The 57,671-nt window shown below is 68.4% G+C and carries 49 protein-coding genes, 1 tRNA gene and 1 pseudogene (2 of these 51 cut by a window edge); 23 read left to right on the forward strand and 28 right to left on the reverse strand.

What is annotated here, in order from left to right; all coding sequences use genetic code 11:
• The 6 genes from rpsU to NXI30_10485 form a co-directional block, all read left to right on the forward strand.
• Positions 1–12 carry the 3' end of a 30S ribosomal protein S21 gene (gene rpsU / locus NXI30_10460; protein MCR9094627.1) on the forward strand. 186 nt of this gene lie to the left of the window's left edge, so 12 of the gene's 198 nt are visible here — the last part of the coding sequence; its start codon lies off the left edge, out of view; its stop codon occupies positions 10–12.
• A gap of 30 nt (positions 13–42) precedes the next feature.
• Positions 43–1,890, forward strand: a complete 1,848-nt coding sequence (dnaG, locus tag NXI30_10465; GenBank protein MCR9094628.1) for a DNA primase — start codon at positions 43–45, stop codon at positions 1,888–1,890.
• Positions 1,891–1,984: 94 nt separating this feature from the next.
• Positions 1,985–4,087, forward strand: a complete 2,103-nt coding sequence (gene rpoD / locus NXI30_10470) for an RNA polymerase sigma factor RpoD (protein ID MCR9094629.1) — start codon at positions 1,985–1,987, stop codon at positions 4,085–4,087.
• A 144-nt stretch (positions 4,088–4,231) separates the two neighbouring features.
• Complete coding sequence (locus NXI30_10475) at positions 4,232–5,134, forward strand: zf-TFIIB domain-containing protein (protein ID MCR9094630.1); 903 nt, start codon at positions 4,232–4,234, stop codon at positions 5,132–5,134.
• Positions 5,135–5,192: 58 nt separating this feature from the next.
• Complete coding sequence (locus tag NXI30_10480; GenBank protein ID MCR9094631.1) at positions 5,193–6,302, forward strand: SPFH domain-containing protein; 1,110 nt, start codon at positions 5,193–5,195, stop codon at positions 6,300–6,302.
• Positions 6,303–6,305: 3 nt separating this feature from the next.
• Positions 6,306–6,779 (forward strand): hypothetical protein, encoded by a 474-nt coding sequence (locus NXI30_10485; protein MCR9094632.1) that lies wholly within the window; start codon positions 6,306–6,308, stop codon positions 6,777–6,779.
• Between the two features lie 115 nt (positions 6,780–6,894).
• On the opposite strand, the gene NXI30_10490 is transcribed toward NXI30_10485, so the two are convergent.
• Positions 6,895–7,332 (reverse strand): hypothetical protein, encoded by a 438-nt coding sequence (locus tag NXI30_10490; protein ID MCR9094633.1) that lies wholly within the window; start codon positions 7,330–7,332, stop codon positions 6,895–6,897.
• 8 nt (positions 7,333–7,340) lie between these two features.
• A complete protein-coding gene (locus NXI30_10495) occupies positions 7,341–8,693 on the reverse strand; it encodes an FAD-dependent oxidoreductase (protein MCR9094634.1) in 1,353 nt (450 codons plus the stop codon).
• Positions 8,694–8,772: 79 nt separating this feature from the next.
• On the opposite strand from NXI30_10495, the gene NXI30_10500 reads away from it, so the two are divergent.
• Positions 8,773–8,848: transfer RNA gene (locus NXI30_10500), tRNA-Ile, on the forward strand.
• A gap of 436 nt (positions 8,849–9,284) precedes the next feature.
• Here NXI30_10500 and NXI30_10505 read toward each other — a convergent pair.
• Positions 9,285–9,836, reverse strand: a complete 552-nt coding sequence (locus tag NXI30_10505; GenBank protein MCR9094635.1) for a DUF2846 domain-containing protein — start codon at positions 9,834–9,836, stop codon at positions 9,285–9,287.
• 254 nt (positions 9,837–10,090) lie between these two features.
• Here NXI30_10505 and NXI30_10510 point away from each other — a divergent pair, with 254 nt between their 5' ends.
• Genes NXI30_10510 through NXI30_10525 form a run of 4 tightly spaced genes read left to right on the forward strand, consistent with a single transcriptional unit; the run spans position 10,091 to position 15,256 of the window.
• The gene (locus tag NXI30_10510; GenBank protein MCR9094636.1) at positions 10,091–11,164 is read left to right on the forward strand and encodes a metallopeptidase family protein; all 1,074 of its coding nucleotides are present in this window, start codon (positions 10,091–10,093) and stop codon (positions 11,162–11,164) included.
• Positions 11,165–11,178: 14 nt separating this feature from the next.
• A complete protein-coding gene (locus NXI30_10515) occupies positions 11,179–12,690 on the forward strand; it encodes an FAD-binding protein (protein ID MCR9094637.1) in 1,512 nt (503 codons plus the stop codon).
• Positions 12,690–13,943 carry an FAD-binding oxidoreductase gene (locus tag NXI30_10520; GenBank protein ID MCR9094638.1) on the forward strand — a complete coding sequence of 418 codons (1,254 nt, stop codon included), beginning with the start codon at positions 12,690–12,692 and terminating at the stop codon, positions 13,941–13,943. The genes NXI30_10515 and NXI30_10520 overlap by 1 nt, the downstream gene beginning before the upstream one ends.
• Complete coding sequence (locus NXI30_10525) at positions 13,940–15,256, forward strand: (Fe-S)-binding protein (GenBank protein MCR9094639.1); 1,317 nt, start codon at positions 13,940–13,942, stop codon at positions 15,254–15,256. The genes NXI30_10520 and NXI30_10525 overlap by 4 nt, the downstream gene beginning before the upstream one ends.
• An 85-nt stretch (positions 15,257–15,341) precedes the next feature.
• Here the strand turns inward: NXI30_10525 and NXI30_10530 are convergent, their stop codons facing one another.
• From NXI30_10530 to NXI30_10540, 3 genes and pseudogenes are all read right to left on the reverse strand, one after another.
• Positions 15,342–17,714 (reverse strand): hypothetical protein, encoded by a 2,373-nt coding sequence (locus NXI30_10530; GenBank protein ID MCR9094640.1) that lies wholly within the window; start codon positions 17,712–17,714, stop codon positions 15,342–15,344.
• Positions 17,715–17,721: 7 nt separating this feature from the next.
• Positions 17,722–18,666, reverse strand: coding sequence for a hypothetical protein (locus NXI30_10535; protein ID MCR9094641.1), 945 nt, complete (start codon positions 18,664–18,666; stop codon positions 17,722–17,724).
• 164 nt (positions 18,667–18,830) lie between these two features.
• Positions 18,831–20,345: pseudogene (locus tag NXI30_10540) on the reverse strand (2-isopropylmalate synthase).
• Between the two features lie 345 nt (positions 20,346–20,690).
• Here NXI30_10540 and NXI30_10545 point away from each other — a divergent pair.
• Both NXI30_10545 and ppc read left to right on the forward strand, forming a co-directional pair.
• Positions 20,691–21,608, forward strand: coding sequence for an RluA family pseudouridine synthase (locus NXI30_10545; protein ID MCR9094642.1), 918 nt, complete (start codon positions 20,691–20,693; stop codon positions 21,606–21,608).
• A 44-nt stretch (positions 21,609–21,652) separates the two neighbouring features.
• Complete coding sequence (gene ppc, locus NXI30_10550; GenBank protein MCR9094643.1) at positions 21,653–24,454, forward strand: phosphoenolpyruvate carboxylase; 2,802 nt, start codon at positions 21,653–21,655, stop codon at positions 24,452–24,454.
• Positions 24,455–24,466: 12 nt separating this feature from the next.
• Here ppc and NXI30_10555 read toward each other — a convergent pair whose 3' ends face one another.
• Positions 24,467–25,141, reverse strand: coding sequence for an enoyl-CoA hydratase/isomerase family protein (locus tag NXI30_10555; GenBank protein MCR9094644.1), 675 nt, complete (start codon positions 25,139–25,141; stop codon positions 24,467–24,469).
• Between the two features lie 44 nt (positions 25,142–25,185).
• Positions 25,186–25,554, reverse strand: coding sequence for a tetratricopeptide repeat protein (locus NXI30_10560; GenBank protein MCR9094645.1), 369 nt, complete (start codon positions 25,552–25,554; stop codon positions 25,186–25,188).
• 39 nt (positions 25,555–25,593) lie between these two features.
• Between NXI30_10560 and NXI30_10565 the strand changes: the two genes are divergently transcribed.
• The 3 genes from NXI30_10565 to NXI30_10575 all read left to right on the forward strand — a co-directional run bounded on the left by NXI30_10565 (position 25,594) and on the right by NXI30_10575 (position 27,518).
• Complete coding sequence (locus NXI30_10565; protein MCR9094646.1) at positions 25,594–26,667, forward strand: GNAT family N-acetyltransferase; 1,074 nt, start codon at positions 25,594–25,596, stop codon at positions 26,665–26,667.
• A 9-nt stretch (positions 26,668–26,676) separates the two neighbouring features.
• The gene (locus tag NXI30_10570; protein MCR9094647.1) at positions 26,677–27,027 is read left to right on the forward strand and encodes an SET domain-containing protein-lysine N-methyltransferase; all 351 of its coding nucleotides are present in this window, start codon (positions 26,677–26,679) and stop codon (positions 27,025–27,027) included.
• 89 nt (positions 27,028–27,116) lie between these two features.
• Complete coding sequence (locus NXI30_10575) at positions 27,117–27,518, forward strand: DUF1499 domain-containing protein (GenBank protein MCR9094648.1); 402 nt, start codon at positions 27,117–27,119, stop codon at positions 27,516–27,518.
• A gap of 88 nt (positions 27,519–27,606) precedes the next feature.
• Here the strand turns inward: NXI30_10575 and NXI30_10580 are convergent, their stop codons facing one another.
• Genes NXI30_10580 through sfsA form a run of 3 tightly spaced genes read right to left on the reverse strand, consistent with a single transcriptional unit; the run spans position 27,607 to position 30,042 of the window.
• Positions 27,607–28,113: a Smr/MutS family protein gene (locus tag NXI30_10580; GenBank protein ID MCR9094649.1), complete on the reverse strand. Its 507-nt coding sequence runs from the start codon at positions 28,111–28,113 to the stop codon at positions 27,607–27,609.
• Positions 28,110–29,261, reverse strand: a complete 1,152-nt coding sequence (gene mutY / locus NXI30_10585; GenBank protein MCR9094650.1) for an A/G-specific adenine glycosylase — start codon at positions 29,259–29,261, stop codon at positions 28,110–28,112. The genes NXI30_10580 and mutY overlap by 4 nt, the downstream gene beginning before the upstream one ends.
• A 49-nt stretch (positions 29,262–29,310) precedes the next feature.
• The gene (gene sfsA / locus NXI30_10590) at positions 29,311–30,042 is read right to left on the reverse strand and encodes a DNA/RNA nuclease SfsA (protein MCR9094651.1); all 732 of its coding nucleotides are present in this window, start codon (positions 30,040–30,042) and stop codon (positions 29,311–29,313) included.
• A 134-nt stretch (positions 30,043–30,176) separates the two neighbouring features.
• On the opposite strand from sfsA, the gene NXI30_10595 reads away from it, so the two are divergent.
• Positions 30,177–30,830: a histidine phosphatase family protein gene (locus NXI30_10595; GenBank protein MCR9094652.1), complete on the forward strand. Its 654-nt coding sequence runs from the start codon at positions 30,177–30,179 to the stop codon at positions 30,828–30,830.
• A 27-nt stretch (positions 30,831–30,857) separates the two neighbouring features.
• Here NXI30_10595 and gdhA read toward each other — a convergent pair whose 3' ends face one another.
• From gdhA to NXI30_10615, 4 genes are all read right to left on the reverse strand, one after another.
• Entirely contained in the window at positions 30,858–32,225 is a 1,368-nt protein-coding gene (gene gdhA / locus NXI30_10600) for an NADP-specific glutamate dehydrogenase (GenBank protein ID MCR9094653.1), read from the reverse strand.
• A 25-nt stretch (positions 32,226–32,250) separates the two neighbouring features.
• Positions 32,251–34,218 (reverse strand): acetate--CoA ligase, encoded by a 1,968-nt coding sequence (gene acs / locus NXI30_10605; GenBank protein ID MCR9094654.1) that lies wholly within the window; start codon positions 34,216–34,218, stop codon positions 32,251–32,253.
• Positions 34,219–34,262: 44 nt separating this feature from the next.
• Positions 34,263–35,570, reverse strand: coding sequence for an aminopeptidase P N-terminal domain-containing protein (locus tag NXI30_10610; protein MCR9094655.1), 1,308 nt, complete (start codon positions 35,568–35,570; stop codon positions 34,263–34,265).
• A gap of 767 nt (positions 35,571–36,337) precedes the next feature.
• On the reverse strand, positions 36,338–37,834 hold the full coding sequence (locus tag NXI30_10615; GenBank protein ID MCR9094656.1) for an HRDC domain-containing protein: 1,497 nt from the start codon (positions 37,832–37,834) through the stop codon (positions 36,338–36,340).
• Between the two features lie 417 nt (positions 37,835–38,251).
• Between NXI30_10615 and NXI30_10620 the strand changes: the two genes are divergently transcribed.
• From NXI30_10620 to NXI30_10645, 6 genes are all read left to right on the forward strand, one after another.
• Entirely contained in the window at positions 38,252–39,445 is a 1,194-nt protein-coding gene (locus NXI30_10620; protein MCR9094657.1) for an FIST C-terminal domain-containing protein, read from the forward strand.
• A gap of 174 nt (positions 39,446–39,619) precedes the next feature.
• Entirely contained in the window at positions 39,620–40,354 is a 735-nt protein-coding gene (locus NXI30_10625; protein ID MCR9094658.1) for an IclR family transcriptional regulator, read from the forward strand.
• Positions 40,351–41,226 carry an aminotransferase class IV gene (locus tag NXI30_10630; GenBank protein MCR9094659.1) on the forward strand — a complete coding sequence of 292 codons (876 nt, stop codon included), beginning with the start codon at positions 40,351–40,353 and terminating at the stop codon, positions 41,224–41,226. Before NXI30_10625 ends, NXI30_10630 begins: the two co-directional genes overlap by 4 nt.
• 158 nt (positions 41,227–41,384) lie before the next feature.
• A complete protein-coding gene (locus NXI30_10635; GenBank protein MCR9094660.1) occupies positions 41,385–43,097 on the forward strand; it encodes a proline--tRNA ligase in 1,713 nt (570 codons plus the stop codon).
• A gap of 31 nt (positions 43,098–43,128) precedes the next feature.
• Positions 43,129–44,076: a hypothetical protein gene (locus tag NXI30_10640; GenBank protein ID MCR9094661.1), complete on the forward strand. Its 948-nt coding sequence runs from the start codon at positions 43,129–43,131 to the stop codon at positions 44,074–44,076.
• 49 nt (positions 44,077–44,125) lie between these two features.
• On the forward strand, positions 44,126–44,689 hold the full coding sequence (locus NXI30_10645; GenBank protein MCR9094662.1) for a CDP-alcohol phosphatidyltransferase family protein: 564 nt from the start codon (positions 44,126–44,128) through the stop codon (positions 44,687–44,689).
• A gap of 25 nt (positions 44,690–44,714) precedes the next feature.
• Here NXI30_10645 and NXI30_10650 read toward each other — a convergent pair whose 3' ends face one another.
• From NXI30_10650 to NXI30_10710, 13 genes are all read right to left on the reverse strand, one after another.
• Positions 44,715–45,746, reverse strand: a complete 1,032-nt coding sequence (locus NXI30_10650) for a hypothetical protein (GenBank protein ID MCR9094663.1) — start codon at positions 45,744–45,746, stop codon at positions 44,715–44,717.
• Positions 45,743–46,705, reverse strand: a complete 963-nt coding sequence (locus tag NXI30_10655; protein ID MCR9094664.1) for an NAD(P)H-binding protein — start codon at positions 46,703–46,705, stop codon at positions 45,743–45,745. Before NXI30_10655 ends, NXI30_10650 begins: the two co-directional genes overlap by 4 nt.
• Before the next feature lie 73 nt (positions 46,706–46,778).
• Positions 46,779–47,993 carry an MFS transporter gene (locus tag NXI30_10660; protein ID MCR9094665.1) on the reverse strand — a complete coding sequence of 405 codons (1,215 nt, stop codon included), beginning with the start codon at positions 47,991–47,993 and terminating at the stop codon, positions 46,779–46,781.
• 8 nt (positions 47,994–48,001) lie between these two features.
• Positions 48,002–48,304, reverse strand: a complete 303-nt coding sequence (locus tag NXI30_10665; GenBank protein MCR9094666.1) for an SUF system Fe-S cluster assembly protein — start codon at positions 48,302–48,304, stop codon at positions 48,002–48,004.
• Positions 48,305–48,462: 158 nt separating this feature from the next.
• Complete coding sequence (locus NXI30_10670; GenBank protein MCR9094667.1) at positions 48,463–48,915, reverse strand: SUF system NifU family Fe-S cluster assembly protein; 453 nt, start codon at positions 48,913–48,915, stop codon at positions 48,463–48,465.
• A 48-nt stretch (positions 48,916–48,963) separates the two neighbouring features.
• On the reverse strand, positions 48,964–50,184 hold the full coding sequence (locus tag NXI30_10675) for a cysteine desulfurase (GenBank protein MCR9094668.1): 1,221 nt from the start codon (positions 50,182–50,184) through the stop codon (positions 48,964–48,966).
• On the reverse strand, positions 50,181–51,542 hold the full coding sequence (gene sufD / locus NXI30_10680; protein ID MCR9094669.1) for a Fe-S cluster assembly protein SufD: 1,362 nt from the start codon (positions 51,540–51,542) through the stop codon (positions 50,181–50,183). Before sufD ends, NXI30_10675 begins: the two co-directional genes overlap by 4 nt.
• The gene (gene sufC / locus NXI30_10685; protein MCR9094670.1) at positions 51,542–52,318 is read right to left on the reverse strand and encodes a Fe-S cluster assembly ATPase SufC; all 777 of its coding nucleotides are present in this window, start codon (positions 52,316–52,318) and stop codon (positions 51,542–51,544) included. Before sufC ends, sufD begins: the two co-directional genes overlap by 1 nt.
• A 93-nt stretch (positions 52,319–52,411) precedes the next feature.
• Positions 52,412–53,872 carry a Fe-S cluster assembly protein SufB gene (gene sufB / locus NXI30_10690; protein MCR9094671.1) on the reverse strand — a complete coding sequence of 487 codons (1,461 nt, stop codon included), beginning with the start codon at positions 53,870–53,872 and terminating at the stop codon, positions 52,412–52,414.
• 55 nt (positions 53,873–53,927) lie between these two features.
• Positions 53,928–54,413 carry an SUF system Fe-S cluster assembly regulator gene (locus NXI30_10695; protein ID MCR9094672.1) on the reverse strand — a complete coding sequence of 162 codons (486 nt, stop codon included), beginning with the start codon at positions 54,411–54,413 and terminating at the stop codon, positions 53,928–53,930.
• A gap of 302 nt (positions 54,414–54,715) precedes the next feature.
• A complete protein-coding gene (locus tag NXI30_10700) occupies positions 54,716–55,339 on the reverse strand; it encodes a helix-turn-helix domain-containing protein (protein ID MCR9094673.1) in 624 nt (207 codons plus the stop codon).
• 152 nt (positions 55,340–55,491) lie between these two features.
• On the reverse strand, positions 55,492–56,877 hold the full coding sequence (locus NXI30_10705) for a hypothetical protein (protein MCR9094674.1): 1,386 nt from the start codon (positions 56,875–56,877) through the stop codon (positions 55,492–55,494).
• Positions 56,874–57,671, reverse strand: partial view of a long-chain fatty acid--CoA ligase gene (locus NXI30_10710; protein ID MCR9094675.1) — the 3' portion only. 369 nt of this gene lie beyond the right edge of the window; the window shows 798 of its 1,167 coding nt (coding positions 370–1,167); the start codon falls outside the window, past its right edge; its stop codon occupies positions 56,874–56,876. Before NXI30_10710 ends, NXI30_10705 begins: the two co-directional genes overlap by 4 nt.

Consider the following 57,671-nt stretch of genomic DNA (forward strand, 5'->3'; position numbering starts at 1 on the left):
AGCATGAACTGACATGCTCGCTTCGGGGGCGAGAGGACGGATTTGATCCCGGAATCGACCATCCAGGAAATCCGAGACAGGGCGGACATCGTCTCCCTCATCTCTCGCTACGTCGAGCTGAAGCAGGCGGGTCCGAACTGGAAGGGACTCTGCCCCTTCCACAACGAGAAGACCCCGAGCTTCAACGTCAACGCAGACCGCCAGATCTTCCACTGCTTCGGCTGTGGCAAGGGCGGCAACGTCATCAGCTTCCTGATGGAGCACGAGGGGCTGACCTTCCCCGAGGCCGCTCGGAATCTCGCCAGCGAACTCGGGGTCGAGATCGAGGAAGAGCGCGGCGCCGGCCGCGACGTCGGCCTCTCGGCGCAAATCTTCAAGGCGAACGAGCTCGCCCAGGCCCTCTACCGTGAGGCGCTGCGTACGCCCGAAGGCAAGATCGCGCGCGCCTATCTGGTCTCCCGCGGCTTCGACGGCAAGACCGCCGACGAGTTCGGGATCGGGTTCGCACCCGCACGCTGGGACGCGGTCGCCGTGCGCCTGCGCGAGGCGCGCGTCGACGGCGATGCTGCCGTCCAGGGCGGCCTGCTCTCCGAGCGCAAGTCGGGCCAGGGCTACTACGACCGGATCCGAGGCCGTCTCACCTTCCCGATCGAGGACGTGCGCGGGCGTGTGATCGGCTTCGGAGGTCGTGCGCTCGAGGCCGACCAGGAGCCCAAGTACTGGAACACGCCGGAGTCGCCGGTGTTCCGGAAGCGCCAGGCGCTCTACGGCTACCCGGCTGCGCTCGAACCGATCCGCCGGGCCAAGCGCGTGATTCTCTGTGAGGGGTACTTCGACCGGATCGCCTTCGCTCGCGCCGGGTTGGGCGAAGCGCTCGCGACGTGCGGGACCGCGCTCACCTCGGAACACGGCTCGCAGCTCCTCCGGCGGACCAAGGAGGTGGTGCTGGTCTTCGACGGCGACGCGGCCGGACAAGCGGCCACCGAGAAGGCCCTGGCCGTCCTGCTTCCCCATGGGTTGCGAGTTCGGGCCGCACTCATCCCAGGTGGCGCCGATCCCGACGACTACCTGAACGAGTTCGGCGCGGACGCGTTGAAGAAGCTCGTGGACGAGGCCCCGGACGCGCTCGAACTCTCGATCCGCAACGCGCTGCGTCAAGGAGTTGCGACTCCCGACCAGAAGGCCGACGTGGTTGCCCACGTGGCACCTCTGATCGCGCGGGTCTCGGACGCCGTATCGCGTGACGAGTACGTCAGGCGCCTCGCGATGGCCGTGGACGCTTCGATCCCAGCGGTCGGCGCGATCGTTCGTGACGCAGCGCGTGGTTCGAAGGATGCCCCGCAGGTCGACGCCGAAGCGTTAGGTCTTGCGCGTGCGCGCCGCGATCAGCCCGAAGAGCGACAGCTCAGGGCACTCGCGCGACTCTGTCTGGAACGTCCCGACCTGATCAGCGATGAAACGGCACTCACTCTCCAGGAGATCCTGCCCGTCGGGGCATGGAAGTCGATCATCCTGCAGATCCTGGAGGCAGCGGAAGAGGGCCTGTTAGTAACGGGTGATCAGAAGGGCGTGGACCCGGTCGCCATCGAATCCCGCATGGACGCTGAGGCACAGCGTCGCCTGCGGGAAATTTCGGTCGATGACACACCCTTCGACGAAGATGCAAGCGCTGAGCAGGTGTTCGACGACGTCGTCGGATGGTTCGAGCGCCGCCGACTCGACGCGCGTCAGCGAGACTTGAATCAAAGAATGCGCGACCCGAATGCGGATCAGGATGCACTCCTAGCTGAGAAGCAGAAGCAGCTTCAGGAGCGGCGGGCCCGAATGGGCGTCGGGAGCACGACCCGGACCGACGCTTCACAGCCTACTCACGAAAGTGGCAGTGCATAGGCAATGTAGTGAAGGACGATTCTGAACACGCTGGGGAGGCGGCGGAACTTCGGAATCGGAAGTAAGATTTGTGAGCCTACGGAGGACCCCCCCAATGGCCTCGAATGCGCCCAATACGGAGTCTGTCGCCGACCGCGCGCAGTCTTCCGATCTCGATGGGGATGCCACGATCGCATCGCTCACCGACGCGAACGCGATCGAGTCTGGCGCTGCGCCGCGACGCAAGCGCAAGTCACGTGCCGTGAGCGCGAAGGCCGGGTCCGCCAAATCGAAGTCGACCTCGGCATCTGCCAGGACTTCCTCTCCGGCGGAAAAGAAGTCGACGACTGCGCCGAAGAAGAAGTCGCCGACGCGCGCGCGCAAGAAGACGGCCGACGCCAAGACCACGACCAGTCGGAAGCCCTCGCGCAAGAAAACGGCCGACGCAGCGACCGCGAAGGTCGAAGAAGAACGCGGCCCGCTCGATCGTGAAGCGCTCCTCGAGTTCGATGCCGTGCGCCGATTGATCGAAGTCGGCGAAGAGAAGGGCGAGGTCAACCGCGACGATCTCGCGACCGCATTCGAAGACGGCGCGCTCGGGCGCGACGATCTCGATGGTGTCCTGTCCGTGCTGCGCGAAAACGACATTCCGCTCGCGCGTACCGTCGCTCCGACGGAAGAAGAGCGACCGAAGCGCAAGCCGAAGAAGAAGGCGACGAGCGCCAGTGACGACGCTGGGAGCGCCGATCCGGTTCGCGTCTATCTCCGCGAGATGGGGCAGGTCTCCCTGCTCACGCGGGAAGGCGAAGTCGAGATCGCCCAGCGGATCGAGCAGGCGGTGGACGCCCACCTCACCGCGCTGATCTCGAACCCCTACTGCCTGCGGCGGATGATCGAGCTCGGCGCGCAGGTCCAGTCCGGCGACCTCGATCTCAAGAAGGTCGTCGACGGGCTCGACGACGAGGACGCGCCGCCGGTCGACGTCACGCGCAAGAAGTTCCTCCAGGCGATCGGCGGCCTCGAGAAGATCGAACACGGCGTCGTCGAGCGTCGGCGCGAGCTGGACCGAACCGCGATGACCAAGGACGACCGGCTCGCATGCGAGGCGGAGGTTGCGGCGCTCTTCGAAGACGCGGCGAAGGCTCTTCGCACCCATCGGGTCAGTCGCGAGCGCTACAACGAGCTCGATCGCTGCCTGCGGGAGATGCACGAGAGCCACCGGCTGCTCGACGAGCGTGCGGGACAGATCGCCAAGGCCTTCGAAATGTCCGCGGACGAGTTCGCGGTCATGGCCGAGCAGTCGAAGAAGCGAAGCGCCGGCGGCAAGCAGGCCTTCGAACGACTGGGTGGTGATCGCGACGTGATCGACGAAGGCGTCCATCAGCTCGCGAATGTCGAAGTCTTTCGGCTGCGGCTCGAGGAGGACTCGGGTCTTCGCCGGGACGAGCTCGACGCGATCCTCGTCCAGGTCGATGCGACGGCGGCGAGCGCTCAGGAGGCGAAGAGCGAGCTGATCGAGGCCAACCTCCGGCTCGTCGTCTCGATCGCCAAGAAATACAACAACCGCGGCCTGCAGTTCCTGGACCTGATCCAGGAGGGCAACATCGGCCTGATGAAGGCCGTCGACAAGTTCGAGTGGCGCCGCGGATACAAGTTCTCGACCTACGCGACGTGGTGGATCCGCCAGGCGATCACCCGGGCGATCGCCGATCAGGCGCGCACGATCCGAATCCCGGTCCACATGATCGAGACGATTCACAAGCTGGTCCGCGCGACTCGCCAGCTCGTGCAGGTGCTCGGGCGTGAGCCCCAGCCCGAGGAGCTCTCGGAAACCCTCGAACTCCCGCTCGAGAAGGTCCGGATGGTCCTCCGGATCGCGAACGATCCGATCAGTCTCGAGACGCCGGTCGGCGAGGAGGACGACGGTCGCCTGTCGGACTTCATCGAAGACCCGAACGCCGTCAATCCCCAGGACGCCGTCATCCAGTCGAGCCTCGCGGAACACACTCGCGAGCTTCTCTCGACCCTGGCGCCCCGCGAAGCCCGCGTGCTCCGCATGCGCTTCGGGATCGGCGAGAAGACGAACAGGACGCTCGAAGAAGTCGGCCAGGACTTCGACGTGACGCGAGAGCGCATTCGCCAGATCGAGGCGAAGGCGCTCCGCAAGCTGCGCCACCCGAGCCGCAGCCGTGCCTTGAAGGGGTACCTGGAGAGCTGATCGCGAGACCTTCGCGATCGGCTTCGATCCACCCGCCTGCGGCGCGCGCGCTTCCTTCCATCGAACTGCGCACGCGCTTCCCGTCGCCCGCGCATCCGTACGTCGTTCTTCAAGCGTCTCTTTCGTAGGTCCGATACGACGCGCGTGAAGCTCGTCGCCTGCCCCGATTGCCACGCCCAGTACGACGTCTCGTCGATGGTGCCCGACAGCGACTTCGATTGTCGTTGTGGAACGGCCCTCGTCGCGACGCCGCCCGTCGGCGTCGACGCACCGGTCCAGCGGTGCAGTTCCTGTGGTGCGGTCGCGATCGAGGGCGCCGACTTCTGCGCGTACTGCGGGTCGGGCATCGTCCCCGTCGATCACGTTGGAAGTCTGATCTGTCCCGAGTGCATGGCGCGCAACGTCGACGACGCGCGCTTCTGCCTCGCCTGCGGCGTGGCCTTCGCGCCTTCGACACACGAGAGTCAGGTCTCGGAGCTCCAGTGTCCGTGCTGCGAGACCTTGATGTTCGTCCGCGAAGTCGCCGGTCTGCTCGTCCAGGAATGCGCCAAGTGTCGCGGCTTGTGGGCCGAGACCGACGTATTCGAGTCTCTCGTACAGCGTGCGACGACCGCCGCGATCGAACGAAACGCGCAGGGTGGAGGAGACGGACCGCGACTCGAGGGTGGCAATCCGTTCGAAGGCGTCGATCCGTTCAATGCGAGAATCGACTACCGCCGGTGCCCTTCCTGCGACTCGATGATGGCTCGCCGGAACTACCAGAAGAGATCGGGCGTGATCGTCGACCAGTGCCGAACCCACGGTACCTGGCTGGACGCCGACGAGCTCGAGCGGATCGCGGGCTTCATCCTCTCGGGCCGAGCCGCCGATGCTGCGCGGATCGAAGTGCAGCTCAAGGAAGAGGAGCGACGCCGCGCCGCCCGGAGCGCGATGCACGTCGCGAGCCAGGTGCGGGTCGAGGCCGGCGAGTCGCTCTTCTCGACGAACCGAAGCGACAAGAGCACCGCGGAGTCGGTGCTCGGCTTCCTGATCTCGCTGCTCGACTGAACTCTCTTCGCACCCGGTTCGCCGGGACGTGGCCAAACGACCGAGAGGTGAAACCGACATGGGACTGATCGACAAACTCCGCGCAGAGCTCATCGACATCGTCGAGTGGATCGACGATTCGCAACACACGCTCGTCTGGCGTTTTCCGCGGTACCGCAACCAGATCAAGTACGGCGCGCAGCTGATCGTGCGGCCCGGCCAATCCGCGGTCTTCGTCCATCAGGGTCAGATCGCCGACGTCTTCGGTCCCGGGCACTATCGCCTCGAAACGAAGAATCTCCCGGTCCTCTCGACGTTGATGGGATGGATGCACGGCTTCGACTCGCCCTTCAAGGCCGAGGTCTACTTCGTCAGCACGCGCCAGCTGACCGACCTCAAGTGGGGCACGTCGAACCCGGTCCCGCTTCGCGACGCCGACTTCGGACCGGTTCGCGTCCGTGCGTTCGGAACCTACACCCTGCGCGCGATCGATCCCGGACGGCTCCTGTCCGAGCTCGTCGGTACCGATGGCGTCTATGAGGCCGAGGAGATCGCGGCCCTGCTGCGCTCGATCATATCGATGGCCTTCGCCGACGTCGTCGCGAGCTCGGGGATCAGTGTTCTCGATCTCGCCCAGAACTACAGCGAGCTGTCGGAGACGCTCCGCCAGGCGGTGGTCGAGCGGATCGACGACGAGTACGGCCTCGAGCTCCCCCAGCTCTACATCGTGAACGTCTCCGTCCCCGCCGAGGTCGAACGGGCCCTCGACGCGCGGGCGAGCATGGCGGCGATCGGCAACCTCGGCGCCTATCAGGCCTACCAGATGGGCAACGCGATGCCCGAAGCCGCGGCGAATCCGGCGGGCGGGCTTGCCGGTGCCGGCGTCGGGCTCGGCATGGGGCTCGCGATGACGAACTCGATGCAGGGGATGATGGGCGGCGGCAGCCCGCAGGGCGCGCCTCCGCAGGCGCCTCCGCCCGTGCCGACCGTGACCTGGCACGTGGCCGAGAACGGCGACGCACTCGGTCCCTTCACGCCCGCGCAGATGGCGCAGGCGATCGCCGGCGGCCGAGTGACGACGACCTCGCTCGTCTGGTGTGCCGGGATGGACGGCTGGCTGCCGGCAGGCGAAGTCGAGGCCTTGATGGGCCAGTTCGCGCCGCAGCCGCCGCCGATTCCGGAGGGCTGATCGATGATCCGTTCGAAGCGCCTCGGTCTCGAGCTCTATCCGGGCACCGTCTTCATCTATCGCAGCCGCCGTCGCGGTCTGTTCGGTTTCGGCAAGAACAGCTACGCGATCGGCGAAGTGCTGGCCGTCGACGAGCCCCACGGCATCGTCCACGTTCGCACGCTCAAGAGCAACGCGCAGACGGGCCCCAAGGTCGACATCAACCACATCCCGGTGCTCTTCCGCCAGCTCGTCCGCGACCTCGTCGAGGTCGTCGGCAAGGCTTCTCCGGACATCGAGACCTGGGCTTCGATCAACGAATTCCGCCGCCGTCACGCCGCCGGCGAGGTCGGCGCATTCGCCGGCCGCCTCTGGAAGGCCGAAGCCCTCGCCCGCAAGGCGCTCCCCCCCGAGCAGGAACGCACCCCGATCCAGCACACCTTCGTCAAACGCCGCGACGGCAACGGCCCCCTCTCGGTCGTCGAGGTGTCCGTCTAGGGGGAGGCGGGCGAGCCTTCGAGGCGCAGCGGGCAAGCTCCAGACTCGCCGAGCGCCCGCAGCCGCCCGCGCTCCGACCGATCTCCAAACTCGCCGAGCGCCCGCAGGCGACGGTTCAGTCGAAGACCCGCGAGCTCACGACCTCGCCGTTGCGGAACTGCACGACGCGTTCGAGGTTGCGCTTAGAGCCGCTACCGACGCCCAGGCCGACGCCGCCGAAGCCACCACCGCTTCCGCCGCCTCCACCGAGGCCGACGGAGAGTCCGGGGCTGGAGCTGACCCAGGTCCAGGTGATCGTCTCGCCGCCCTCGTCGATTCCCGTGGACGTCTCGTCCGGCTCACCGAGGGCCAACCGGACCTGATCCTCGGTCATGCCGAGGGCGACCTCGCCGGCGCGCACCTTCGCCTGAACGTCCGCGGGCCAGGTGTCGAAGAGCGCCTGCTCGTCGGCGATCCGGGACTCCGGCGTCGAGGCGCAGCCGAGGACGAGGACGACGACGGAGATCGCCGCGAGAACGCCGCGAAACGACGCGCGGGCCAGGACCGGCTTCATGGTTTCTCTCAGCAAGGTTCGCCGACCTTCTTCATCCAGGAGCCGTAGTCGCTGAAGCCGACCTTCTCGTGGAGCTTGGCGACGCGCTCGAGCAAGGCCTGGGATACGTCTTCCGACGGGGGCGTCGCGTCACCGAGTGCGTCGAGGACGTTGCCCGCGGTCTCGGAGGCCCCGGTCGCGACCAGGGCGCCGATCGCCGCATCGCGATCACGCTCGCCGACGCCGAGGTAGGCTTCGATCGCCGCCTCGCTCACCGCGGAGGCGTGCTTGCGGGAGGCGACGATGTTGCCCTTGCCCGTCACGACGTTGCCGACGGAGAACACCGTCGGATAGCCCTCGAGTCGGCCGAGGTCCCAGTCCTGGAAGTCGAAGAGCTCGCCGTTCATCTCGATTCCCGGGATCGCTTCGGGGATCGAACCGATCGAGCTGATGACGGCGGGGCCGCGAACTTCGTAGGTCTCGTCCTGCTTCACGACGCGACCGTTCTCGATCTTCGTGCGTCGGAACACGACCCCGACGAGCGACCCGTCTTCGACGATCAGACCATCCGGTGCGGAGAGGGGTTCGATGTCGAAGAGGTACTTGCTCGTGCTCTTGCCGACCATGCGGACGCGGCCGGCTTCGACCTTCTTGAGCCGGGCCTCGTCGGCGCCTTCGGGCGCGCTCATGACGGGCATGTCTTCGATCCGACGCCGGTAGTAGATCGTGGGCGGCGTGATCCCGAGCTCGTCCCAGGTCAGGCCGTGCTTCTCGAGGATCTTCGGGATGCCCTTGATCTCCAGCTCTTCGACGTCGGTCTCGATCCCGCGCTCGGCGAGGACCTCGACGGTTCGCTGGAGCGTGTGGATCTTCGCGACGTCGATCGAAGCGAGGCCACCGCCCAGGATGATCGCTCCGTCATGCAGCTCGTACTCGGCCTCGGGCATGTCGCCACGCTCGGCGTGGTTGAACGCGATCACGAAGGGGTTCTGGTAGACGAGGCCCTTCCCGACGTACTCGTCCGCGCCGTCGACGGGAACGGGTCGATCCCGCCACGCACCGTTCGCGAGGACGACCGCGGAGAAGCCCCAGTCCTCGACCAGCTCCTTGAAGTCGACGTCGCGGCCGATCTTCGTGTTCGGCACGAAGGTCACGCCCTGCTTCTGGAGCTTCTCGTCGATGACGCCGTATTCCTTGTTCCGCAGCGCCACGTGCCAGCGCGGGAGACCGTCCTCGATCTTCCCGTACGGCCGCGCGTTCTGCTCGAACACGAAGACCTGCACGCCCTTGTCCGCGAGACGACTCGCGACCTCGGCGCCAGCGGTCGCGCCGCCGATGACTGCCACGAAATGTCCGGTTCCATCGATTTGATCGGGTGCCATGGCGCCGATGTTCGCAGCCTTCCGGTGGACCGACAATCCCGCCCGGCCCGGCACCCGAACGCGGTAGACTCCCACCCGAGGGCCTGTAGCTCAGTGGTCAGAGCAATCGGCTCATAACCGAATGGTCCCTGGTTCAAGTCCAGGCGGGCCCACCATTCTCCTCCGCGTCATCGCCCGGTGTCGCGTCTCGGAAGCGCGGCAACCCACGCCGTACTGGCGCGATCCCCCAAGCGTCGATGAAGCCATCGCGCGAAGCGCCGCCGTCCGGGAAACCACGGCGCCGCCCAACGAGCACACCCGCCACGATCAGCTGCCTGCGCAAGGCCACGAAAGAAGAACCCCGGTGCCTTTCGGGCACCGGGGTTCTGGGACTAGCCAGTGTGCGTCCTGTCTAGGTCCCGCACGGTCACTCAAGGGAGAATGGGACTTCTTTGGGTTGCGGCCGGTAGAAGCCCCTCGCTCGATCCTATCACGACGGCCCGAAACCACAACGATTCCGGGCAAATGTCAGGGTTGTTGCGGATTCGGCTCTGGGCTGTTCTTCTGCGCTCAGGGCTGTCCTTCCCGAGCTCACGGCTGTCGTCCCCTCGCTCACGGCTGTCCACCCGAGGACGGCTCGGGAGAGGGCACGAGCCGGGTCGTGCCGGCGAGCTCGGCGAGGGCCTCCGAAGCGCCCATCGGCTGGAGATAGACGTTCTCGCTGACGGCGCCGCTGGTTCGCCCCGCGATCTCGAGTGCCCGCCCGGCCGGCTGGGACCGCTCGGTCAGGCGGACCGTGATCTTCAGATAGGCCGTCTCGCCCGGGCCGACGTGGAGCGCGAGGTCGTTCCACCCCCAGGCGACGAACGCGACGCTTCGGACGCCGGCTTCGATCTCGTGCAGACCGGGGGGCAGGTCGACCCGCTCGTACTCGCCGTGGCGGAGCACGCCGAGCGGCCGGCCGTCGACGCGCAGTCGGACCGGGGAGACCGAAGCCCGGGGATCGAGGCGGTAGACGTAGATCCGAGCCCGTTCCGGGGAGGGGGAAGGCGCATCGGCGAAGGGCGGGCCCATCGGACGGGTCGAACAGGCAACGAGAATCGCTCCCAACACTCCGGCCGAGAGCACGAGGACCGCGCGCCCCCTTCGTCGTCGATTCGTCATCGCGCCTTCCTCTGCACATCTTTCGCGCTCCCGGAATCTAGCTCGCGTGTCTCGCCCCCCGTGGGCGCCGCGAACGCTCGGTCCTGCGAATCGGTCGAGGGCGCCGCTACGCTACGCTGCCGTTCGCGGCCGCAGGGGCCGTGAATGGACCCCTCGCAGGACTGGCGAGGTTCCCGGATCGGTGTGCCCCCTCTACTCGCCCGACCCGGTTGCCGAACCGTGGGAATCGTCGACGACCGTCCGACACCAGACACATGCGCAAGGACAAGGACCGCTACTGGGATTGCCTGGACCAGGCAATGGAGGCCTCTCACGGAGGCCGGATCGAGGAGGCGCTCGCCTGGCTCGACGAGGCCCTGCGCGTGCACCCCGACGGCGCCGAGGCCCACAACGGTCGCGGTGAGATTCTCTGGGACGACGGTCGGATCGACGAGGCGCTGATCGAGTTCGATCGCGCGACGATCGCCGACGGCAAGTTCACGGCGGCCCACCTCAACCGGATCGAGCTCCTGATCGAGGAGCTCGGCGAGTTCGCGACGGCGGTTCGCCTCGCCGACGAGCTCCTTTCTGGCCGCCCCAAGCTGCCCCGGCCCGATCGCGTGCTGCAAGCCGAGGTCTACTACCTGAAGAGCAAGGCGCTCTTCTACCAGGACGACCTCGAGGGGGCGCTCTTCCTGGTGCGCCGCGCGACCAAGGCGGGCGGCGAGCTCGGCCTCTACTACGCGTTCGAGGGGCAGGTCCTCTTCGAGCTCGGTCAGTACAACGAGGCGCGCCGCGTCCTCGAGCGCGGGGTCGCGATCGATCCCGACGCAGCACACACCATCTACCACCTGGGCCTCGTGCTCGAACGCCTCGAGGACGAGGGCGAGGAAGCCGCTTCACCGGCCGTCGGCCTCGAGAACGCGGCCGAGGCCTTCTCCCGGGCCAACGCCCTGGAGCCGCAGCAATTCCCGCTGCCGATCGAGATTCCGGAGGCGGGTTTCCGCCGCGCCGTCGACGAAGCATTCGGCAATCTGCCCCGCTCGATCCGGGAGCGGATCGAAGGGGTGGGCGTGGTGATCGAGGACTTCCCGACCCTCGAGCTCGTGCGCGACGAACGGATTTCTCCACAGACCCTCGGGCTCTTCATGGGGATCCCGCGAACCGAAGCGCTGATGACGGATCAGCCCCTCGATCTCGACCGGATCCTGCTCTTCAAGAAGAACCTCGAGAAGATCTGCCGGGACGAAGAGGATCTGATCGATCAGATCCAGATCACCGTTCGCCACGAGGTCGGCCACTACCTGGGGCTCGACGAGGACGACCTCGAACGCCTCGGGCTGGCCTGAGACGGTCGAGCTCGATGTCTGCCGTTTCCTCCGCCGGCCCGAGCGTCTCCGAAGAGACGCCTTGCGGGGACGATCCGCGGCCGACGATCGCGCCGGCGGCTCTGATCGAACGGCTTCGGCGGATCGTCGGGGACGAGCACTGCCTGGCGCGCGAAGGTGAGCTCTTTGCGTACGAGTGCGATGGGCTGACCCTCGACCCCGCCCGGCCGCTGGCGGTCCTGCTGCCGGCCACGACCGAAGAAGTCGCGCGGATCGTTCGCGCGTGTCGCGAGGCCGACGTCCACTTCGTGCCGCGCGGGGCGGGGACGGGCTTGTCCGGGGGCGCTCACGCGACGCCGGGCTCCGTCCTGATCGAGTGCTCGCGGATGAATCGGATCCTCGAGGTCGACGAGGCGAATCGGATCGCCGTCGTCCAGCCGGGGGTGGTGAACGCCGAGCTCTCGACGGCCATCAAGCAGTTCGGCCTCTTCTACGCCCCCGACCCGTCGAGCCAGCAGGCCTGCACGATCGGCGGGAACGTGGCCGAGAACTCCGGTGGTCCGCATACCCTCAAGTACGGCACGACGACGAACCACGTCCTCGCCCTCGAGATGGTGCTCCCCGACGGAACGATCACGCGCCTCGGCAATCGAACCGGGGAGAGCCCCGGGCCCGATCTCGTCGGGGCGATCGTCGGCAGCGAGGGGACGCTCGGAATCGTTACCGAGATCACGGTGAACCTCTCGCCGATCCCCGAGGCGATCGAGACCCTGCTCGGGATCTTCGACGACATCGTGCCCGCGTGCCGGGCGGTGGGGCGTGTGATCCGATCCGGCGTCGTGCCTGCGGCGATGGAGATCGTGGACAAGCGTACGATCGAAGCGGTCGAAGCGAGCGTCTATGCGGCAGGGCTCCCGACGAGCGCCGGGGCGGTCCTGATCGTCGAGCTCGACGGCTCGAAGGTCTGCATGGAAGGCGAGATCGCGGCGATCCGCGAAGCCTGCGAGGCCGAGGGCTGCCAGACGATCCAGGTCGCCCGGGACGAGGAGGAGCGGCTGCGTTTCTGGCGGGCGCGCAAGGGCGCGTTCGGGGCGATGGGCCGCCTGGCTCCGGACCTCTACGTCCACGACGCGGTCGTGCCGCGGGTCAAGCTGCCCGAGATCCTCGCGAAGGTCGGCGAGATCTGTGATCGCCACCGGCTCAAGCTCGCGAACGTCTTCCACGCGGGCGACGGCAACCTCCATCCGAACATCTGCTTCGACCGTCGCGACGCCGACGAGCTCGCCCGCGTGATCCAGGCCGGGGAGGAGATCCTGACCGCCTGTACCGAGGCGGGCGGCGTGATCACCGGCGAGCACGGGGTGGGCGTCGAGAAGCGCGACTACATGCACCTCGTGTTCGAGCCGCACGATCTCGAGCCGATGTACCGGCTTCGCGAGACCTTCGATCCGGATGGCGTCTGCAATCCGGGCAAGCAGATCCCGACGACCCGCTTCTGTGTCGAATCGAATCCGAAGGCGCGGGGCTACGAGGAGGTGCCGATCTGATGGCGCCCGCCCTCGAAGCGCTTGCGTCGACGTTCCAGGAAGAGACGGTTCGGGTTCCCGGCGCCGTGGTCGATCGGGTGTCGACACCGAAAAGTGTCGAAGCGCTCGGCGAGCTCGTCCGCGCGGCGTCGGAGGATCGGACGGGGCTGCTCCTGATGGGCGGCCGGACCCGGCTCGATCTCGCGAACCCGGCGAGTCCACTCGGGCTGGGCGTCTCCTTGACGGGCCTCTCCGGGATCGACGAGTTCGATCCCGACGAGGGCGTGCTCCACGCGGCCGCCGGAACCCCGATTCAGGCGATTCGCGAGACCGTCGCGGCCGAGGGCTGGGAACTGCCGCTCGATTCGCCCGGAAGGGCTTCGACGGTCGGCGGGAGCCTCGCGACCGCCGTGATGGGTCCCCGTGCGCATGCGTTCGGGCCCGTGAAGGACGCGATCCTCGGCCTCGACGTCGTGGGCGGGGATGGTGTGGCGACGAAGTGCGGCGGTCGAGTCGTGAAGAACGTGACCGGCTACGACCTGGCGAAGCTCTATTGCGGCTCCTTCGGGACGCTCGCGATCCTGACGGGAGCGTGGTTACGACTCCGACCCGCACCGGCCGTCCGGCGGACCTTCGAGGCGCCGATGCCCGCCGCGGGTGCCGCCTTCGAGGCGGTCCGGAAGCTCGGAGAACGACCGAGCGTGCGGGCGGCGATCTGGCAGGAGAGTGCCATGCGCCCAGGGGAGGCTCGAATGCTCCTCGAGCTCGGAGGGTCCCTGGCGGGCGTGGAGGCGGATCTCGCCGCGTTCCGTGAGGTCGGTCGCTTCGAGGAAGCGGACGCGTCGAGCGTGGACCACGCGCGGGACGCGGGGGTGACGAGCGCGCAGGACGTCGCTCGGGACGCGGGGGTGACGAGCGCGCGGGACGTCGCGGTTCGGGCGCGCGTGCTCGGGACGAACGTCGCGGAGTGGAAGGACGCCGCCCTCGCGGCGGGTCTCGAGGTCTCGGTCGAGACCGGGCTCGGTGTCGTGCGGGCCAGCGGTCGGCTGCCTTCCGCCGAGGTCCTGCTCGGCCTGCGCGAGCGCGCGGTCCGGCACGGTGGCTTCGCGACCTTCGAACGAATGCCGGAGGCCTGGCGCGCCGAGGTCGACGTCTTCGGCGACGTCGGTGCGGGCGCCGGGATCGTCACCGCGCTCGCCGCGCGCTTCGATCCGAACGGGATTCTCAACCCGGGACGCTTCGTCGCGCATGGCGCGCCCGGGGGTGGGTCGTGAGCAGCGATCTTCCGACCCCCGAAGGCGGTGCGCCGGCGCTCGCGGCGCTGCTCGATCGCTCCGTCTACGGCGACACGCTCGACTGCGTCCACTGCGGGCTCTGCCTGACGAGCTGCCCGACCTACCGGGCGACCGGCCGCGAGACGTCCTCGCCGCGTGGACGCATCTACCTGATGCGGGGCCTCGCCGAGGGTCGGCTGAACGACCCCGAGCTCCTCGAAGAGGAGGCCTTTCTCTGCCTGGGCTGCCGAGCGTGCGAGACGGCTTGTCCTTCGGGTGTGCAGTACGGCGAGATGCTCGAGCACACGCGCGACGCGATCCGGGGCGGGCAGTTCGACTCCGGCGTGGCGGGCCTCTCGAAGCCGGGCCTCGCCGTTCGGATCGAGCGCTTCGCCCTGCGCCAGATCGTTCCGAAGGCCGGGCGGCTCGCCGCGATGGTCTCGCTCCTGTCCCTCGTCCAGAAGCTCGGCCTCGATCGGCTCGCCGCGAAGGTCCTTCCCGCTCGTCTGGCCGACATGGTCCTTCTGCTGCCTTCGATTCCGCCTGCCGAGGAGCGAAAGCGGCTTCCCGCGTTCACCCCCGCCGAGGGCGAGCGGCGCGGTCGCGTGGCGCTCTTCGAGGGGTGCATCATGCCCGAGTTTTTCGGGCGCGTGAACGATGCGGCCCGGCTCGTCCTGGCCCGGGCCGGATACGACGTGATCGTGCCCGAGACCCAGGGTTGCTGCGGCGCGCTCCAGGCCCACAGCGGCGACCTCGACTTCGCCCGCGACCTCGCGCGCAACAACGTCGACGTCTTCGGCGGCGGCGATCTCGACGCGATCATCGTGACGAGCGCCGGCTGCAGCGCGTCGATGCGCGAGGCCGAAGGCTGGCTCGGGGACGAAGGGGCGGGCATGGCGGGCGGAATTCGCGACATCCTCGAGTTCCTCGACGAGGTCGACGCGCAGCTCGACTTCGCGCCGATGCCGAAGCGGCTCTGCTACGACGATCCGTGCCACCTGATCCACGCGCAGGGAATCGCGGCCGGACCCCGCCGTCTCTTCGCGAAGATCCCGGAGCTCGAGCTCGTGCCCCATGCGAACCCGGAGGCGTGCTGCGGCGCGGCCGGAATCTACAACCTGACCCAGCCGGACATGTCGAAGCGAGTGCTCTCGCCGAAGGTCGAGGCGCTGCTCGCGGCATCGCCGGAGATCGTCTCGACCGCGAACCCCGGCTGCGCGATGCAGATCTCGGCAGGGCTCGGGGAGGCCGGCTTCGAGGCGCCGGTCGTGCATCCGATCGAGCTCCTCGAAGAGGCGAGCCGACCCCGTTGAGCGAGTGCGTCGCGGTCGGATGGGCCGACCCTTTCGAGCGAGTGCGTCGCGGTCGGATGGGTCGACGCTTCCGAGCGGCTTTCGATCAGCGGTAGAGATACGCGTCCGGCGTCTCTCGCGGAGGACGCCAGCGCGGGAAGGCGCCGAGGGTGAAGTCGCCGAGGCTCCCTCGGAAGACGAGATCGAAGGGCAGGATCGACTCCCGGCCTCGAACCGCGCCGTAGCGTTCGCGCAGGCTCTGGTAGACGAAGGAAGACTGCGCGTTCGCGCGAAGGTCCGGTTCTTCGGTCAGGCCGAGGGAAGCGCGCTCGAGGTAGGTGTCGCGGTTCGGGTCCGCGTCGAAGCGGTAGTCCGCGTCGATCAGGCTGTTGCGCTGGACCGCCTCGTCGAGCGTGGCCGTCAGCTGGCGGAGACGCGTCGCGGAGAGCTCCACATAGCGTGACGTGAAGGGTTCGTCGTCCTCGCCCCCGTCGGCGACGAGGCGGATCTCGAGCACGCGGCCGCCGCGGAGGACGATGCCTTCGGGATGGAGCTCTCCATCCGCCAGATCGTCGTTCAGGAGCAGCGGGTTGATCCCGACGCCGTCGTGGCCGGCGACCTCCGGATTCTCGAGCAGAAAGCCGCGGGTGATGCGAATGAACTGCGGGCTCGCGTCGAGGCGTTCGGCCCGCGCGCGGAGGCCGGCGGCCTTGCCGCCCTCACTGTCGGGGAACTCGCGCGCGACGCCACGCAGGAGCGTCGCGCGGGTGCCGAACTGCTCGACGTCGTCGACCAGCGCGAGCCGCTCCTCGGTCGTCTTCTCGACCAGCTCCGCGCGCTCTTCCGGATCGAGATCGGGGATCCAGTCCGCGAGCCTGAGCGCGCGACCCCACCGCTCCTGGTCGCGCTCGTACTCGTAGAGCCAGTCGATCACGGCGCGCTGCTCCTCGCCGTTCGGATAGCGGACCAGATAGCGATAGCCCGCCAGGGCCGGCGCTCGATTGAAATCCGGCGTCCCGCCGGTGATGGGTGAGAGGAGCGCGCGAAGCGGCGCGAGGATGATCGTCATCGCGATCGTCGGCGTGTCGATCAGATAGGCCAGCGGCTTGGGCAGGTTCGGGTAGCGCGGCCGGCGCACGAACTCTCCGGCGAGTCTCCAGCCGAGCTCGTCCCGCCGTGCCTTCGCGCGCAAGCGCACGAAGGCGCCGTGCGGGTTCTGCCACTCGTCCTGGAGCAGGGCCCGCGCATGCCTCACCATCGTGTCGTCCCGGGCATCCCGGTTCGCGGAGCGCTCGAGGCGACTCCGCGCCCGGGCTTCGCGCAGGGCTTCGTGCTCTGCGACGGCGCCCAGGAACGCGAGCCGTGCTTCCGCGTGCGCCTTCGAAGGCCCGCCGTTCGCGGCGGCGCGATAGGCAGCGACCGGTCGAGCGAGGGATTCGGGGGAGATCCGCGCCTCGAGGAGAAGCGCCGTCGCGAGGGCGTACTCCGTTTCGCGCAGGGCTTCGGGCGTGGCCGTCGCTTGCGTGGCGGCGAGGGATCGATCGCGCGCCAGGTCGCGCGCCTCCCGCGCTTCCTCCTCGGCCCTCTCGGCCTCGCGACGGGTCGATGCGTTCGCCTGGGGCTCGGCATCGAGGATCGTTCGCGCCGCTTCGGCGTGGTGGAGCGCCAATCCAGGCTGGTCCGCGGAGAGCGCTCGTTCGCTCGCGCGGAGTCTTCGCTTGGCGAGGGTCTTCGCGAGCTTGGGCTCGGCCTTGCGGATCTTGATCTCGACGTCCGGCACGATCGGGCTCTCCGGGTGGCGCGCGACGAAGTCCCGGCGGAGGGCGAGGGCCTGGCGGTCGGTGAAGGAGAGGGGCTCTCTGTTCGAGAAGCCGGCGAAGTAGTGGATGATGCTGTTGGCCAGCTGGTAGGGCGCGAGGACGAATCCGGAGATCGCGGAGCTGCCGATCGGCTCGGCGACGGCGTTGAACGTGCGGGCCCAGAGGCGCTCCCACGTATCGAACTCACGCCGTCCCGCGAGATCGAGCGGGTCGTCTCCGATTCGCCGGTCGAGGCGTGACTCGAGGCGCGGGTCGAGGTCCCGGCGCTTCGCGAGCACGCGCGCCCCGGCGCGGTCCGTGAGCGGATCGTCGAGCGTGGCGTCGCGGAGGTCGATGGCGAGCGGAACCAGGTTCGGCTGGCGGATGGCGTCTTCGGGAACCTCGATCGCTTCGAGCGCCGCGAGCGCTTCCGCCACGCGCGGGTCGACGCCACCCCCCGCCTCCGGTCGGGCGACGAGCGCGGCTCGGGCGAGTCGGGCCGCCGCGAGGTCCTCCTCGGCAGGGATCCAGGCGCGTGGCGCCGCGAGGGGGGTGAGCAGGTCTTCGTGGACGATCGCGGTCTTCGAGGCGCACCCGACCGAGCCGACGACGAAGAATCCGGCGAGCAGGCCCGCGAACGCACGGACCCGTCCGCGTTCGGTGTCTCTCGTCGCGCGCACGCCGCGCCTAGCGCTCCACACGGTCCGCATCGATTCCCAGTCCCAACGCGAGGAAGGCCTCGAGCTGTCGCGTTGCTTCGAGCTTCTCGGATCGACCGTCGTGGCTCGCGACGAGCTCGAAGAGGCGGATCGCGGCATCCGAGATCTCCGCGAAGCGCGCCGGATCGAAAGAGAGGCTCGCGGGCGGCACCGCGGCGACGTATTCGCGGGCGAGCACTACATAGAACTCGGCGAGGTCGAGCAGGTGGCGCAGCCGGAGCTTGCTCGCGCCGTGTCGCGAGGCGACGCGTTGGAGCTCCTGGAGCGCGACCAGCGTGCCTTCCGGATGCACGTTCCGGGTCGCGACGAAGTAGGCCGCGCGTGCCCGATCGGCACGCTCGATCTCCTCCTGGGCAATCCACTGATAGTGGGAGCCCTCGAGTTCGCTCTCGAGGAGCGAGAGCTGGGCGACGCGTTCGTCCCATTCGAGACGGAGAGCAGCGGTGTCGAGGGAGAGCGGTCCGCTCGAATCCGCGAGGGGGTCGCGCAAGTCCAGGCCGATCGTGATCGCGCCGGCGAGTCGGTCGCAGATCGCGGCGCTGGAGACCGCCTCGTCCCGCAGCTCCTTCGAGAGCCGAGCGCTCTCGCGATAGTGCTGCGCGGCGAGGTCGTAGCCGCGCAGGCGTTCGAGGGCGCGTGCCTTGGCGAAGAGGACGACCGCATCCATGTACCCGGTCCGGAGGGCCGGAGCCTCCGCGCGTTCGAGGCTCTCGAGGCGGAGCAGGGTCGCGCGGTAGACGTTGCGGCCGGTGAAATCCGTCGCCGGCGGAAAGCGGTAGGTGTCGTCGGGGACGTGTCGACGGAGCACGGCGACCGTCTCGAGGATCCCCTCGCTCGGGCCGTAGATCGACTCGGCCTGTCGGGCCGAGAAGGTCTCGCACCCGGTCGTCACGAGAACGAGCACGGCGAACACGAGGGCGGCCCCGACCCGTTCCTTCGCGGGGCGCGCTCGGCGATCCGGTCTCGTGCCCGCGAGCCCCCACCCGCGGCGGCGGCGAATCAATCGCTCGCCCTGCGTCGCGGCGACGCCCGGCGGGCGCTCCGGGTCGCCTTCGTTCGTCCGTTCGCGCGTCGGGTCACGACGGCGTTCAGCATCTTCTCGGTCGCGATGACCGCGGCGGCGAGCTGGTCGGAATCGACGCCGAGGGTCGAGAAGGTCTCGCCCTGTTTGCGACGGCCGTTGCTGGACGTGTCCTTGCGCCAGGTGATCGTCGTCTCGACGAGGGCGCCGGTCCGGCCGCCCGGCGGGATGCGCACGCGGTAGTCGGCGAGGATCGGGACCTCGATCTCGAGGGGCTTCGCGGCCTTCTTGAGCGCGTTCATGAAGGCGTCGTAGCCGCCGTCGCCGCTCGACTCCGCCTTTTCGACGCGCCCCCGATAGGCGAGGGCCACCTGTGCGTGGGGCGGCTCGCCGCTCGCCACGTCGACGCGATAGCTCTCGATCTTCGCGAGCTGGTCGTCCGGTGTCTTGAGCACGTCGGCGAGCAGGTAGGGAAGATCGTCCTTGGAGACGATGTGCTTCTTGTCGCCGAGGTCGATGATCCGCTCGAGGACGAGGTCGCGGTCGGCGTCGGAGATCTCGATCCCGAGTTCCTCGAGGTTCTGATCGAGGGAAGCCTTTCCCGAGAGCTTGCCGAGGGCGTATCGCCGGGCGCCGCCGAACCGGGTGGGTGCGAGCTTCGTCCCGTAGAGATCGCCCTTGGCGTCGCCGTCGGCGTGGATTCCGGCGGTCTGGGTGTAGACGTCGCGGCCGACGACCGGCGTGTTCGCCGCGAGCTCCTTGCCGGAGAAGGTCTCGACCATGCTCGCGAGGGCGGTCAGCCGATCCTCGCGGATCGCCGTTCGGCAATCCGAATGATCGTGGATCGCTGCCACCACCTCGGCGAGGGAGGTATTGCCCGCGCGTTCGCCCATGCCGTTCACGCTGGTATGGACACCGCGAGCGCCCGCCTGGATCGCCGCGAGGCAGTTCGCCGTCGCGAGTCCGTAGTCGTTGTGACCGTGGTACTCGAAGTCGACCGCGGGCCAGGTGGCGGTCATGAGCCCGACGTAGCGGGTCACGTCGTCGGGCGAGAACTGGCCCAGCGTGTCCGCCAGGTAGACCCGCGCGACCCGCAGATCCCGCAGCGTCTCGACCATCGCGAAGACGTAGTCGAAGCTGTCGCGGACGCCGCTCGACCAGTCCTCGAGATAGACGTTCACCGTCAGTCTCTTCCGACGGGCGTAGCGAACCGTCTCGGCGATCTTGTCGCGGTGCTGCTCGGGGGTCAGGCCGAGCTGCTCGACGCAGTGCTTCTCGGAGCCCTTGGTCAGCAGATTCAGGACCTTGCCGCCGGCCTCGCAGATCCAGTCGACGCTCTTCTTGCCGTCGGTGTAGCCGAGCATCTCGACGCGCTGGATGACGCGCGCCTTGCGCGCCCACTTCGTGATCGCCTGGGCGCCTTCCATCTCACCGGCAGAGACGCGCGTCGACGCCATCTCGATCCGGTCGACGTCGAGGTCGACCAGCAGCATTCGCGCCAGCTGCAGCTTCTCGGCCGGGGTGTACGAGACGTTCGGCGTCTGCTCGCCGTCCCGGAGGGTCGTGTCCATCACCGCGACGTGGCGGCGGCTCTCGTCGGCCTGAGGGGCACGCGAGGAGCGGGATCGGCTCGGATTTCGGCTGGCGGCGGGCATGGCTGTCGGGATGTCTCGGGCCGAGGGTCATCGCCCTCGGGTGGGGCCGACCCTTCGGCCGGGGGGGAGGTCGGCGAAGGCCGGAGATTACCCCGCGCCCCGGGCCGGTGCGAGCGCACCTCCCGGGCCTCGGGCGCGGGGGCGGCCCCCTGCTAAGGTCGGCGCCCGCCTTGTCGGTGTCCTGCGCCTTGGCGCCTCCCGCCCACCCTGGAATCCGCCTTCGGGGGCGCCCGCCCCGCCGACACGCCTGGAGCCCATCGATTGGCAGTAGAAGACGTCCACACGGTCGAGATCGACGAAGCCGCCGCCGGCACCCGGCTCGACCGGGCCCTGGCGGATCGCTTCGGCGTGTCCCGAGCCCGGGTCCGCCATCTGCTCGACGTCGGACGGATCCGCGCGGATGACGGTCCGCTTCGCCTGACGGACAAGTCGCGGCCGGTCGCGGCGGGCGAGACCTATTCCGTCGAGGGGGCCCTCGAAGCCGAGACCGAGCGGCCGATCCCTCGCCCGGACCTCGCCCTCGAGGTCGTCGCCGAGGGTGACGGCTGGATCTGCGTCGACAAGCCGGCGGGCTGTGGTGTTCATCCCCTTCGTCCGGATCAGGACGACACGGTGCTGAACGCGCTGATCGCCCGACGGCCGGAGATCGCCGGAGTCGGCGAATCGGGTCTCCGATCCGGGGTCGTCCATCGGCTCGACGTGGGCACGACCGGCGCTCTGCTCTTCGCCACCGACGACGAGAGCTGGCGACGACTGCGCGGTGCGTTCAGCGCGCATCGCCTGGACAAGCGCTACGAAGCGCTGGTCGCGGGTCGTCTCGAGGGCCGGCGAAGCGTCGACCTTCCGCTCGCGATCACGCGACATCGACCGGCCCACGTCGAGGTCCGTGACGACGGTCGCCCGACGCGACAACGCGTGACGCCGATCGAGGTCTTCGAGGACGCGACCCTCGTCGAGGTCCGGCTCGAGACCGGCTTCCTCCATCAGATTCGCGCGTCGATGGCCCATCTGGGGCACCCGCTCCTGGGCGATGCGGACTACGGAGGCCCGGTGAGCGAGCTCGCTACGCGTCCGATGCTGCACGCCGCGCGTCTCCGATTCGAGGAGATCGTCGTGGAGGTCCCGCGTCCCGCCGACTTCGAAGGGGTGCTCGCGGCGCTCCGCGAAGCAGGCGCCTGAACGGGAGAGCGACGGAGCGGCGCGGTGGGACTATCTTCTCGCCGATGCCGGCTGCCGCGCGCGTAGAGCGACTCCACCGTGACCTGATCGACTTCCTGCTCGAAGCCCACGAGCGGGTGATCACCGAGCAGGACGGCCCCGCGTTCGCGAAGCGGATCGCGGACATCCGCGGACTCACCGAACGCTTGCGCGCACGCTACGCGAGCGCCGACGAGAAGAAGCTCCTGCGCAAGCTGCGCGACATGAGCGCGGCGGAGCTGAAGGAGGTCGCGCGGGCGTTCACGCTGCTCTTCTGGCTCTTCAATCTGGCCGAGGAACGGCATGCCGCCCGGCTCCGGAGCACCCGGGAGAGCGACGCGTTCCGCTCGCTCTTCGAGCGGACGCGCAGGGCGGGGCTCGATGCGCAGACCGTCGCGGGTCGGATCGGAGACCTGCGGGCGACCGTCGTCCTCACGGCGCATCCCACCGAGGCGCTCCGCTGGTCGCTGCGCGAGACCCTGGACCGGATCGACGACCTGCTCACCCGACGCGAGGAGCGCAAGGGCGCCGCGAGAGATGCGGTCGAGGACGAGATCCTGAGCGAGATCACCGGCCTCTGGCTCTCGACGACCCTCCGCACGCGCAAGCCGACGCCCCTCGACGAAGTGCGGTACGCGATCCATATCCTCCAGGAGGTGCTCGTCCACGCGGTTCCGGAGACGACCGCGAAGCTCCTGACGGCCCTGCGAGACGTCTACGGCTCGTCCGAGGTGACGACCTCCCCCGCCGTCGAGCACGCGGCCCATCGCAGCATCCGCGTCGGCTCCTGGATGGGGGGTGACCGGGACGGCAATCCCTTCGTGACCGCGGCGGTGACCGAAGAGGCGCGTCGGCAGTACCGCGCGGCGATCCTCGAGCACTACCGCGAAGCCCTCGATCCGCTGATCGACCGGCTGACGGTCTCGGATCGACGCAAGCCCGTGTCCAGGGCGCTCGAGCGATCGATCAAGCGCGACCTGAAGGCCCTGCCGGAGCTGCGGGCGCGCTTCGACGGGCGCAACACGTCGGAGCGCTATCGCCTCAAGCTGAACGCGATCGCCGTCCGGATCGAACAGACCCTCGCCGAGGAACGCGCCCTGGAGCCGGCCGGTGAGCTCGGCGGCTACGCCGAGGCGAAGGACATGCTGGCCGATCTCGAGCTCGTCCGTTCGAGCCTCGAAGAGACCGGCTCCGGGCGGCTCGTCGGACGCGCGCTCGCACGGCTGATCGACGAGCTCGACGTATTCGGCTTCGACTTCGTGGCCCTCGACGTCCGACAGAACCAGTCGAAGCACCGGATCGCCCGCTCGGAGCTGATCTGCCCGGTCGACGGCCCGCTCGATGCGCTTCCACTCGATGAACAGCAGGCCTTCCTCGAAGACATCGTCCTCGCGAAGGACAAGGTCGCGATCCCCGAATCGGGGCTGTCGGAAGACGCGCAGGAAGTGATCGACACCCTGCGTTTCGTTGCGAGTCTTCCCGTCCCACCGGAAGGCCGCTCGATCCGCGACCTCGTGATCAGCAATACCGAGAACGCAGTTCCGGTCCTCGAGCTGCTGGCGCTCTGTCGACAGGTCGACCTGGTCCGCCCCGCGTCCCGCGGCCGCCTCGCGAGCGACGTCGACATCGTGCCGCTCTTCGAGTCGATCGACAGCCTGCGCGGTGCGCTTGCCTCGATGGAGCGGCTCTACCGCTCGCCGGCCTATCGTCGCCAGCTCCAGGCCCGGGGCATGCGCCAGCAGATCATGCTCGGCTACTCGGATTCGATGAAGGATGGCGGTTATCTCTCGGCGTGTGCCGCCCTCGAGGTCGCGCAGCGCGAGCTCGCGGCACAGGCGCACGAGGAGGGCGTGCGACTCGAGTTCTTCCACGGACGCGGCGGGACGATCGCGCGCGGCGGTGGCCCGACCCACCGCGCGATCCTCGCGCAGCCGACGGGGACGGTCGACGGACGCATCAAGCTGACCGAGCAGGGCGAGGTCATCGCTTCCAAGTACGGGACCGAAGAGGCTGCGAGGCATCATCTCGAGCTTCTCGTGGCCGCGACCCTCGAAGCCTCGTTCGGGGAAGCGATGGCGGGAAAGGCCAACGATCCGCCGGCGAAATGGCGTGAAGCGCTCTCGAGTCTCGCGGAGGGATCACGGGACGCCTATCGAGCGCTCGTGTACGAGACCGACGGCTTCGTCGATGCTTTCTACGCGATGACGCCGATCGAACAGATCTCCGACCTCAATCTCGGGAGCCGTCCCGCCAAGCGGACGACGACCCGCGAGATCGGCAACCTGCGCGCGATCCCCTGGACCTTCTCCTGGAACCAGACGCGGATCCTGCTGCCCAGCTGGTACGGCGCGGGATCGGGGGTCGCGGCGTTCAGCGAAGCGCATCCGCAGGGCAGGACGAAGGCCCTCGCGCAGCTGCGTACGATGTACAAGCGCTGGCCCTATTTCCGGACGGTCTTCGACAACCTCGAGCAGGTGCTCGCGAAGACCGATCTCCACATCGGCGCACGCTATGCGCGCCTGGCCGACGACGTGCCCTGCGCGGCCGACGTCTTCCACCGGATCGAAGAGGAGTTCGAGCGGACGCTCCGCGCGGTTCGCGACGTCACCGGGGAGAGTCGGCTCCTCGCGCGGGATCCGGTGCTGCGCGAGGCGCTCGACCAGCGCGCGCCCTACCTCGACACCCTGTCCTACCTGCAGGTCGAGCTGCTGGAGCGGAAGCGCTCGGGTCGCGGGATCGACGCCGACTCCGACGATCCGGTCCGCGTCGAGCGCGCGATACATCTGACCATCAACGGGATCGCGGCCGGCCTTCGCAATACGGGCTAGGCGCTCGAACGGCTACATCTCGCGCTGCGCCAGCGCCTCCAGCGTATGGGGATACATCCCCTTCTTGAGCAAGGTCATCGCCGGATCCGCTTTCGATGCGAGCTGCGCCGCGATCTCCATCGCGCGCGGGAGGACTTCCTCTTCGGGAACCGCGTGGTCGACGATCGACTTCGCGAGCGCGGCTTCGGCCGAGTAGCGGGTTCCGGTCACGATCAGCTCGTGGGCGGTCTGGCGCGGGACGCGTGCCTCGATGATCGCCGTCATGCCCGGGTGGAGCGGTGATTTCATGTCGATCTCGGGCATGCACCAATAGCCGCGCCCGGTCCGCATGACCCGGAAGTCGTGGCCGAGGGAGAGCTGGGCGCCGGCACCGAAGGCGTGACCGTTGATGGCGGCGACGGTGATCGCCGGAAAGACGAGGACCCGCGCCATCAGTCCGAGGACGGCGGGGATGTACTCGCCGCGCTCCTCCTCGGTCGCCGTGCCGAGCATCCAGTCGAGGTCGAGCCCGTTCGAGTAGAACTTGCCCGTTCCGGTCGTGACCAGGGCGGCCGGATTGCCGGCTCCCTCGACCTCGTCGAGCGCCGCGTTCCACTCGGCGAGGCTCTCCGGCTGGAAGCGGTTCTCGCCGTTGTCGTAGCGGAGGACGAAGACGTCTCCCTCGCGGGTCAGGTGGACGGTTCCCATCGCTCGGTTTCGCTCCCCGTATCGGAGGGGCACCGATTCCGGGATCAGCCCCCCTGCTTCATCTGTAGGCCCATCGCCTTCGCGCGGGCGTCCTCGGCCTCCGGGATCATGCCCTTCTGCATCAGGATCCGCGAGAGATTCGTATGCGACAGCGGGTCATCGGGCTCGAGCTCGACCAGCTTCTCCGCCGCTTCGACCGCGGCCTCGAGATCGCCCTTCTTGGCGAGCGCCATCGAGAGCCCGTTCCAGGCGATCGCAAGGGCGCCGTCCGCCTCGAGCGCGTCGTGGTAGCGCGCGATCGCGCCCTCGACGTCCCCCTTCACGAAGAGCGAGAAGCCCTCCTTGTAGATGGCCTTGGGGTCGAGCGTGTCGGCCGCCTCGGTGGATTCGGGGGTCTGCGTGTCGTCGGACATGGCGAAGGGCTCCTCGGGACGCGAGTATACCCGCCAGCGATGGAGATCCGGACGCTCGAGGCCCAGGAGAGGATGAAGGTCGCCGCCCTGCTCGACGGCTGGCGGCTGGCCGAGGGTTGGAGCGCGGGAGACCGCTTCCGCCAACAGGCGGAGTGGGATCCGACCTGGCACGACGAGAACGTCTTCGTTGCCCTCGAGAAGGATCGGATCGTGGCCACCGCGACGGTCGTGCCGCGCCACCTCAAGATCCTCGGCCACGTCGTGCCGGCGGGGGGGATCGGCAATCTCTACACGGACCCCTCGGTCCGCGAACGCGGCGTCGCGACCGAGATGCTCGACCGGGCCTGCGATGCGATGCGTGCCCGGGGACTCGAGCTCGCAATCGTCTTCCCCGGCGCGCCGCCGGCGACCGCCGAATTCTTTGAGAAGCGGGGATGGTTCGGGTGGGGCGGGCAGCAGACGATCCTGCGCGTCGATCCGGATCCGCCGAGGCCCGCGCGAGAGGACGGCGACGAGATCGAGATCTCGCCGATCGGTCCGGGCGACGACCGCGCGCTCCAGTCGGTGAAGTCGATCCACGTGGCCTACGCGGCGAGCCGGAGCGGGACGGTCGTGCGCGACGATGCCCTCTGGCGGGCGTGCCTGCAGCTCACGCCGGCGCCGCGCGAGGAGTTCCTGATCGCGCGCCGCGGCGGCTTGACCGTCGCCTATGCCAGGGCGTCGATCGTCGACGACGTGCTCACGATCACCGAGCTCGGTCGCTTCGAGGACGGGGCCGATGCGCTCGCGCGCCTGGTGGCGACCCTGCTCTCGCCGCGGGAAGACGATCCCCTCGCGCCTTCGGGCCGGGGCGATCGGGCGGCGAGCGAGCAGCTTCGCTCCTTTGCGGTCCTGCCGACCTTCGACGACATCGGGCTGACCGTCGCCCTCGAACATCGCGGGATTCGTTCCCACCCGATGGACGAGGCCGAGGCGGATTTTCGTTGCGTGAACCTGATCGGGTTCGCCTCTCGTCTCGACGTGGACCTGCTCGCCGACGAAGACGGGGCGGGGTTCCTCCGGCGAATCCTGCCGCCCGGCGCGATGGTCTTCTGGCCCGCGGATCGGTTCTGAGGAGCAGGCATGGAGCGCCGGGGCGAACGCGAGCGAGTGATGCTCGAGCGGATCGAAGTGCGCGAGAGTCCAATCCACGGAAAAGGAGTCTTCGCGCGGAGGCGCCTGCGCGAGGGGCAGTGGATCGGCCGCTTCGAGGGCGACGAGACGACCGAGAACGGGACCTACGTTCTCTGGCTGATCGACGAGGACGGGTCGGAGGTCGGCATCCGCGGACGCAACGCGCTCCGCTTCCTGAATCACGGTGACCCCCCGAACGCGGAGTTCGAGGACGCCGATCTCTATGTGCTCCGGAACGTACAACCGGGGGCGGAGCTCTTGATCGACTACGGCGAGGCATGGGAAGCCGAGCCGGACTGAACATCTCGCTGGAGGGACGAATCGTGCTTCGTGGAATTTCGATCATCGGTCTGGTGGGGATGCTTCTGCTCGCGGGTTGCGGAGGGCGCATGCCCGACGATCTGGGCGCTTCGGGTGGTCTCCTCGGCGGCTGCCCCGAGTCGCCCAACTGCGTCTCGAGCGCTTCCCCCACGTCGGACGAACAGCACTCGATCGCGCCCTTCGCGGTTCAGGGTGACGGGCCGGCGGCGTGGACCGCGCTCGTAGCGACGGTCGCGTCGCTCCCGCGAACCGAGATCGTGAAGAACGAGGGGGGCTACCTGCAGGCCGTCCAGACCTCGGCGCTCATGCGATACAACGACGACTTCGAGTTCCTGCTCGATGCGGGCGCCGGTGTGATCCACGTTCGATCGGCCTCCCGGGTGGGCTACGGCGACATGGGCGTGAATCGCGATCGAATCGAGATCGTGCGTGCGGCGCTCACCGAGCAGGGCATCGTCGCGGGCGAATGACACGCCTCACCGAACAGGGCATCGTCGCGGGCGAATGACACGCCTCGCCGCGGGCTCGCAGGAACGGCGGACGAATCTTCTCCGCCGCTCAGGCGCGCAGGAGGACGAGCGTCGCGCCGTCACCGCCCAGTCGGTCGGGCGCGGGCGCGAACGCCAGGACCGCGCGCCCGTTCGCGCCCTTCGTCAGCCAGTCGGGGACGGCGTCCTTGAGCACCGCCTCGCCGAGAGGCGAGTGCTGTCCGCGCCCGTGGATCACGATCACGCAACGCAGCCCCTGCGCCCGCGCGCTCTCGATCCGCTTCGCGAGGATCGCGCCGGCGGTGTCCCTGCGCGCGCCGTGCAGGTCGATGCGCTCCTCCGGCTCCGGCTCACCCCGACGCAGGGCGAAGAGCTGTTGGTCGCTCACGCCCTCGGCGGCGGCGCATCCGCGATCGCCCGGATCGGGCCAACGGAAGCGCGGTCCGGCCCCGCCGGATTCGCCTCGACCCCGCACGACGGGCTTCGCTCGTGTCTCGACCCGGGCGGGCCCACGCGAGATCGGTTTCGCCTCGCCTCCGAAGAGATCGGCGAAGTCGTCGCCGTCCCTGCCGTTCACTTCGCCCGCTTTCGCGCCGCGCGGGCCGATTGCTCGTCCGTCGCGCCGAGCAGCGCCATCGCCTTGCGCATGGGGCCCGCGTGGGCGAGTTCGAGGGCGGCTTCGGGGGCGATCCATTTGTGCGCCGTGTAGCCCCTGCGGCGGACGCGACCGCCGGGTCGGAGGCGAGCGCGGAAGACGTCCAGGGTGAGCCTTCGGTGGGTGAAGAGGTGCTCGACCGATCCGACCGATTCGGCGCCCAGGATCTCGAGGCCGACGGACGCACGGAGGAGATCCGAGAGGCGATCCTTCGACTCGTCCTTCGCTTCGATCTCTCCGCCCGGGAGCTCCCACAGGCCGGCCATCAGACCCTCGTCGGGTCGCCGCACGACGAGGATCCGTCCGTCACGTTCGAGCCAAGCCGCGACGGCTCGCATCTTCGTCTGCTTCGCCTTCTTCTTCTTGATCGGCAGTGATTCCGCATCCCCGGCCGCCGCCGCGTCGCAGGCCGTCCGGATCGGGCAGATCAGACACGAAGGATTGCGGGGTGTGCAGAGCGTCGCTCCGAGCTCCATCAAGGCCTGGTTGAGGTCACCGGGCCGCTCTCCGACGACGAGGGTCGCCGCCTCGTCCCACATGCGATCGACGACCGACTTCGCGGTCGAGTCCTCGCGAATGCCGAGCAGGCGGGAGAAGACGCGGATCACGTTGCCGTCGACGAGGGGGGCTTCCCGTTCGAAGGCGATCGACGCGACGGCGCCGGCGGTGTATCGGCCGATCCCCTTCAGGGTCTCGAGGCCTTCCGCGGTGTCCGGGAGCGCGCCGCCGTGCTCCGCGACGATCGTCTCCGCCGCGTGCTTCAGGTTGCGCGCCCGCGAGTAGTAGCCGAGTCCGGTCCAGACCGCGTAGACGTCGTCGAGGTCGGCGGCGGCGAGGGCTTCGACGGTCGGAAAGGTCTCGAGGAAACGCTCCCAGTACGGGATCACCGTCTCGACCCGGGTCTGCTGGAGCATCGCTTCGCTGATCCAGATGGCGAAGGGATCCCGCGTCCGCCGCCAGGGCAGATCGCGCCTGTGCGCGTCGTACCACGCGAGGAGCGGCGCGCGGACCCGGCGGATCTCGCTCGGGTCTTCTTTGGGGTCGCGTCGGGTGCTCCGGCTCGCGCTCATGAGGGGTTCATAGCAGCCGGGATCGCGGGTGAGGAGGCCGTCGACGCCCTCAGAGGAGGACGGGGAGGACGCGCTCCAGCCGGATCCGGTCGGCGGTGACCCGGGCCGAGAGCGCGTGGATCTCGACGCCCGCGCGAGCCGCCTCGCGGAGCGCTCGTCCGTAGGCGGGGTCGATGTCGTCGGCGGGGGCTACGTCGTCGGCGTCCGCGCGCTGGACGACGAAGAGGAGCGCCGCTCGCTCGCCCGCGGCCTTGCGGGCCATGAGATGTTCGAGGTGGCGACGCCCCCGCTCGGTCACGGCGTCGGGAAAGCGCGCGTGGCGTTCCGCGCAGAGGGTGACGCTCTTGACCTCGATCCAGCAGGGGGCGTCGGACGCCGCATGTCCCTCGAGTCGGAAGTCGAAGCGCGAGCCCTCGTCGGTCTTCACCTCGGGCCGAATGGTCGTGTAGCCGGCGAAGGGCGAGTAGGCGCCGCTCTCGAGGGCGCGTCGCGCGGCGTCGTTGGCCTTCGCCGCGTGCAGGCCGACCCAGGCCCGCCCGACGCGGATCATCTCGAGGGTATGGCGCAACTTGCGCTTCGGGTTGTCCGACGTGGAGCAGCGGACGGCGGAGCCCGGCGCCTGGGTGCCCTGCATGCTGCCGGGGTTCGGGCAATGGACGGTGACCTCGCGGCCGTCCTCGAAGACCACGTCGGCGAGGAAGCGCTTGTAGCGCTTCACGAGGCGGCCGCGGAGCGCGGCTTCGATCGGGAGCGAGACGGGACGGAGCGTCGGCGGGGACATCGCCGCGCGATTCTAGTGCGAGACATCGAGGAATCGCCCGGGATCCCGCGTCGCTTGACGAAGACCGGGCGCCCCGGCAGTGTTCGCGGCAAGGGGCGGACGCGAGCGGAGTCGCTCCCGGCGAGGGGGTGAACGTGAGCGGAGTCGCGGCAGGCGCGCTGAAGCGCGTGATCCTCGTACGTCACGGGGAGACCGCCGGGCAGTCGAGCATCCGGTACTACGGAGCGACCGACGTGCCCTTGTCGGACGAGGGTCGCGCCCAGGTGCGCGCCGCCCGCGACCGGATCCGGGGCGAGACCTTCGACGCGGTCTGGGCGAGCACGCTCTGTCGCTCCTGGGAGTCGGCGCGAATCGTCGCGCCCGGCCATCCGGTCCAGCTCGAGTCGAATTTCCGCGAGATCGACTTCGGCGACTGGGAAGGACTGACCGCCGAGGAGATCGCCGAGGTCGATCCGGCGGGCTACGCGCGCTGGCAGGCGGAGGGGCTCGACTTCACCTTTCCCGGTGGCGAGCCACGGGATGTGCTTCGTGCGCGCGTCGGCCGCGGCCTCGAACGCATCCACGCCACCGGCGTCGAGTCCGTCCTGGTCGCCGTCCACAAGGGGGTGGTTCGCGCGCTCCTGGAGCTGATCACCGGCTACACCCTGCCCCCGGGCGAGCCCGAGCTCGGAGGCGTCGTCCAGGCAAGCCGCGGCCCCGACGGGTCCTGGTATACGGGTCGGATCGGAAGCGACGCGAGCGTGAGCGAGGTCGGGACCGGGGTCCCGATGGACGAAGGCCGGGGCTAGGTCTCTCGGCGGGCCGATTCGGGGCGTTCAGAGCACCCCGTACGCGAGCATCGCGTCCGCGACCTTGATGAACCCGCCGATGTTCGCGCCGCGGACGTAGTTGACGTAGTCGCCGTCTCGGCCGTGCTCGACGCAGGTCGAGTGGATGCTCTTCATGATGTCGAGGAGCTGCTCGTCGACCTGCTCGCGCGACCACGAGAGGCGCATCGCGTTCTGCGTCTGCTCGAGTCCGGAGACCGCGACACCGCCGGCATTGGCCGCCTTCGCGGGCCCGAAGAGGACCTCGTTCCTCAGGAAGACGTTGATCGCGTCGAAGGTCGACGGCATGTTCGCGCCTTCCGAGACGAGCTGGCAGCCGTTCTTGACGAGCTCGTCCGCATCCTCGGAGTGGAGCTCGTTCTGGGTGGCGCAGGGAAAGGCCAGTTCGCAGGGCACGCCCCAGGGCCGCTTGCCCTCGTGGAAGGTGCCGCCCCACTTCTCGACGTACTCGCTGATCCGGCCGCGCCGCTCGTTCTTGAGATCCATCACCCAGGCGAGCTTCTCTTCGTCGATCCCGTTCGGGTCGTGGATGAAGCCGCCCGAGTCCGAGAGCGTGAGGACCTTGCCCCCGAGCTGGTTGATCTTCTCCGCGGTGTACTGGGCGACGTTGCCCGATCCCGAGACGACGCAGTTCTTGCCGGCGATGTCCTCGCCTCGGGTGCCGAGCATCTCTCGCGCGAAGTAGACGCAGCCGTAGCCGGTCGCTTCGGTTCGAATCAGTGAGCCGCCGAAGGCGAGTCCCTTGCCGGTGATCGTGCCGGTGAACTCGTTCTGCAGGCGTTTGTACTGACCGAAGAGGTAGGAGACCTCTCGGGCGCCGACGCCGATGTCGCCGGCCGGGATGTCGGTGTAGGGCCCGATGTGGCGGGAGAGCTCGGTCATGAAGGCCTGGCAGAAGCGCATGACCTCGCCGTCGCTCTTGCCGTGGGGGTTGAAGTTCGCCCCGCCCTTCGCCCCGCCCATCGGCAGGGTCGTGAGCGAGTTCTTAAACACCTGCTCGAAGCCCAGGAACTTCAGGATCGAGATGTTCACGCTCTTGTGGAAGCGCAGACCACCCTTGTAGGGGCCGATCGCGTTGTTGAACTGCACGCGCATGCCGCGGTTCACACGCACGTTCTCGTCGTCGTCGACCCAGCAGACGCGGAATACGATGATCCGATCCGGCTCCGTCATTCGATCGAGGATGTGCGCGTCCTTGTAGGCCTGCTTGTCCTCGAGAAACGGGATGATGTCTCGGGCGACTTCGTGGACGGCTTGCTGGAACTCCGGCTGGCCGGGATTCCGGCGCTCGAGCCCGTGCATGAACCGCTCGAGGTAGGTGTCCGCCGCCGCCTGCTGCTTCTTGGTCAGAGCCATCGTTCAGTTCCCCTCTCGAGTCGAATCAATCTTCGTCGCTCTCCCGCAGCTTCGCGAGCACGCTGAAATCTTCGAGCGTGCTCGTGTCGCCGGCGACCTCCTTGCCGGAGGCGATGTCGCGGAGCAGGCGGCGCATGATCTTGCCGGAGCGCGTCTTCGGAAGCGCCGTGGTGAAGCGTATCTCCGCCGGACGCGCGATCGCACCGATCTCCTTGGAGACGTGCTGCTTCAGGCGGTCGACGAGGGCGTCGTTCGCGTCCGTGCCGCCGACCGGCGAGACGAAGGCGACGATCGCGGTTCCGGTGATCTCGTCCGGACGACCGACGACCGCGGCCTCGGCGACGTCAGGGCTCGAGACGAGGGCGCTCTCGACTTCCATGGTGCCGATCCGGTGGCCCGAGACGTTCATCACGTCGTCGACCCGGCCCATGATCCAGAAGTAGCCGCTCTTGTCCCGGTGGGCGCCGTCGCCGGCGAAGTAGGTCTCGTCGTAGGTACCCCAGTAGGTCTCCTTGAACCGTTGGGGGTCGCCCCAGATGCCGCGGAGCATGCCGGGCCACGGGTGCTTCAGGACGAGGAAGCCGCCGGCCTCTCCCTTCTGCGAGTTGCCTTCTTCGTCGAAGATGTCGGCCTGGACGCCGGGGAAGGGCCTCGTCGCGGAGCCGGGCTTCGTGTCGACGGCCCCCGGAATCGACGAGATCATGATCCCGCCGGTCTCGGTCTGCCACCAGGTGTCGACGATCGGGCATTTCTTGTTGCCGATCACGCGGTGGTACCACATCCACGCTTCGGGGTTGATCGGCTCGCCGACGCTACCCAGAAGGCGCAGCGAAGAGAGGTCGTGCGACTTCGGGTGTTCGTCCCCCAGACGGATGAAAGTCCGGATCGCCGTCGGCGCCGTGTAGAAGATCGTGACGCCCCACTTTTCGATCAGGTCCCACCAGCGGTCCGGACCCGGATGCGTCGGTGTGCCTTCGTACATCACCGTCGTCGCGCCGTTGGCGAGTGGGCCGTAGACGACGTAGGAGTGGCCGGTGATCCAGCCGATGTCGGCGGTGCACCAGTAGACGTCGTCGTCCTTGATGTCGAAGATCGCCTTGAAGGTCGTCGTGACGTGGGTGAGATAGCCGCCGGTCGTGTGGAGGATGCCCTTGGGTTTGCCGGTCGTTCCGCTCGTGTAGAGGATGAACAGCGGGTTCTCGGCATCGAGCTTGGCGGGCGCGCACTTCGTCTTCGCCTCCGCCATCAGCTCGTGGTACCAGAGGTCGCGCCCGGCCACGATCTCGACCGGCTGCTTCGTCCGCTCGACGACGATCACCTTCTCGACGCAGGGCGTCTGGGCCACGGCCTTGTCGACGGTCGCCTTGAGCGCGAAGGGCGCCCCCTTCCGGTAGCCGCCGTCGCTCGTCACGACGAGCTTCGCTTCGGCGTCGTTGATCCGGTCACGCAGCGCGTCCGCGGAGAAGCCACCGAAGACGATCGAGTGGGCGGCGCCGATTCGGGTACACGCGAGCATCGCGACCGCGAGCTCGGGGATCATCGGCATGTAGAGGCAGACGCGATCGCCGCGCTTCACACCCTGGTCCTTCAGGACGTTGGCGAACCGACAGACCTCGCGGTGGAGCTCTCCGTAGGTGATGACGCGGGTGTCGCCGGGCTCGCCTTCCCAGATGATCGCGGCCTTGTTCTTGCGCGAGACGCCGCCGGGGCTCGTCTTGGGATCGAGGTGACGATCGAGGCAGTTGTACGAGACGTTTGTCTTGCCGCCGACGAACCACTTCGCGAAGGGGGGCTTCCAGTCGAGGACCTTCTTCCAGGGCGTGAACCAGGAGACGTTCTCCTTGGCCATCTTCTCCCAGAACTTCGTCGGGTTCTTCTCGCCGAGCTTCCGATATTCGTTCGTGGTCTTCTTGTTCCAGTTCGCCTGCTTGGTGAACTCGGGAGCGGGCTTGAAGGTCCGCTTCTCCTTGAGGAGGGTGTCGATGTCGGCCATGGCGTTCGTTCAGTCCATTCTGCCAGGCGTCGCGCGCCTGTTGCTCAGCCCTTGATCCAGGCTTCGATGTCGTCCGCGGTCTTCGGAATCGAGCGGGTCAGATTGAGGTGCCCGTCTTCGGTGATCACGACGTTGTCTTCGATCCGGATGCCGATGCCCTTGAAGCGATCCGGGGCGTTCGGATCGTCCGGGGATACGTAGAGGCCCGGCTCGATGGTATAGGCCATGCCCGGGGCGAGCGGACGCGGGGACGGCTTCTCGTCGCCGTTCTTCACGACGTAGGCGCCGACGTCGTGGACGTCGAGACCGAGCCAATGGCTCGTGCCGTGCATGTAATAGGGCTTGTAGGCCTCCTTCTCGATCAGGCCGTCGAGGTCGCCCGAGAGGAAGCCCAGGTCGACGAGCCCCTGGGTGAGGACGCGGACCGTCGCCATGTGGACCTCGGGAAGAGTCCCGCCAGGGCGGCTCACTTCGAAGGAAGCGAGCTGGGCAGCGAGCACGAGCTCGTAGAGCGCGCGGGCGGCCGGCTCGAAGCGGCCGTCGACCGGATAGCAGCGCGTCACGTCCGACGCGTATCCCTCGAGCTCGACACCCGCGTCGATCAGGACGACTTCGCCCGCGGCGAGCGGTTGGTCGTTCGTGATGTAGTGGAGGATCGTCGCGTTCTTTCCCGAGCCGACGATCGATCCGTAGGCCGGACCGGATCCGCCGCGCGCCCGGAAGGCGTAGGCGAGCTCGGCTTCGAGCTCGTATTCGTGGCGGCCGGCGAAGCAGGCGCGGGCGGCACGGTGGTGGCCCTCGAGGCTGATGTCCGCGGCGCGCTGCATGATCTCGATCTCGGCCGGGGACTTCACGAGTCGCATCTCGTGGACGAGCAGTCGCGGGTCGATCAGCTCGTTCGCCGGGAGGACGCCGCCGCGGGACTGTCGGCGGATCTCTTCCTGGAGCGCGACGATCCTGGCGTCGATCGCCGCGTCGCGGCCGAGCACGTGGTAGATCCGCGCCGCCCCGCGAAGGAGATCGGGGAGCTTCGCGTGGAACGCTTCGATCGGGTGGGCCTCGTCGGCGTCGTAGTCGGCGACCGCGCCATCGACGCCGGGGCGGTATCCGGTCCAGATCTCGGCGTCGCGATCGCGCGGCTGGACGAAGAGCGTGAAGTCCGGACCTTCTCTGGTCGACAGGACGGCGATCGCGTCGGGATGATCGAAGCCCGTCAGGTACCAGAAGTCGCTGTCCTGGCGGAAGGGGTACTCGGTGTCGGCCGAGCGCACGGCGAGGCGTCCGCCGACGAAGATCGCGACGGCGTCGGGGCCCATGGCCTGGAGCATCTGCTGGCGCCGTTCGGCGAACACGCGCGCATTCTATCCCATCGCCCGCGGGCGTCTCGCCGGTGAGCGGGACGTGCGCTCGGCGGCCGCGAATCGGCGGCTCGCCCCTCGGTTGACCGCCCTGGAGCCGCCGTCGCCTGCGGACCGGGCGGGAATCCCAGGATTAGGGAGAGTGTCTCTGCCACCTCGGGCGGCAGACGCCTCGAGCGGCACCGCGATTCAAATATCTGATTTTGTTGAATAAAATCGATTCTCGAGGTGCTTCCGAAGACCGTGTCGACTCTTGCTGCCACCTGGGGATGCAGGCACCCGGTCGCGGCCCGAGGCCGCTGAAGATCCTCGAAAGTCCTTGGAAAACAGGGAGTTGAGAAAAATTCGAAACTTTCTGCGCGGTTGGCACGCAACGTGCTCTTACAGGAGCCAAGAACGATCTGGAATACTGGCTGGCCCGGGCGGTTTAACACGGGCGCGTTCGTCCGGGCCGGCCAGTAAATCCGGGGAGTGAGGAGTCCAGCCCCACCAACGATCCATCGGGTGGATCAGGGGCAAGACTAGATCAAGGCGCTTTCCCCCAGACTGCACCCCATTCACCTCGCTCCCCGGTTTCCAGATCGGACAAGTCAATCCGGTCGATCCCCCGCATCGTCGACCGGCGTAGACAGGAGATTCCCCTCCTGAACGCGAACGCCCCGCTCGACCCTTTCCAGGGACCGAGCGGGGCGTTCGGCGTTTCGGGCGCCGTCTCGGGTGTCGTCGTTCGCATTCTTCGCGACGACGAGCGCCCGGCGTGATCAGTCTTCGGACTTCGCCTTCGATGCGCCGCTGGTTTCGCCCGCCTTCTCGTCCCCGTCCGTCTTCTTGCGGGCGCGGCGAGCTCGTTTCTTCGCGCGCGAGGCTCCGGAGCGTCCCCGTCCGCCGCGTCGACTCCGCTTCGGCTTGTCCGGCTTCTCTTCGGCCTCCTTCTCCGCGGCGGCGGCGACGTCGGCATCGTGTCGTTCGATCACGCCCAGGATCTCGTCGGCGAACTCGCGCACGAACCAGGCCTTGAGCTCCGGCAGCCCCTTGAGGTCCTTCGCGTTCGTCGGGGCTGCCCAGGCGATCGCTTCGAGCGCCGCGTTCGGGCAGAGCACGCCGGGGTCGAGCTTGAGCGCTTCCGCCCGCGGCCCGCGCCAATCCTTGAGCGCGCCGAGTCGCTTCTCGGTCTTGCGATCCATGCGCCGCCGCCCGCTCGTCTCGAGCTTCGGGATCGGGCCATGAGGCTTGCGCAGTCCCTTCTTGACCGCGCTCACGAGATCCTTGCCGAGTCGCTTGAGGATCAGATCGGTGATGCCCTTGATCTCGCCCATCGAATCCAGGTCGGTGGGCTGCGAGCGACTGATCTCGAGCAGCGTCCGGTTGCCGAGCACCTTGAAAGGCGGCCGGTCGATGTCGCGCGCGCGCAGGTCGCGAAGCAGGAAGAGCTCGCGGAGGATGGCGAGCTCCGTCGGCTCGAGGCTGCGGGCGCCCTTGATCCGCAGATAGCCCAGCTCGTCGAATTCGCGGTCGGGCCAGCGCCTCCCGCAGAGGGTCTCGAACTCGTCCATCGCCCAGTCGAGGCGCTTGGCCTTCTTGAGCTCCTTCTCGAGGCTCTCTGCGAGCTTGATCAGGTAGAGCACGTCCGACGCCGCATAGCTGAGCTGCTTCTCGGTCAGCGGACGCCGCGACCAGTCCGAGCGCTGCTCGTCCTTCGGAAGCGACACGCCGAAGTGTTTCTCGATCAACGCAGCGAGACCGATGGCCGGATACCCGAGAAGCTGGGCGCTCACCATGGTGTCGAAGAGGTTGGTGAAATCGAAGCCGCAGTCGCGCTTCAGGACGTAGATGTCGTACTCGGCGGCGTGGAAGAGGACGCGGACCTTCGGCGAGGAGAAGACCGACGCGAGGGGGGCGAGCTTGTCCGGCCCGCCGATCGCGAGGGGGTCGAGCAGCCAGCACTTCTTGCGGGTCGCGACCTGGACGAGGCAGACCTTGTCGAAGTAGTGGTAGAAGCTGTCCGCCTCGGTATCGAAGGCGACGACGTCTTCCTTCATCAGTTCCTTGGCGACGGCTTCGAGCCCCTCGACCGTGTCGACGATCTCGAAGTCGTCGCGTTGGGCGACGCCGGCGCGGCTCGACCCGGACTTGCCGCTCCCCGAGCTCGCCTTCGTGGAGCGCGAACTCGATGCGGGGCGTGAGGACTTGCCCTTCTCGCTCGTCTTCCGCTCGCTCGATCTGCCTGCGCCCGATGATTTTCTGGATTGGTCGGCCAATGCACTCTCTGTGGCTGCCAGCCCGGCTGGCAGGGACGCGGGGGTCGGCGACGACGGGCCATCGCGGCCGATCGGGTCGATTTCGGTCAATGCGCACGGATCGACCGAAGCCGGTCGCGCACCGTGCGGAATTCTCTGGGTGCCGACCCCGACCCACCTGCTCGTTCGCTTGTCGGCGCCTCGGGGTCGCTTCCTGATCGGTTGCGACGTCGGGCCCGGCTGCGGACGATCGCTGGCGAGTCGGCCAGCACGTCTTTCGGCAGGGGGAATGAGCCGCAGAGGGCGGCGGCTCGCGCTCGAATCTAGCCGAGCCCACGCGAAGCCGAAACCGCGAAAACCCGGGGGATCGCCCGCGGCGGGGCCCCCGATTCGGCTCCAGTGGCGTGCGAGACGCCCTTCGCGGTATCCACCCGGGCCATGGATGCCTTCGCCACCGCCCTATCGGACGCTCTCGACCCCGCTGTCGCAGCGCGAGAGCTGGCGTCCGTCCTCGAGGCCCGGCTCGGTCAGGGGGTCGCGGGGGCGCTGCTGCTGGGGACGGCCGCGGGCGACGGGGCGGGTCGGATCGCCGGGGAATCTCTCGCGGCGCATTTGTCCGAGGCCGTGCTGGCCGGCACGACGTTCGAGGGCGTCCTCGCCGGGGGACGGGTTCTCCGGGACCGCCCGGCCCTGGTGGCGATCGGCTGGGGCGCGGGCGAGGCCGAGCCGGTGCCCTTCCTGCTCGACGCCGAAGTCTTCGGGCGGGGGGCGCTCGATCTCGAGGAGGTGGCGCACGTCCTGGAGGATGCCCGCGGCGGCCCGCTGACCGGAGACGATCTGGTCCTGCTCTTTCCGGACGCGCTCGAAGGCGTCGCCCTCGAGGAACGGCTGGCTCTGCTTCGTCCCCGACTGGCTGGGGCGGTCTTTGCCGGCGCCGCCGCGGCCGGGGCGGGAACGGCGCCGGCCCAGGCCTGGGCGGGCGACCACGTGGAGCCGGGGGGAACCCTCGGCGTGGTTCTCCCGGGCGGCGCCGCAGGGGGGCGACGGCTGGGCTTCGCCGGCGCGACGCGTTTCGCGAGTCCCTGGCTTCAGGTGGGAGACTGTCGATCGCGCTGGGTCGACGAGCTCGACGGCGAGCCGGCCCTCGACTGGGTTCGGCGACAGCTCGGACTCGGCGTCTCGGACTCCGTCGAGCCCCATCTCGACCGGCTGATGGTCCGGCTGCGTTCGTCCGGGGACAGGGACGGCGTGCCGGACGAATCCGATCTCGCCTACGAGGAGCGCTACGTGGTCGGGCTCGACGACGAACGGGGGGCGATCTCCGTTCCCGCGGACGTCGAGCGCGGGGCGCAGCTGGCCTTCGCGCTGCCCGACCCCGACCACGCCCGGGCGCGCCTGCGGGCGGCCGCGGAGGGGCTGTCGCCCTCTCCGGTGGTTCTTCAGTTCGCCTGCCGGGCCCGGGATGCGGCGCTCCACGGAGACCCGGATCTCGAAGGGGCCTGGGTTCAGCACGCGGTGGGCGACCGGGCCGCCGTCGGCACCCTCGCGCCGTTCCAGCTCGGGCCCGCACCCGACGGGCGTCCCCGACGGCTCGTCCATACGACGCTCCTGGCGGCCCTCGGCCGGCGCTGATTTCGGGGGATCCGGGGCTCGTCGTCGGGCTTGTGTACGCTTTGGGGTTCCATTTATAGGAACGTTGATCTATATAATGGACCCTGTTGGACGCATGGGCAGCCTGAGGGCGGCGACGGCTCGTTTCCCTGTTTGCGAACGCGTTCGAGAACCCAGGAGGGAGGACCCCCGCCCATGGCCGGTGCCGCGACCGTCGACAAAGCCCTCGACGTCCTCTTCCACCTTCACGACGCGGGGGGCGCGGTCGGTCTCACGGAGATCGGACGGGCCCTCGATCTGCCCAAGTCGAGCTGCCACCGCCTCCTTGCGTCCCTCGTCGACCGAGAGGTCGTGTCGCGAGACGAATTCGGTCGCTACCGGCCGGGTCTCGCCCTGCTCTCCCTGGGAATCGGGGCGCAGCGGGGTGAGCCGGTGGTCGCCGCCGCACGACCGATCCTCGAAGAAGAGGCCCGCGCGTTCGGCGAGACGGTCTTCCTGGTCGGGCTGCGCCACGACCGCCTGAGGGTCCTCGACAAGGTCGAAGGCCCGGGCTTCCTGCGCGCCGCACCTGGCGTGGGCGACATCGTGCCCGCTCCGCCGACGGCCGCGGGCAAGCTCTACGCGCTCTTCGGCGCGTCCCCGACGACAGGGGATCAGGTCCGGTTCGCGGACGGGGAGGCGGAGACGATCCGTCGACGCGGCTACGCGCTCAACCGTGACGCCTGGATCGACGGGCTGTCGGTCCTCGGCGTACCCGTCTGGCAGGGCACCGGCGCCGGGGCGCGGGATCTCGTCGCCGTGATGGCGCTCGCGTCGTCGTCGCCGCGCTTCGAGGCGCTGGGCGAGGGCGAGGTCGCAGGGCGACTGCTCGACGCGGCGGCGCGCGCCGGCGAGCGGCTCGGCGGCACGCGCGCGGGAGAGGCTCGATGAGCGAGGCGATCGCATGGGTCGAGGGCCGGATCGGTCCGGCGGCGGAGGCGCGGATCCCGATCCTGGATCACGGCTTCCTCTTCGGCGACGGCGTCTTCGAAGGCATCCGGGTCACCGAGCGCGGCATCTTCCGGCTCGACGATCACATGAAGCGGCTCGCCACCGCCGGGCTCGCCACCGGGATCGGTCCCGCTCGGGTCTTCGAGCAGGCCCGCGAAGTCGCCTGCGAGACGACCCGCGCCTGGGGACGTCGGGAGGGCTATCTCCGCCTGATCGTGACGCGCGGGGTCGGGGCCCTCGGAATCGATCCCGCGACCTGTCCGGAATCCGCGATCGTGTGTATCGCCGCCGGTCCGATCGATGTCGATCCGGCGCGGGAAGCGCGTGGACTCTCGCTCATCACCTCGAGCCTGCGCCGCCCGGCGGCAGACGTGCTGGATCCGCGCGTGAAGAGCCTGAACTACCTCAACAACGTGCTCGCGAGGAGGGAAGCGGGGGAGCGCGGCGCCGACGACGCCCTGGTTCTGAACGCGCAGGGCCTCGTCGCCGAAGCCTCGGCCACGAATCTCTTCACGCTCTCGGGCAACCGCCTCGAGACGCCGCCGGTGACCGACGGTGCGCTCGAGGGGCTCACCCGGAGGACCGTGTTGGAGCTGGCAGGGGAGCTCGGTCTCGAGGCGCGGGAGCGGAGTCTCGGCCGCTTCGACCTCTACGCCGCGGATGCCGTCTTCCTGACGGGAACGCGCGCGGGTCTGGTGCCGGTCGGTGCCCTGGATGGCTCGCCCCTCTCCCAGACCGGCCGTCCGCGCGTCCAGGAGATCCAGTCGGCCTTCGCGACGCGGGCGCTCGACCTCTCCGTCGACGTCCACTGAACGAGGCCGAAGCCCGAGCGAGACGTTCTCGGGCCCGGAGACGCTATGTTCCGGCGTCGTCGGGGGATTCGTCCCTCGCCGTCGTGCCCCCCGCACGCGCTGACCCCAGCGCATCGACCCGACGTTCGTCCGGGTCGCGAGTCGGAGAGGAGAGAGCCGTGCGCTGGTCGAGCGCTTTCATTCCCACCCTGCGTGACGATCCCGCGGACGCGGAGGCGGTCTCGCACAAGCTGCTCGTGCGGGCCGGCTTCATGCGTCAGCTGATGGCGGGGCATTACTCGATGACGCCGCTCGGCTTCCGCTCGCTGCGCAAGCTCGAACAGATCGTGCGGGACGAGATGGAGAAGATCGGCGGGCAGGAGTTCCAGCTCCCCTGCATGCATCCGCGCGAGATCTGGGAGAAGTCGGGGCGCTGGTCGACGATGGGCGAGGAGATGTTCCGCCTGAAGGACCGCAAGGAAGCGGACGTCGCCCTCGGCATGACCCACGAGGAGATCTTCGCGTTCCACGCGGCGGAGCTCCGTTCCTACAAGTCGCTGCCGCAGATCTGGTACCAGTTCCAGTCGAAGTTTCGGGACGAGGCGCGGCCCAAGTCCGGGCTGCTCCGCGTGCGCGAGTTCACGATGAAGGACTCGTACTCGTTCGATCTCGACGAGGCGGGTCTCGACCAGTCCTTCGATCGGCACTTCGAGGCGTACCGGCGGATGTTCAAGCGCTTCGGCTTCGAGATCGTCGCCGTCGAAGCGTCGTCCGGGTCGATGGGCGGCAACACTTCGATCGAGTTCATGCTGCGGACGGACGCCGGTGAGGACTGGGTCGCGGGGTGTGGGGCCTGCGGATACGCGGCGAACGTCGAAAAGGCAGAGAGCGTGCTTCCTGCCATCGAGGACGGCGAAGGCCTCTCGAAGCCCGAGAAGTTCGCGACCCCCGGCGTCAAGACGATCGACGATCTCGCGAAGATGGAGGGCGGTGCCCCCGGCGATCGCCAGATCAAGACCCTCGTCTACAAGATCGACGACAAGGACGTGCTGATCCTGCTTCGTGGCGACCATCAACTCTCCGAGCAGAAGCTGATCGATCAGGTCGAGGCCGAGTCGATGCGTGCGGCCGAGCCCGGCGAGATCAAGAAGCTCCTCGGCGCGCTGCCCGGAAGCCTCGGAGCCGTTGGACGCGACGATCTCTTCGTGATCGCAGACGTGGCCCTGCAAGACCGCAGGGACATGGTGACCGGTGCGAACGAGGACGGCTTCCACCTGCGCGGCGTCGACGTCGACCGCGACGTTCCGGTGAAGGGCTGGCTCGACCTGCGCGAGGTCCAGAGCGGCGAAGCCTGTCCGATGTGTCAGCAGCCTCTCGAGGTCTACAAGACCCTCGAGGTCGGTCACATCTTCAAGCTCGGCACCAGATACAGCGAAGCGATGGGCGCGACCGTCCAGGACGAGAAGGGCGAGTCCGTCACGCTCATCATGGGCTCCTACGGCATCGGCCTCGAGCGCAACCTCGCCGCCGTCGTCGAGGCCAACCACGACGAGAACGGGATCTGCTGGCCCGTGAACGTCGCGCCCTACGAGGTCTGCGTGACCGTCGTGAAGCCCAAGGACGTCGATTGCCACGAGGCCGGCGAACGGCTCTACGAGAAGCTCGCCGAATCGGGCCTCGACGTGATCATCGACGACCGCGACGAACGCCCCGGCGTGAAGTTCAAGGACGCGGACCTGGTCGGCTTCCCCTATCGCGTGACGATCGGTCCGAAGGGTCTCGCCGAGGGCGTCTTCGAATTCGTACGTCGGCGCGACGGACAGAAGCGGGACATTCCGATCGAGCACGCGGCGGAGACGATCGTCGAAGCAGTGCTCGACGATCGCTTCTGACGGGCGCGTTCCGGCGGGACGGGGAGAAGGGTTGGCGGCGAAACGCGCGGCACAGAAGAAGACGACGATCGGGAGGCGTTCGTCGTCGGGCGGCGGCCCGCTCGTCCATCTCTTCGATGGCCACGTGTACATCTTCCGCGCCTACTACTCCCTGCCGTCGATGGAGGCGGCGGACGGTACGCCCTGCAACGCCGCCTACGGCTTCGCGAACACGTTGATCCGGTACGCAGCGGAAGAGGATCCGTCCCACGTCGGCGTCTGCTTCGACGCGGCGATGACGAGCTTCCGGAACGAGGTCGAGCCCGAGTACAAGGCGCAGCGCGGCGAGCCCCCGGACGATCTCGAGCCCCAGTTCGATCTCTGTCACGAGATCTCGGTGGCGCTCGGTTTCGCGACCTACGAGGTCGACGACTACGAGGCGGACGATCTACTCGGTGCGATCGCCGACGAGGTCGTCCGTCGGAAGGCGAACGCCCGGGTGCTGACGACCGACAAGGACCTCTGTCAGCTCGTGCGCGAGGACGGGCGCGTCGTGGTCCACGACCTCGCGAAGGAGAAGACGTTCGACGCGGACGCGGTCCGCGAGAAGTTCGGCGTCTCGCCGGCGCAGATCCCGGACTATCTGGGCCTCGTCGGGGACAAGATCGACAATCTGCCGGGGGTGCCCGGGATCGGGGCGAAGTCCGCGGCGGCGGTCCTGCAGGCCTTCGAGTCGATCGAGAACGTGCCCGATGATTTCGACGCCTGGGGCGGCGTGTCCGTCCGCGGCGCGAAGCGCATGGCCGAGAAGATCGCGGAGCACCGCGATCGGGCGCTCAAGACCAAGGATCTCGCGACGGTGCTCCGGAAGGTCCCCGGCGTGAAGCCGGGACTCTCGGATCTGGCCTACCGCGGAGCGGATCGGGAACGCGTCGAGGAGCTCTTCGAGCGGCTCGGCTGGAACCGGATCTACGACCGGATCCCGAAGTGGCAGTCGTGACCGCGAGCGGGAGCGTCCCGAGCAGGTCGCACGACGTCGGGAGCGTGTGATGAGCGTCGTGGCGGGTCGACTGCTCACCTGGTCGAACGCGCTCACCCTCTCGCGTCTCGTCTCGGCGCCCGTCTTCTTCTGCGCGCTCGTGGGGGGCGCGAGCGGCCTGGCGCTGGTCCTCTTCTGGGTGGCCGTCGTGACCGACATGGCCGACGGGCGACTGGCGCGCGCCCGCGGCGAGACCTCCAACCTCGGTGGCCTCCTCGATCACGCGACGGACGCCAGCTTCGTGAGCCTGGGTCTCGTCGCGCTCGCGCAGGCGGGGCAGGTTCCCGTCGCGCTGCCGATCCTCGTGGCGGCCGCGTTCCTGCAGTACATGCTGGACTCGAAGAGTCTCTCGGGCCGCGCGCTCCGGGCGAGCTCCGTCGGTCGCTGGAACGGGATCCTCTACTTCGTCCCGCTCGGAATCGTCGCGACGCGGAACGGGCTCGGGCTCGATTGGCCGGCGGACCCGCTGATCCTCGTCGTGGGCTGGGCACTCGTCGCCTCGACCACGATCTCGATGGCGGATCGAGCCTGGACGCTGCTCGGGAGCCGTCGCGAGGACGCCGACCCGAGCTGAGGTCCGGTCGCGGCGTGGCGCGCAGCTACGCGGGGGCGGCCGGCGCCTCGTCGAAGAGCTCGCGATTCGCTCGGCGCAGGAAGAGCAGGCCGATCGCCGCGTTGAAGAAGATGAAGAAGTTGTGCTGGACGAATCCGAAGGCAGCCATTTCGCCTTCGTTGCCCGGGAAGAGAACGACCCAGAGCGTGATCGCGACTGTCCGCATCGGACCCGGCGTCGCCGCTCCGAAGAAGATCACCGGCAGGTAGCCGAGCATCTGGCCCATCGTCGCTTCCACGCCGAAGAGGCCGAGGGCCCAGGTGTAGATCACGACCGCGGCCAGCAGCGCCGGCGATCGCAGCACGACGATCGTCAGGTAATGGAGCGGCCCGGCCTCGCGAAAGCTCTTGAAGAGCGGACGATCCCGAAAGGCGACCGGGCCGTCGCCGTCCGTGGCGTCGGTTTGCGGCGCGTCGCCGCGACGGAAGAAGAAGATCCAGCCCGCGAGGAAGACCACGGCGCCCGTCGCGATCACGGGAATCAGGCCGAAGACTTCGGGCAGATCCTCGCGCCGGAGGGTCCAGCCGATCGTGGCCCAGAAGAGCAGGTAGAAGAACTCGCAGAACATGATGAAGATCATGCTCGAGCCGACTTCCCATCCCGGGACCCCGTAGCGACGGAAGAGATAGAGCCCCATCGCGCCCTTGCCGACCTGTTCGTTCAGGATCGACAGGATGTAGGAGCTCCCGCGAATGGGGAGGATTCCGGTGTACGAGATCGGCGTGTTGAACCAGGAGACGACGCGCCAGACCACCGCCGAGTCGATCACGAAAAAGAACGCCGAGTAGGGAACCATCAGCGCGAGCCAGGTGATCCAGTCGACGCGCCCGAAGATCCCTCCGAGGTACTCGACGAGACCGAGCCCGTCGCGGGCCGCCGCGCCGGAGAGGCGCGTGTAGAGGTATCCGAAGCAGACGAGGGTGATCACCCAGGGCAGCAGCTGCTGCCAGAGTGCGGGCTTGCGCGGCCCGCCGTTCGTGCCGCCTGCGGCCCCGTTCGTCGCTTCCGTTTCGCTCATGCTTCCTCGGCTTCCGTTCTCGCGCCGTCGCGCGGCGGTCCGACGTGGTCGGCCAGGGTCCGGTCGAGCGGGGTCAACTCGATGCCGAGTGCCTCGCAGAACGCGTCGGGGTCGACGCGATCGTCGTGCTGGAGGATGTCGAACATCGCGCGGCTCACTGGCGGGTTCTTCAGGAACCGGTCGAGCAGCCCGACGCCAACGCGCGCGAGCCAGCCAGGCAGAGAGGAGATCTTCGGCTCGTTGTCGTAGAGCCGTGCGGCTCGCAGGACGAGCATCCGGTGGGAAAGGCACTCGGGACCGCCGGCGTCGAGGGCCAGATCGCGCCCGGGCGCGACGACGCACGCGGCGAGGATCGCCGTCACGACGTCCCGCGCGTCGATCGGCTGCTGGAGCGTCCGGCCGCCGTCGACGAGGCGCAGGCTCTTCGCCTGTGCCTGGCGGCGGAGCGAGGCCGAAGCGGGGTCGTCGCCGCCGAGGACCATCGGTACCCGGAGCACCGTCGTCGCCACGCGATCGTCGAGGAGCAGGGCCCCGGCGCGTCCCTTGGAGGCGAGGCAGTCGTTGGTCGAGTCGGGGGCGCTGCCGAGGATCGAGAGGTAGACGATCCGGCTGACGCCCGAGCGGTTCGCGGCCAGCGCGAGAGCATGACAGGTCTGCTCATGGGCCTCGACGTAGCGGGTCCCAGGCATCTCCTTGATGATGCCGACCAGATGGACGACGGCGTCCGCGCCCGTGAGGGACTGTTCCATGTCCTTCGGGCTGGTGTAGTCGACGATCCGGATCTCGGGCGCGGGCACGAGGCTCCAGCCCTCGATCGTGGCCTTCGCGCGCTCGGAACGAACGAGGGCCCGCACGCCCTCGTGTCCCTGGTCCGCCAGGCGCGTGAGCAGGACGCGACCGAGCTGGCCGTTGGCGCCGGTGACGACGATCGATCGGAGGGGCTCGTCGAGGATCTCCACGAGCGGGACCCTACCCGCTTTTCGCGGTGCCTGCCGTGGCGACGGGTCGCTCTCCCGGTGCGGCGCCCCGGCGCTAGGTCGCCTGGAGGCGCCGTTGGGCAACGACGGCGCCGACGACGAGCAGCGCGAGCCAGCCGCCTTGCGTCATCAGGCCGAACGAGAGGCTCGTGGACTGCGCGATCACGCCGGTGACCCAGGGGACGATGAACCCGCCGAGCGATCCGAGGCCGCCGGCGAGGCCGACCGCGAGGCCCGGCGAGGAGGGAAGAGCGATTCCGGCGAGGCCGATCATCACGGGGAATACGCCACCCAGGAAGAAGCCGATGACGGCCATGGCCAGCTCCGGCGAGCTGATCCATCCCTGCCCGAAGAGGACGAAGACCCCCGCGGCGACGGCGGCGAGCGCGGCGATCGCGCCGCCCCCGATCGGTCGCGGAGAGAGGCCGATCGCGAGGCGACCAACGAGGAGGCCACCCCAGAAGGCGCTGATGGTCCGGGCGGCTCGCTCCTCGCCGAGCCCCAGGACCGAAGTCGCATGGTCGGCGACGAAGAGCGTGGCGGCGGCTTCGACGCCGACGTAGGCGAAGCAGGCCAGACAGACTGCGTAGAGTGTCCGCCGGTCGTCGCGCCGGGTCGAAGCGGGGTGGTTCGTGGTCTCCGCCTCGTTCGCGAGGGCCCGCGGCGCGCCCATCGGGACGAAGAGCGCGCCCAGGATCAGGAACGCGTGCAGCATGCCCGCCATGCGGAACGTGTCGTACCAGGAGAGCGGCGACAGCCCGCGAAGGAACTCGAAGAGCAGCGGGGTGGCCGAGGCGGCTGCGGTTGCGGCCGCGTGGACGAAGATGAGTCGGCGCGGCGCGCGCGGACCGAGGTCTTCGACGATCAACGCGTTCAGCACCGTCTCGTAGAACCCGGCGCCGAAGCCGATCGCGACCGTGTGCGCGAGGAGGGCGCCGTAGCTGCTGTCGGGACCGAGGGTCGTGGTCGCGACGAGGACGAGGCCGCAGGCGGCGAGGAAGAGCGGACGGCGCGGCAGGCGGTCGACGAGGGGGCCGGCGACGATGATCCCGACGCCGAGACCGAGCGAGAGCATGGCGCCCACGCGGCCGAACTCCTCGTAGTCGAGTCCGAGGGTCTCGATCAGCTCGCTGGCGTTCGCGCCGTAGAGGACGAGGAGGGCGCCGAAGGCGAGGAAGCTCGCGACGGAGAGGACCGTGCCTCGAAGCGGCTGCGCCTCGTGAAAAGGCTGCGTCTCGTGAAGCGGTTGCGCCTCGTGAATCGACGGCACGAAGCCGACTACATCATGTTGAGTTCGAGGCGCGCCGCGTCGGACATCATGTCGACGCTCCACGGCGGATCCCAGACGAGGTCGAGCGAGACGTCCTTCACGCCGATCACGTTCCGCACCTTGTCCTCGACTTCGACGGGCAGCGTCTCGGCGACGGGGCACATCGGCGTCGTGAGCGTCATCGTCACGTGTGCCTCACCGTCGTCGGTCACCTCGACGCCGTAGACGAGGCCGAGCTCGTAGATGTCGACGGGGATCTCCGGGTCGTAGACGGTCTTGAGGACGGCGATGATCCGATCGCGCACCTGCATCGCCGGCGAGAGGTTCGCATCGCCCGCTGCCGTCGTCTCGTCGACCTTCGCGGCTTCTTCGTTCGCGTTCACGTCTTCGGTCATCGTCTCTTGTTCTTCTTCCTGTGCGCCGCCCAGCAGGCGTGCCTTCAGTCTGGAAAACATCGTGAAGCCCTGCCCTACTCGGTCTTCGCCGAGGCCTCGCCGTCGAGCGCAGCCTTGAGCGCGTGCCAGGCCAACGTCGCGCATTTGACCCGCATCGGGTACTCGCGCACGCCGGCGAAGACGGCGAGCTTGCCGAGTCCGTCGGTGTTCGCCTCTTCGCTCGGACTCGACGTCACGAGGTCGTGGAAGCGATCGAAGTCGGCGTCGATCGCTTCGAGGGACTTGCCCTTCACGTGATCGGTCATGAGCGAGGCCGACGCCCTGGAGATCGCACAACCGGAACCCTGGAAGGACACGTCCTCGAGGGTGCCGTCGCTCGCGACCTGCGCGTAGAGCGTCAGCTGGTCGCCGCAGAGCGGGTTGTGCCCGTCCGCTTCGTGGCTCGCGTCCTCGATCACGCGGAAGTTCCGCGGCTTCTTGTTGTGTCCCAGGATCGTCGCCTGGTAGAGCTCTCGGAGATCGTCCATCGGTCTTCCCGCTTCGGCGGCTGCAGAGGCCGGGCGAAGCGCCTTCAGCTACGAAAACAGTTCCGCGGTCTTCTCGAGGGCATCGACCAGCCGATCGATGTCCTCGCGGTCGTTGTAGAACGCCAGGCTGGCGCGCGCCGTCGCCGGCACGCCCATTCGCTTCATCAGTGGCTGCGCACAGTGATGACCCGCGCGGATCGCGACGCCCTCGCCATCGAGGCAGGTTCCGATGTCGTGCGGGTGCGCGTCTTCGAGGACGAAGGACAGCACGGCGGCCTTCTCCTTGGCGCGTCCGACGATCCGCAGGCCGGGCACGGTCTCGAGCCCCTGGGTCGCGTACTCGAGCAGCTCGTGTTCGTAGGCCGCGATCGCGTCCATGCCGATTCCTTCGAGGTAGTCGATCGCGGCGCCGAAGCCGATCACGGAAGCGATGTCCGGTGTGCCCGCTTCGAATTTCTGCGGGACCGGCGCGAAGGTCGTGCCGTCGAAGGACACGATCTCGATCATGTCACCGCCACCCAGGAACGGCGGCATCGCCTCGAGCAGCGCGTGTCGTCCGTGCAGCACGCCGGCACCGCTGGGCCCGAATACCTTGTGGCCCGAGAAGGCGTAGAAATCCGCACCCAGGCCGTCGACGTCGACCGGCTGGTGGGGCACCGCCTGCGCCCCGTCGACCAGGGTCGTGATCCCGCGCTCCTTCGCGATCCGGACGAGCTCGGCGACCGGGTTGATCGTGCCGAGGGCGTTCGAGACGTGGGTGAAAGCGAGCAGCTTCGTGCGTGGGCCGAGCAGGCTGAGCAGGTGATTCACGTCGAGCACCCCGTCGTCGTCGATCTCGGCGACGCGAATCCTGGCGCCCTTGCGTTCCGCCAGCATCTGCCAGGGAACGATGTTCGCGTGGTGCTCCATCCAGGTGAGAACGATCTCGTCGCCCTCGGCGATGTTCTCTTCGCCCCAGCTCCGGGCGACCAGGTTGATCGCCTCGGTCGCGTTCCGGACGAAGACGACCTCCCGCTCGTCGCTCGCGCCGATGAAGCGCGCGACCTTGCCGCGGACCGCTTCGTAGTCGCGGGTCGCGTCGGCGGAGAGCTGGTAGACGCCGCGATGGATGTTCGCGTAGCGCGACGAATAGAAGTCGGACATCGCGTCGATGACCGCCTTCGGCTTCTGGGCGCTCGCACCGGTGTCGAGATAGGCGAGCGGCTTCCCTCGCATCTCGGTTCCCAGGATCGGGAAGTCGCGTCGGATCTTCTGGACGTCGAAGCTCATGCCGTCGACTCCCCCGCCCCGCTCTCGAGTCCGGCCAGTGCCTCTTCGAGCCGCTCCGTGACGAGCGATCGGGCCGATTCGTCGGCGATGCCGTCGACGAAGGTCTGCGCGAAGCCCCGGGTCAGGAGCAGGCGCGCCGTCGCTTCGTCGATCCCGCGAGCTCGGAGGAAGAAGAGCGCCTCCTCGTCGAGCCGGCCGATCGTCGAGCCGTGGCTCGCCTTGACGTCGTCCGCGTAGATCTCGAGCTGCGGCTTCGTATCGATCGAAGCGCCCTCCGAGAGAAGAAGGTTCGGGTTCGACTGCCGCGCATCGGTCTTCTGGGCGTCCGGTCGGACGAGCACGCGCCCGCGGAAGACGCCCGCCGCGCGATCGGTCAGCACGCCCCGGTACTCTTCGTCGCTCTCGCAATGGGCGGCCGCGTGCTCCACGGTCGTGAAGTGGTCGTGATGCGCCTGGTCTCGCCCGAGGAAGAGCCCGTACAAGCCCGCCAGGCCGCCCGGTGCGTTCATCGAGGCCTCGACCTCGCTCCGCACGAACCCCTCGGAGAGGCAGAGCACGTGCGAGGCGAATCGTGCATCGCGCTCGAGGGCCGCGCGGGTCTGCGAGATCTGCACGCGCGACGCCGACGCCGACTGGAGCTCGGCGGCGACGATCTTCGCGTCGTCGGCGACGTGGAACTCGGACACGACGCTCGTGAAGCCGGGCGCGTCGCCGAGACTCGCGCTCTCGAAGACGATCATGCCCTCGCTGCCCGTACCGGCGACGACGAGCAGGCGCGCGAAGTTCGCGGTCGGCTCGTCGGACGCTCCCGTGGCGAGCGAGAGGATGCGAAGAACGCGACCGGGTCGCGTGTTCGGCGCGAGGGTCACGACCGCAGCGTCCTCGAAGAGTCCCGCGTTCAATGCGGCGATCGCGTCCGTCTTCGGATCGACCAGGGCACCGAGCTTCGCGGCGACGACCTCGGGGATCTCGGTCGCCGCCTCTTCGAGGGAGAGGATCTGCACGCCGGCCGGGAGATCCGCACGGGACGCACTCCCGCGAACGATCCGGCCGTCGACGAAGAGCAGGTCCGCGTCGAACGCGACCACGCGCGGGTCTTCGAGGATCGCGTCTCGTGTGGTGTCGTCGAACGCGTCGGCGGGGCCGACACGATCGAAGCCGAGATCGGCGAGGCGCGTCGTGTGGGTCCCCTTCCAGCGCTCGTCGCGGCGGGTCGGGAGACCGCGCTCGTCGAAAGCGGCCAGACCGTCGCTCCGCAGGCTCGAGAGACGGGAAGCCAGCTCCGGGGAGGGGACGTCCGCAGCTCGCTCGGCGAGCCCCGCGCGGGCTCGGTTGATGGAGTCGACGAAGGCACTCATCACGCAGCACCCTCTTCCGCTACGCGCTCGATCCAGCCGTAGCCCTTCTCTTCGAGCTCGAGGGCGAGGCTCTTGTCGCCGGACTTGACGATCCGCCCGCCCGAGAGGACGTGGACGTAGTCCGGGACGATGTAGTCGAGCAGCCGCTGGTAGTGGGTGATCAGGAGCATCGCGCGGTCGGGCGAGCGCATCTGGTTGACGCCGTTGGCAACGATCCGGAGCGCGTCGATGTCGAGGCCCGAGTCCGTCTCGTCGAGGATGCAGAACGAGGGCTCGAGCAGGAGCATCTGCAGGATCTCGTTGCGCTTCTTCTCGCCGCCGGAGAAACCCTCGTTGATCGCCCGGGACATCATGTCGTCGGGCATCTCGACGAGCTTCATCTTCTCCTTGAGGAGCGTCAGGAAGTCGATCGCGTCGAGTTCGTCCTGCCCGCGGTGTTCGCGAACGGCGTTGACCGCCGTGCGCAGGAAGTAGTTGTTGGCGACGCCGGGGATCTCGACGGGGTACTGGAAGGCCAGGAAAACGCCGGCGCGCGCCCGGATCTCCGGGTCCATGTCGATCAGGTCCTCGCCCTGGAACGAGACCTCGCCCTGGGTGACCTCGTACCCGGGCTTGCCGACGAGCACGTTCGAGAGCGTGCTCTTGCCGGAACCGTTCGGGCCCATGATCGCGTGGACTTCGCCCGCGCGGAGCTCGAGGTCGATCCCTTGCAGGATCGGCGTGTCGCCGGCGTTGGCGTGGAGGTTCTTGATCGAGACGAGGGGTGCTTCGGACATCGTTCGGGTTTCCTGGGATGCGGGGGGAGGGGCGGCCGGGCCGACCCCGTCTTCGAGGCTTCCGGGGGGCGTTCCGGGTTGTTCTCGGCCGGACTAGCCGACCGCGCCCTCCAGGCTGACGGAGAGCAGGTTCTGGGCTTCGACGGCGAATTCCATCGGGAGCTCCCGCAGGACTTCCTTGCAGAAGCCGTTCACGATCATCGAGATCGCGTCCTCTTCGCTGATGCCGCGCTGGCGGCAGAAGAAGAGCTGGTCGTCGCTGATCTTCGAGGTCGTGGCTTCGTGCTCGACCGTCGCCGTGGGGTTGCTCGCTTCGAGATAAGGGAACGTGTGCGCGCCGCACTTGTCGCCCATGAGCAGCGAGTCGCACTGGCTGTAGTTCCGCGCGCCGTACGCCTTCGGGCCCATGCGCACGAGACCGCGGTAGCTCTGGTCGCCGTGCCCGGCGGAGATGCCCTTCGAGATGATCGTGCTCGAGGTGTTCTTCCCGATGTGGATCATCTTCGTGCCGGTGTCGGCCTGCTGCCGGTTGTTGGTCATGGCGACCGAATAGAACTCGCCGACGGACTCGTCGCCGATCAGCAGGCAGGACGGGTACTTCCAGGTGATCGCGGAGCCGGTCTCGACCTGGGTCCAGGAGATCTTCGACTTGTAGCCGCGGCACGCGCCGCGCTTGGTCACGAAGTTGTAGATCCCGCCCTTCCCGTCCTTGTCGCCGGGGTACCAGTTCTGGACCGTCGAGTACTTGATCTCGGCGCGATCGAGGGCGACGAGCTCGACGACGGCGGCGTGGAGCTGGTTTTCGTCGCGCTGGGGCGCGGTGCAGCCCTCGAGGTAGGAGACGTAGGCGTCGTCGTCGGCGATGAGCAGCGTCCGTTCGAACTGTCCCGTGCCCGCGGCGTTGATCCGGAAATAGGTCGACAGCTCCATCGGACAACGCACGCCCTTCGGGATGTAGGCGAAGGAGCCGTCACTGAAGACCGCCGCGTTCAGGCAGGCGAAGAAGTTGTCCGAGTAGGGAACGACGCTGCCGAGGTACTTCTTGACGAGGTCCGGGTGGTCCGCGACCGCTTCGGAGAAGGAGCAGAAGATGATCCCGTGCTTCTCGAGCTCGGCCTTGAAGGTGGTCGCGACCGAGACGCTGTCGAACACGGCATCGACGGCGATTCCGTTCAGGCGCTTCTGCTCGAGCAGCGAGATGCCGAGCTTGTCGTAGGTCTCGCGGAGCTCGGGGTCGAGATCGTCGAGGCTCTCGATCTTCTTCTGCTGCTTGGGAGCCGAGTAGTAGACGATGTCGTCGTAGTCGATCTTCGGATACGAGACCTTCGCCCACTCCGGATGGGCGTCTTCCTCTTCGAGCATCTCGCGGAAGCGGCGGAACGCCTTCAGGCGGTACTCGAGCAGCCACTCGGGCTCGTTCTTCTTCGAAGAGATCAACCGGACGACGTCCTCGGTCAGGCCGGGTGCGACGCGGTCCTCTTCGATGTCGGTGACGAAGCCGTACTTGTAGTCCTGCTTCGCGAGCTTCTCGAGTTCGGGGTTGGCACCGGCCATGGTGGAGGCTTTCCGTTCCGGGTGTTGGGGGTGGGTTCGGGGATGGAATTCGGAACTAACGTTCGAGTGGCGTCGAATCGGTTCGGGGAGATCGGTCGATCTGGAGCGTCGCGGTCGCGCTCTCTACGCCCGCGGTCTGTCCGCGAACGAGATCGGCGAGAGAGACGCCTTCGAGCGCGCGCTCGACGACGCGATTGATCTGCTGCCAGGGCTCGCGGACCACGCAGGCGCTCTCGTGGGAGCAGATCGAAGGTCCGGCCGCGCATTCGGTCAGCGCCAGGGGGCCTTCGAGGACGCGAATCATCTCGGCCACCGGGACGTCTTCGGGGTCGCGCGACAGCGCGTAGCCGCCCTTGGAGCCGCGCTGGGACGAGAGCAGTCCTTCCTTGGCGAGCGCCTTGAGGATCTTGCTCACCATCGGCACCGGCAGAGCAGACGTCGCCGCGAGCTCACGCGCGTTCTGGGGCACGGGCGACGGTTCGCTCGCGAGCTGCGCCATCAGCACGATTCCGTAGTCGGTCGTCTTGCTGAGCTTGAACAAGGGGGGCGGTCCTCCGCTCCTGAAACGGTCGGCCCGGGGTGGGTGGAGCGTCCGGGTCGATGCGCGTCTCGGGGCGCGCCGACTATAGAGGACCAAATCGGTACTGTAAATATGGGACTAAAAAAGTCCGATATCTACCCAAAGGGCTGAAATCCTTGCAAAATCTGGAATCGGCAGACCTCGGCGACGCTGGCTGAGGTCGCTGCACCTCGCGTCCGCCGAAACGCTCCCCAGGAGCCCTCAGCGGTCCTTCGCCGCCGACGAAGGACAGCGCGCTCGGCGCGCGTTCCGAAAAAGCGCGCCTAGGAAAGGCCCCGCCCGAGGCGCGCCGCGAGATCGCCCGGAGGCGACACGATCAGCGTCACCCGCGCGGTGCTGACGAGCTCGGCGCCGGGCTCGATCCGGCCCCCTTCGACCTCGATGCAATCGCCGGCGTCCATTCGCACGCTGCGGTCCCCGGTCCGGAGATCCACGGCACCGTCCTCGACGAGCACGATCGCGCGCTGCTGCGGCGCGAGGTCGAGGGTCGGCAGGGCGCGCTCGCGCGAGAGGTCGAGCTTCCAGACGCCGAACGCCGGGCGGGCCTCGGGAGACGTCGGCCTAACATCCTGTGGCGGGAGCGTCGGTGGACCGCCGGCCATCGCGCCGTTCTCGGATCGGCCGTTCGGGAGCGTCTCCTGCACGTTCTCGGCCGTTTCGTCTTCGAACCGATCTCGGATCAATTCCTCGGGCCTGCAACCGAGACCCTTCGCGATCTTCAGCAGCACCGAGACCGTCGGCACCATCTGGCGCGCTTCGACCTTGTGGATCGTGCTCGCAGCGACACCGCTTCGTGTCGCGAGCTGCTGGAGAGTCAGGCCGTCGGCGGATCGACAGGTCCTGATCTGGTTCGCCATGTCCGCGAGTGCGCGGCTGGTATCGAACATCTGAAGTCTCCTGTCCCGCAGCTCGCCCAAGCTGCCGGGAAGGGGTGTCGCACGTGACCGGTCCGACACCGCCCATCGTAGGCAGTAAATGCGCACGAAAGCGGACAATACGTTGGACTCGAAGAGCTTCAGAGTCTAAATCTGAGTGGCCGTCAGTCGACATCTTCCATAGGCGGGCCGAAGTCGCTTCCGGCGAAGCGGGCGAGGGGAAGGAGCAGCGGGAGGCCGTCGTGAGGCCAATCGATCGGAGGCGTCTGGAGCCGACCCGGTTTTGTTAAGCGGGATACACCCAGGGCCGACCATTCGATCGGAACGGTGGCGCCTGTCGAACGCGCGTCGGTAGGTGCGAGGCCGAGAGTCTCTTCCGAGCGGTTGCCGATTGAAGTGACTTCATCTTCACGATCTTCACGAAAACCTGCGACACAGACGTTCGAGAGATGGCCGGAGAAGGGCTCCAGAGCCCGAAACAGCACATCCTTGGATTCGACCGGGCAAAGTCGCAGGAAACGGCCGAGCGGCGCCGGTCGCGGTCGCGCGTCGGTTTCCAGCACGATCGTGTGCTGTTCGCCTTCGAATAACATTCCGGCGCCCGCCGCCGCGCGCATGCGTGCTTCGCTTCGCTCGTGTGCGATCGAGACGGAGGTCTCCAATTCGAGGTCGCCGCGAGGGAGCGCTACCGACACGCGTGCGAGGGCGGCGTCGAGATCGGCGGCGAACCGCCCTGCCGCATCGGTCGGCCAGCCGACCAGGTAGACGACGACGGGCGAAAGACAGCCCGACTGATCCCAGCGCGCGACATCGAGGGCGAGGTCGGACGCCACGTCGGGGTAGGCGGATTCCGGGAGCTCCGGTCCGAGGACGCCGATCGAGAACCGATGGCCGTAGCCGAGGAACCGCTGGGTGGGCGAAAGCCGGCTGGAGATCGCGGCGAGCGTCTCGTCGGAGCCGGTCGCGACGACACAAGGCGCCGAGAGCGCTGCGTCGAGGGCCATCGAATCGTCCGACGGAAACGCGATCGGCTCGAAGGCGGCCGCGAGTCCGTCGTCCCGCTCGGCCAGCGACCGCGCCAGCAGCCGGGCGGTGACCGGGTCCTTCGAGGTCTCGCGGAGCAGCACGGGGGAGCCCAGGACCAGCGGGATCAGGGACGAGAGGAGCGTCGGCATCGGAAGGGCGCCTCCGGCGATCACCGTCGTCCACTCGAAGGGCACGAGGGCTCGGCGCCCGTCGATCCGAGCGCCGTCGATCTCACGGGCCGCACAGGCGGCGAAATCGGCAGGCCGCCAGGCCCGCAACGCGCTCTCGAGTCCCTCGGCGATCGTCGGTCCGGTGAAGGGCGTCGCCTCGGTGAGGCCCGCGGCGAGCGCTCGTCGCCAGGGCGAATCGGGCTTCGTCCAGTCCTCCAGAACGGTCGCGACGGCGGCGAGCCGCTCCTCGATGGGGCGTTGGGCGAGGGCCGCCCCGGCGACCCGCAGTCGTCCCTCGGCCGCGCGCACCCGCTCTGCGCCCTCGTCGGGCCAGTCGATCTCGAGTCGACTCACGGCGAAGACACCTCGCCCGCCGCTTCGAGCATCACGTCCGTCGCGATCGAGCAGCCCCGTGCCTCGGCGCCCTCCTCCCGGCCGAGTACGTCGAAGCCGATCAGGTCTCCAGCCTCGTCTCGGATCGCACGGCCGAGATCCGCCGTCTGGATCGCGGCGACGCTGCCGGTATTCGCCAGGTCGTGGATCACGATCATGCCGACTTCGCCCGTCGCGACGTCGCGCCCGCTCTCCGGATCGACGAAACGGACGCGCGTCCAGGGTGGCGCTTCCTTGCGGCGGGGTCCGTCGGGATCGACGAGGGTCGAGTCGTAGAACTGACTACCGAGCTCGGTCATCCCGTACTGGTTGACGACCGAGCGCTCGTCGAGGCCGAAGAGCCCGGCGATCTGGTGACGCAGCACGTCACGGGGCACGGTTCGGCTGCGTCCCTTGAAGCCGCCGGTCTCCATGACCCGCGAGCCAGGGGGCAGCCGCCAGCGATCGCGGTCCGCCGCCAGCGGTTCGTCGAGCAGGTGCACGAAAGCGAAGCTCGTCCCCGCGACCACGAGGGGGCGGTCTTCGCGCCGCGCGCGTTCCGCGGCGGCCTGGAGGGAAGCGAGGTCGAGACGACCCTCGTGCAGGTCGTAGCCGCTCTCCGGCCCGCCTTCGGCGCGGCGAAGCGTTTCGAACATGTGGGTGAGCGACGAGTCCGGCGCCTCTGCAGGACTCGGTGCGAGGAAACGCATTTCGGGGGCCGCGCCCTGGAGGTCGTGCAGGAAGGAGCGGCGCAGGCTCGCGAGGAGCGAGGCCTC

This window comes from bacterium (genome assembly GCA_024742285.1).
GTDB lineage: Bacteria > Myxococcota_A > UBA9160 > UBA9160 > UBA4427 > UBA4427.

What these genes read in the sequence shown, in the direction of transcription:
- sufD (MCR9094669.1), bottom strand. Translation starts at nt 51,542, where the DNA reads ATGAGTGCCTTCGTCGACTCCATCAACCGAGCCCGCGCGGGGCTCGCC.
- NXI30_10570 (MCR9094647.1), top strand. Translation starts at nt 26,677, where the DNA reads ATGGAGCGCCGGGGCGAACGCGAGCGAGTGATGCTCGAGCGGATCGAA.
- acs (MCR9094654.1), bottom strand. Translation starts at nt 34,218, where the DNA reads ATGGCCGACATCGACACCCTCCTCAAGGAGAAGCGGACCTTCAAGCCC.
- NXI30_10650 (MCR9094663.1), bottom strand. Translation starts at nt 45,746, where the DNA reads ATGAGCGAAACGGAAGCGACGAACGGGGCCGCAGGCGGCACGAACGGC.
- NXI30_10575 (MCR9094648.1), top strand. Translation starts at nt 27,117, where the DNA reads ATGCCCGACGATCTGGGCGCTTCGGGTGGTCTCCTCGGCGGCTGCCCC.
- sufB (MCR9094671.1), bottom strand. Translation starts at nt 53,872, where the DNA reads ATGGCCGGTGCCAACCCCGAACTCGAGAAGCTCGCGAAGCAGGACTAC.
- NXI30_10495 (MCR9094634.1), bottom strand. Translation starts at nt 8,693, where the DNA reads ATGGCACCCGATCAAATCGATGGAACCGGACATTTCGTGGCAGTCATC.
- NXI30_10700 (MCR9094673.1), bottom strand. Translation starts at nt 55,339, where the DNA reads ATGTTCGATACCAGCCGCGCACTCGCGGACATGGCGAACCAGATCAGG.
- NXI30_10645 (MCR9094662.1), top strand. Translation starts at nt 44,126, where the DNA reads ATGAGCGTCGTGGCGGGTCGACTGCTCACCTGGTCGAACGCGCTCACC.
- NXI30_10515 (MCR9094637.1), top strand. Translation starts at nt 11,179, where the DNA reads ATGTCTGCCGTTTCCTCCGCCGGCCCGAGCGTCTCCGAAGAGACGCCT.
- ppc (MCR9094643.1), top strand. Translation starts at nt 21,653, where the DNA reads ATGCCGGCTGCCGCGCGCGTAGAGCGACTCCACCGTGACCTGATCGAC.
- NXI30_10560 (MCR9094645.1), bottom strand. Translation starts at nt 25,554, where the DNA reads ATGTCCGACGACACGCAGACCCCCGAATCCACCGAGGCGGCCGACACG.
- NXI30_10485 (MCR9094632.1), top strand. Translation starts at nt 6,306, where the DNA reads ATGATCCGTTCGAAGCGCCTCGGTCTCGAGCTCTATCCGGGCACCGTC.
- NXI30_10630 (MCR9094659.1), top strand. Translation starts at nt 40,351, where the DNA reads ATGAGCGAGGCGATCGCATGGGTCGAGGGCCGGATCGGTCCGGCGGCG.
- NXI30_10620 (MCR9094657.1), top strand. Translation starts at nt 38,252, where the DNA reads ATGGATGCCTTCGCCACCGCCCTATCGGACGCTCTCGACCCCGCTGTC.
- NXI30_10480 (MCR9094631.1), top strand. Translation starts at nt 5,193, where the DNA reads ATGGGACTGATCGACAAACTCCGCGCAGAGCTCATCGACATCGTCGAG.
- sufC (MCR9094670.1), bottom strand. Translation starts at nt 52,318, where the DNA reads ATGTCCGAAGCACCCCTCGTCTCGATCAAGAACCTCCACGCCAACGCC.
- rpoD (MCR9094629.1), top strand. Translation starts at nt 1,985, where the DNA reads ATGGCCTCGAATGCGCCCAATACGGAGTCTGTCGCCGACCGCGCGCAG.
- NXI30_10670 (MCR9094667.1), bottom strand. Translation starts at nt 48,915, where the DNA reads ATGGACGATCTCCGAGAGCTCTACCAGGCGACGATCCTGGGACACAAC.
- NXI30_10520 (MCR9094638.1), top strand. Translation starts at nt 12,690, where the DNA reads ATGGCGCCCGCCCTCGAAGCGCTTGCGTCGACGTTCCAGGAAGAGACG.
- NXI30_10555 (MCR9094644.1), bottom strand. Translation starts at nt 25,141, where the DNA reads ATGGGAACCGTCCACCTGACCCGCGAGGGAGACGTCTTCGTCCTCCGC.
- NXI30_10510 (MCR9094636.1), top strand. Translation starts at nt 10,091, where the DNA reads ATGCGCAAGGACAAGGACCGCTACTGGGATTGCCTGGACCAGGCAATG.
- NXI30_10675 (MCR9094668.1), bottom strand. Translation starts at nt 50,184, where the DNA reads ATGAGCTTCGACGTCCAGAAGATCCGACGCGACTTCCCGATCCTGGGA.
- NXI30_10505 (MCR9094635.1), bottom strand. Translation starts at nt 9,836, where the DNA reads ATGACGAATCGACGACGAAGGGGGCGCGCGGTCCTCGTGCTCTCGGCC.
- mutY (MCR9094650.1), bottom strand. Translation starts at nt 29,261, where the DNA reads ATGAGCGCGAGCCGGAGCACCCGACGCGACCCCAAAGAAGACCCGAGC.
- NXI30_10665 (MCR9094666.1), bottom strand. Translation starts at nt 48,304, where the DNA reads ATGCAGGTGCGCGATCGGATCATCGCCGTCCTCAAGACCGTCTACGAC.
- NXI30_10625 (MCR9094658.1), top strand. Translation starts at nt 39,620, where the DNA reads ATGGCCGGTGCCGCGACCGTCGACAAAGCCCTCGACGTCCTCTTCCAC.
- sfsA (MCR9094651.1), bottom strand. Translation starts at nt 30,042, where the DNA reads ATGTCCCCGCCGACGCTCCGTCCCGTCTCGCTCCCGATCGAAGCCGCG.
- gdhA (MCR9094653.1), bottom strand. Translation starts at nt 32,225, where the DNA reads ATGGCTCTGACCAAGAAGCAGCAGGCGGCGGCGGACACCTACCTCGAG.
- NXI30_10565 (MCR9094646.1), top strand. Translation starts at nt 25,594, where the DNA reads ATGGAGATCCGGACGCTCGAGGCCCAGGAGAGGATGAAGGTCGCCGCC.
- NXI30_10490 (MCR9094633.1), bottom strand. Translation starts at nt 7,332, where the DNA reads ATGAAGCCGGTCCTGGCCCGCGCGTCGTTTCGCGGCGTTCTCGCGGCG.